Here is a 57,671-nt window from a genome sequence, read left to right as displayed (position 1 = left end):
TGTAGTTACGATCAACAGCCAGTGTGAATGCCTCACGTACTTTCGGATTGTCGAAAGGAGCTTTCTGTGTCTGGAAGCATACATAATATGTTCCAAGGTAATCTACGATCTTCATATCGCCGGAAGCGATCAGGTTCGGAAGTTCTGCCTGTGGAGCCTCCTGGATGTAATCAAGCTCGCCGGATTTGAAACCGGAAAGCATAGCGTTTGTATCATCCATCAGTTTGAATGTCAGAGTATCCGGTCCAAGGTTCTCATAATCGTAGTAGTTCTCATCTTTTGCCATTACGATCTGTGAGTTATGTGTCCACTCTGTCAGTTTGTATGGACCATTGGAGATGTATGTAGAAGGATCAAATGTCCACTGATCTCCGTTAGCCTCGATGATGTCCTGACGTACAGGCATCATAGCCGGGAATGCACACAGCTCTTCAAAATATGGAAGATCTGTTGTTAAAGTTACTTCAAATGTCTTGTCATCCACTGCTTTTACAGCTAACTCAGAAGGATCTTTCTCACCAGCCATGATCTCGTTTGCATTTACAACACAATCAAGCATGTAGTTGTAATCTGCTGCTGTAGCCGGGTTAACCAGACGTTTCCAAGCATACTCAAAGTCGCCTGCTGTAACCTCTTTTCCGTCAGACCATTTGATGCCATCACGAAGGTGGAAGGTGTATGTTACAGTTCCATCATCATTTGTTGTTTTGTCATAGCTCTCAGCCTGACCGTAAGTAAGTTTTGCACCATCGCAAGTTCCGTCAGAACCTTCAACTTCTTCTCCTGTGCTCTCCCATTTCATCAGACCTTCGAATAAATGGTTTGCCATGACAGCTCCATCTACGGAGGAGTTCAGGGCCGGATCCATTGTCATCGGCTCGGATGCGAAGTTTACAGTAATGTTGAATCCATCACCACTGTTGGTTGCTGTCTGCTCTGCATCTGCAGATGTTTTGTTGTTGTCTTTAGATGCGCTGTTGTCGCTTCCACAGCCCGCAAGCATGGAAAAAGCGAAAGCTGCAACTAATACAACTGATACCAATCTCTTTTTCATAGTACTCTCCTTTATAAATTTATTGATAAAACAGGACTACCCTGCATTACCCAATCCCAATTGCTCCCACAAAAAAGTGAGAACAGTCTCAAACAAGACAACCGCAGTATCCTACTGCTCTAACAGGTGGCAGGCCACCCAGTGTCCCTTCTCGTATTCCTTGAATTTCGGAACACATTCTTTACATTTATCCATTGCATATGGACAACGTGTATGGAAACGGCATCCGCTTGGCGGATTCATCGGAGAAGGAATATCACCTTCCAGAACGATACGCTGTCTGCTTCTGCTTACCTCCGGATCCGGAACAGGTACTGCGGAAAGCAGTGTCTGTGAATACGGATGTAACGGATGGCGGTTCAGCTCGTAGCTTTCTGCCAGCTCTACCATAGTTCCAAGATACATTACGCCGATACGGTGTGAAATATGACGAACAACGGACAGATCATGCGCGATGAACAGATAGGTCAGTCCCATCTCTTCCTGCATATCTTCCAGCATATTTACAACCTGTGACTGAATGGAAACATCCAGCGCGGAAATCGGCTCATCACAAACGATGAATTCCGGTCTTACTGCAAGTGCACGGGCGATGCCGACACGCTGCTGCTGTCCACCGGAGAACTCATGCGGATAACGGTTTGCATGCTCTGTATTCAGACCAACTCTGCCAAGCAGTTCTTTGATACGGTCGGTACGATCCTGTTTGTTCGGACAAAGCTTGTGAATGTCAAGTGCCTCACCGATAATCTCACCAACTGTCATACGCGGATCCAGACTTGCGGAAGGATCCTGGAAAATGATCTGCATTTTCCGTCTGTATGGAAGCATGTCTACTTTTTTTGCTTTTGGTACTTTTACCGGATGCAGATTTCCCTCTGCATCTCTCTGCCACGGATCCTGTCCCTCGAAAATTGTCTCACCATCGTAAACAATTTTTCCGGAAGTCGGCTCGTGCAACTGAAGGATGGTACGGCCCAGTGTGGTCTTACCACAACCGGACTCTCCTACCAGACCAAGTGTCTCACCGCGTTTGATGAAAATAGAGATATCTTCTACCGCCTGTACACCAGGTCCTTTCATTCCCTTTACCGGGAAATATTTCTTCAGGTGATCAACCTGAACGAGTACATCATTTTTCTCACTCATGGCTGTCTACCTCCGTTTTTTCAATATTCGCTGTCTCAGTATTACCTTTTTTTGCTTCTTCCAGACAATCCTGAACACGCAGCCAGCATGCAGCACGATGGTTCTCACCCATTGCAACATACGGCGGCATCTTCTGCAGACAGATCTTCATCGCATGCTCACAACGCGGTGCGAACGGACATCCCTCCGGCGGATTCAGCATATCAACCGGTGTACCCTCGATCGGGATCAGACGCTCATAGCTCTCTGCATCTACACGCGGCATGGAACGAAGCAGACCTTTGGTATAAGGATGACCCGGATTATAGAAAATATCATCCACCGGTCCCTGCTCTACCATTTTACCTGCATACATAACGGATACTTTGTCACATACCTCAGCAACAACACCAAGGTTATGTGTGATAAAGATAATACCCATGTGATTCTGCTTCTGAAGTTTCTTCATCAGCTCCAGAATCTGTGCCTGGATGGTTACATCCAGCGCAGTTGTCGGCTCATCGGCGATCAGAAGCTTCGGATGACAGATCAGACCCATGGCGATCATAACCCTCTGACGCATACCACCGGAAAGTTCATGCGGGTACTGCTTCATACGTTTTTCCACGTTATTGATACCTACTTCTTCCAGCATTTTCATTGCGTGCTTCTCAGCATCCTCTTTGCTGACATTTTTATCATGTGCTTTCAGAGCCTCAACCAGCTGATTTCCGATGGTATATACCGGATTCAGACAGGTCATCGGGTTCTGGAAGATCATTGCTACTTCTTTACCTCGGAATTCGATCATCTCGTCCTTGGTTTTTGACAGCATATCCTGTCCCTCAAAAGTAATGGAGCCTCCCACTACTTTACCCGGATTCTGAAGTAATCCGATGATAGAATATGCTTCCACACTTTTACCGGAACCGGACTCACCTACGACACCCATAACCTCATCGTAGTTTACGTCATATGAAATTCCGTTTACTGCTTTCACTTCTCCTGCCGGAGTAAAGAAAGAGACCTTGAGATCTCTGACCTCTAACAGTTTATCATTTTTCTTTTCCTGTTCCATATCGTCTCCTCCTCTCCTTATTTCTTCAGCTTCGGATCTAATGCATCGCGAAGTCCGTCACCGAACAGGTTCAGAGCCAGGATCATAAGACTCAGGATTCCTGCCGGGATAAATAATCTGTACGGATATGTGCTCAGACCACTTAAAGCCTCAGAACACATAGAACCTAAACTTGTCAACGGAGCAGATACACCTACACCGATGAAAGAAAGGAAGGATTCCAGGAAGATTGCGGATGGAATCTGCAGGAATGTCGTTGTAATGATCTGTCCGATACAGTTCGGGAGCAGATGCTTGCTAATGATACGACCGCCTTTTGCACCAAGGGCGCGGGCTGCTGTTACATACTCCTGCTGTTTTAACTGAAGGATCTGTCCACGGATGATTCGGCTCATGGTTACCCAGTATAATAAACCGAATGCGATAAACATGGAGATCAGGTTTGGTCCGAGAACCGTTACCAGATTCTGCATCGGACCGTTACCGGAGTTCTGGAACTGCTCCAAAGCCGGTTTTAATGTTGCGGAAAGCAGAAGGATGATCAGCATCTCCGGAATGGAGTAGATGACCTCAACAATACGCTGCATTACCGTATCTACTGCGCCGCCGCAGTAACCGGAAACTGATCCATATAATGCACCAATGATCAGTACGATGATTGCCGCACATACACCTACGATGATAGAAATTCTTGTTCCCACCATGACACGGACCATGATATCACGTCCCTGGTCATCTGTACCAAACACATGCGGGAATACTTTCTCACCATCTGCTTTTTTCTGAAGTTCCTGCGTGGAATAACCAAATGCTTTGTACTTGATGCCCAAGGCTTTGGCTGCTTCACTCTCAGTAATGTGCTCTTCGCTCTCTTTCTGCTCGGCAACACTTGCCTTCGCACGGATTTTAGACTCTTCAATACGGCTTAACTCTTTGCCTTCTGCTTCTGCTTCGGCTCTTGCCTTCTCAACTGCCTCATCCGGTGTCAGGTTTGCAGTCTCATTTTTCTCTTCCATGTAATCATTGATCTTCTGCTGGTCTTCCAGTGTGTAATGCCATGGATGTAATGCCTCAGAGCCACGTACCTGCTGCTTATAAGTATAAGGAACCACGCTCGGTCCCACAAATCCGAAAATAACCAATGCAATGATGATTGCAAGGGCAACCATTGCCACTTTATTTTTACGGAGACGACGCCATGCATCTGCCCAATAGGAAACACTCTTACGATCTTTGATAAAGCTTTCCTTTTCCTGCTGGCTCGCTGCATCAAAAGCGTCCTCCGGTAATTTGCTCCACTCTAAAATATCATCAATATTCGGTTGAAGAGAGCCTGGCTTTTGAAATCTTTTCTTTCCAGACATGCTTAATTTCCTCCCTTCGCCAGATTGATACGCGGGTCTACCAGTTTGTAGCACAGGTCAACAATCAGGTTCATGATGATGATGAAGGAAGCCAGGAAAATAGTGGTTCCCATGATCAACGGATAATCACGGGTCTGGATAGCCTGGATAAAGTAACGGCCCAGTCCCGGGATGGAAAATACCTGTTCAACAACCATACCGCCGCACAGTGTAAATGCAATCTGCGGTCCCAGGTAAGTAATAACCGGGATCAGTGCATTTCTCAGTGCATGTTTGAAAATAATCTTGTTGTTTTTCAGACCTTTTGCACGTGCTGTCTTAATATATTCCTGATTGATGGAATCCAGCATTGCTGTTCTGGTCTGTCGTGACAGATAACACATCGGGTAAAATCCCAGTGCCAGACATGGCAGGACATAACTCTTTGGTGTTCCGTCAAATAATGCCGGGAAAACTTTTACTCCCGGAATACCCCCACATAATGTATGCAGTAACATTGTTGCCACTACAAATCCAGGCATGGAGATACCGATTGTACATACAACTCTAAGGAAGCTGTCTACCCATGTACCTCTTTTGTAAGCTGCCAGACATCCAAGCGGAAGTCCGACTGCAATTGCCCATAAAAGCGCAAACACGCCGATTTTTGCAGAAACCGGGAACATGTCTTTGATGATATCCAAAACTGCACGGTTTTTCTGCATTTTGATTGATGTACCGAAATCTCCGTGAAAAAGATTTCCGAGATATTTGCCCAACTGAACGATCAGGGGCTGGTCAAGTCCGTATTTAGCATTTAAAGCGTCGATGGTGGCCTGTGTCGGAGTTTTCTCAGATAACCACGGATTTCCCGGGATTGCATTCATCAAGAAAAACGTAACACATGCAACTACCAGCACCGTAACAATCGCCATTAAGACTCTTCGTACTGTGTACTTTGCCATTTTTTACACCTTTCCTCTCTCATTCTCATACGTCACGCTGTCGCCAATTTGTACATTCTCTAATACTTTACTATTGTAAATTGTCGACAATATTCTATATTATACCCGTTTTTTACATAATGGTCAACCAAAATAGCTGTTTTTTGTATTTATTTTTCGGACAGCTGTTTTTGATACGCGTACATTTTTCCTCCTTTTGTCCATATTTTACAGATTTTTTTCCATAATAAAGTAAAAACAGGCAAAAGTCAGTACTGAAAAATCCGGTTTTTTTGTATAATTTTACCTTCCTGAAATGGGGGCTGGCAGAGGACATGCACACGGACACGGACATTTTTCTGCATACGCTGCGCCGCTTATCTCCGCCTCCTCCTGCGAACTCGCACGCAAAAACAGCGTGCTCAGACACACTCCCGGAGGCAGGCTATGCTCGCTCCTGCAACGAAAAATGCCCTACCGTCCTTTGTGCATGTCCTCCTGCCAGCCTCCGCATTTCATCCACTCCAAACGGTGCCGCAGCTGACGCTGCCCTATACCACCACATTTCGTTCACTCCATACTGTGCCATAGCTGACGCTGCCCTATTTTTGTACTGGAATTATTTTCTATTTCGTTATAGAATAACAGAGAAAACTACTTTGCTATAAATGTATGAATCATATAATTCATACAGATCAAAAATATACTATTAAGGAGTTTGATTATGGAAAATTCAACTATTACTTTTATTACGGATCAGCTAAAGCAGCTGACTTCTATTCCAAGTCCGTCAGGATTTACAAAAGAAGTGAGCCACTATCTGATTTCCACATTGGAAGAAATGGGATATACGCCGGAATGTTCCCGCAAGGGCAATATCCTTATAACACTCGGTGGGGAAGGAAGTCCATTGATCCTTGCTGCCCATGTGGATACGCTTGGCGCAATGGTGCGTTCCATCAAAAGCAACGGACGCCTGCGCCCAACTACCATCGGCGGACATCAGTGGTGCACTGCTGACGGTGAAAACTGCACCGTGCACACAAGAGATGGAAAAATATACACCGGTGTCGTATTAAACAGGGAGCCGTCCGCACACGTAGCGGATCAGAAAGTAGAAGCGACAGAGGAAAATATGGAAATTCTTCTGGACGAAAATGTAAGCACAGATAAAGATGTGAAAGAACTTGGCATACAGGTCGGTGATTTTATCGCAATGGACCCGCGCACGGTCGTAACTTCAAGTGGTTATATTAAAAGCCGTTTCCTGGATGACAAACTTTCTGCCGCTATTCTTCTGGGCGTTGCAAAAGAAGTTGCTGATGGCGCACTTACTTTGAATCGCAAAGTTTCCTTATTATTTACCGTTTATGAAGAAGTCGGACATGGTGGAAGTTTTATTCCTGCTGATACGGAAGAAATGCTTTGTGTAGATATGGGCTGTGTCGGCGATGATCTCACCTGTACGGAACACATGGTTTCCATCTGTGCCAAAGACTCCGGCGGACCTTATAACTACGATCTGGTGACAGAACTGTCCGAGCTTGCAAAAGCAAATGATCTCGATTATGCCATTGACGTATATCCGCACTATGGTTCCGACGTGGAAGCAACACTGCGAGGCGGTTTTGATATCCGTCACGGACTGATCGGTCCGGGTGTCTATGCCTCCCATAACTATGAGCGTTCTCATGTAGATGGTGTAAAAAATACACTTGAGCTTTTAAATGCATATTTAACAAAATAAAAGAAAGAACCGCAGATTGACATGCAATGTCAGTCTGCGGTTCTTTCTTTTATAGCAAATTCCAATCCCCTCAAACAACTCCCATACATCTTTTAGGTGTTCTAGCTTTCATCATCCTGACTGACGCGTTCAATATGCATCGCCAGATACCCGACTTCCAATTCCTCTAACTGCTTGTGCAATGCATGGCTGAGATGATCACAGACTGTCGTTGCCAGCTCATAGGACTCCGGGAAATTATGCTGTACGTAATCGTTCATATTGACTTTCAGGGATTCTCCTTTGAGCACCCGGGCAACCATATATTTCACATGGTTCATCAGACGGTTGTAACTCAAGGACATCACATTGATCCGGATACCGCGCTGATCCTCGATCAATGACACACAGTCACGCACCGCCTGCGCCATCTGCATAGACACGGAAACAGATTCTTTTTCCAGTGCTGAATGAATGTGTAATGCCACATAGCCAACTTCATCGTCATCAATCTCAATGCCCTTTTCTTCTCTCAGAATCGGTCGGATCCTGGATGCCACTTTGAATTCCGAATGAAACAATGTCTTGATATCTTCTGTTAACGGATTGGAAATCTGTTCTCCTTTTTGCAGACGCTGCACTGCAAATGCGATATGGTCTGCCATCGGGAATAAAATACTCCGGTCTATTTTTCCAAACTGCCTTTCCGCCTCATTTAAAATCTGGTTTGCTATCTGAAAATATTCCGGCTGGATGGATTTGATCAGTTCTGACGGTTCCCCCCGTGAAGTGGTTTCCTGTAAGGAATACACCGTACAATCTGCCGGCTGCTCAAAACGCTCTCCTACTTTCTTTCCAAATCCGACACCTTTTCCAAGCAGAACGTACTCTTTGCTGTCGTTCATATCAAGAGCAATCACCCCGTTATGGTTCAATACTTTACATATGCGATACATCTTTTTTCTTCCTTCTCCCACTAAATTTAGAATGCCCTCGTCATTCTTGCTATCACTCGCCACTTGCAAAAGTGGGAGTTTTAACTCAAACTGCGATAAAAGTATTTTAGCATAGAACACTACATTTTCAAACCCACAAAACAAAAAACAAGAAAGTGTGCTATCTCACACTTACGCGTTTAAAATTATCAATAGCACATCTTTCTTGCCCGCGCCGAGCACGCTTGCAAAGCAAGAATCTCTTCTCGTGCGAGTGCGCATCGTTTGCACGAAGTGCTTTTGTTTGATAGGAAATTCATCGTAATTTCCTATCAAATCAAAAAAGAGCAGCCACACATCCGCTCAGGATCTGCTGCTGCCCTTTTTCTGCTCCGGCTTTTCATTCGCTTTTATATTTATTTTTCTGTGTATTCACAGATGTTTTTACGAACTTTGAGAACCATGGACGGAGCTACCGAAAGCTCATCCACACCCATTTCCATAAATGCATCTGTCAGTTCCAGGTCTGCGCCAAGCTCACCGCAGATACCAGCCCATTTTCCATATTTGTGTGCATTTTCCACAACCATGCGGATCATGCGTAAAATTGCTTTGTGATATGCATTATAAAAATCATCTAATTTCGCATTCTGACGGTCGATGGCCAATGTGTACTGTGTCAGATCATTCGTTCCGATACTGAAGAAATCTACCATCTGCGCCAGTTCATCGCTGATCATAACCGCTGCCGGTGTCTCGATCATGACACCCTGCTCCGGCATTTTGTACGGAATCTCTGCCGCTTCCAATTCAGCACGCACTTCTTCTACAATGGAAAAAATCTGCTCCACTTCCTCCGTAGAAGTGATCATCGGATACATGACAGACAGATTTCCATAGACAGCTGCACGAAGTAATGCGCGAAGCTGTGTTTTGAAAATTTCCGGCTGTTTCAGGCAAATACGGATTGCACGGTAACCCATTGCAGGATTTTCCTCTTCACCGAGATTAAAATAATCCACCTGTTTGTCTGCACCGATATCAAGCGTACGGATGACCACTTTTTTGCCAGCCATCAGCTGCAGCGCCTGCTTATAAGCTGCAAACTGTTCTTCTTCAGTCGGGAAATCTGTTTTTCCAAGATACAGAAATTCGCTTCGGAACAGACCAACGCCTTCTGCATCATTGTCCAGCACACTTGCAATGTCGGACACACTTCCGATATTTGCATATAAATGCACTTTTTTGCCATCTTTTGTAACCGTTTCCTGGCCTTTCATCTGCTGCAGAAGCTGCTGCTTTTCCGCTTCCTCTGCCATGCGTGTTTTTGTCTGCTCACACACTTCCTCGGAAGGCTCTACGACAAATGTGCCCTCAAAGCCATCAACTACTGCCTGCATGCCATTCTGCATCGCATCCAGATCCATCGGCACACCGATCAGCGCCGGAATATTCATCATCCGGGCAAGGATTGCAGTATGGGAATTCGTAGAACCGTGTACGGTGACAAATCCGAGGATTTTGTCCTTGTCCATCTGAACGGTCTCACTCGGAGACAGATCATCTGCCACGATGATAGACGGTTCCATATCGTTCATATCTACCGGTGCATTGCCGGAGAGGTTCTGGACCAGACGGTTGGAAATATCTCTGATATCCGCAGATCTCGCCTGCATGTAATCATCATCCATGCTGGCAAACATTTCTGCAAAATTGTCTCCGGTAACAGCAACCGCATATTCTGCATTTACCATCTCGTTGCGGATCATATTGCAGATTGCATCCTGATAATCCTCATCTTCCAGCATCATCTGATGCACTTCAAAAATTGCTGCACTGGCTTCGCCAACTTCTTTCACTGCCTTGTCATACAATTTCTGAAGCTGCTCCTGTGAAGCTGTTACAGCTTCCTGCATGCGGGCGATCTCACTTTCTGCATCAGTGATTTTTCCCCGTTTTACCTGTACATCATTTTTCTTAAATACTACAACCGGTCCTAAAACAATTCCTTTATAAACGGATTTTCCTTTATATTCCTGTGCCATACTGTTCTCCTTATCCTTACCCTGATGATGGTTCATTTCTCACTTTATCATTTAATCTCTTTATTGAAGCAGCCTGGGGTTTTTGTTTTTCCACCCCAGAGGCTGTTTCAAATTTTTTTACGCTTCTTCGTAAACGTCTACTGCAAATAACGGCTCACCGGCTTTGATCTCGCCCTCTGCCAGCAGTCTGACTTTCTGATTATCCTCTAACTCTGTACACAGAATCGGAGAACAAAGTGACGGAGCATTTGCGGTCAGATAATCAATGTCGATCTCCAGCATCTTGTCACCTTTTTTCACGCTCTGTCCATTTTCTACAAAGCAGGTAAATCCTTTGCCTTCCAGATTTACAGTATCGATACCGATGTGAAGCAGCATAGATAAACCGCTGTCTGTCAAAAATCCGATCGCATGCTTTGTATCAAATACAAAGATAACCTGTCCGTCTTCCGGTGCTACGATCGTTGCTGCTGTCGGAGTAACCACTGCGCCATCACCCATCATTCTACCTGCAAAAGCATCATCCGGTGCAGTTGCCAGATCAGCAGCGATACCTGTGATCGGGCTGGATACGATGATTGTCTCTTTTACAACTTCTTTTGGCTCATTTGCATTGGAAGCAGCTGCCTCTGCCGCTGCACTGTCGTCTGCTGTATGTGCAGATTCAGCGGCCGGTGCATTTGTGTTGATCTCCTCATTCGGAGCTTTCTCCAGATAATCCTCGAAATTGGATTTGATCACCGTTACTTTCGGTCCGTAAATGATCTGAACGCCGTTTCCTTTATGAACGACGCCGGAAGCTCCGGTTGCTTTCAAAATCGCATCGTTTACCAGTTCCGGTTTGTATACCGTACAACGAAGTCTTGTTGCACAGCAGTCCACGTCAGAAATATTCTTCTTTCCGCCAAGACCTTTCAGGATTCCCTCAGAAACAGGATCATCCCCTGCGGCACCATTTTCGCCTTCTTTTCTCGCATTGACATCTGCTCTTGTATACAGTTTTACTTCTTCTGTATCGTCACGGCCCGGTGTCTTCAGATTCAGTTTCTTGATCAGGAAGCTAAACAGGAAGTAGTATACGATGAAGTATACGATTCCGACGATCACTACCCATACCCAGCTTGTTTTCTTGTTGCCCTGTAAGATACCAAAGAGGAACAGATCGATAAATCCGCCGGAGAATGTCATTCCGACACCAACGTTACAAATATGCATCAGCATGTAAGCCAGACCTGCAAATACGCAGTGAATACCATACAGAAGCGGTGCTACAAAAAGGAACGTAAACTCTAACGGCTCAGTGATACCTGTCAGCATGGAAGTCAGTGCTGCGGAAAGTAATAAACCACCGACAGCTTTTCTCTTTTCCGGTTTTGCTGTGCGGTACATTGCAAGTGCTGCTCCCGGCAGACCAAAGATCATCAGCGGGAATTTACCGGACATAAATCTGGTTGCAGATACTGCGAAATGATCCACGGTCGGATCAGATAACTGTGCAAAGAAGATGTTCTGTGCGCCTTCGATGAGTTTTCCACCAACTTCGAGTGTTCCGCCCACACCTGTCTGCCAGAATGGCAGATAAAATACGTGATGCAGACCAAACGGAAGCAGTAAACGCTCAAGGAAACCATACACCCATGTACCTGCGTAACCAGACTTCAGTACGAGATCACCAAGTGCGTAGATACCGGACTGGATCACCGGCCATACAAAGAACATCAGGATTCCGACACCAACAAATACGATACCGGAAATAATCGGTACAAAACGGGTTCCGCCAAAGAAAGATAATACCTGCGGAAGCTCGATTTTGTAAAAACGGTTGTGCAGTGCTGCAACACCAAGACCTACGATGATACCACCAAATACACCCATCTGTAAGGATGTGATACCACATACATCTGTCACAGAACCGGACAGCATTGTCTCAGCGCCGCCTTTGATATTGATCAATGCTCCGATGGAAGCATGCATGATAAAAAACGCAATAACCGCTGCCAGCGCTGCAACCGCTTTTTCTTTCTTTGCCATACCGATGGCCACACCCATGGCAAATATGATCGGCAAATTCGTGAAAATGATGTTGCCGGCTGCATTCATAACCTGCAAAATCTGGTTCAGTACTGTACCCGGTCCCATAACACCAAGCAGACCGTAAGTTTCAAGCATTGTTTCATTTGTAAAAGATCCGCCGATACCAAGCAGCAGACCGGCTACCGGCAGAATTGCGATCGGCAGCATGAAGGATCGTCCAACCCTCTGCAAAATTCCAAAAATTTTGTCTTTCATAGTTTTCCTCACTCTCAAAATAGACATTCGTTGTTATATTGTACCCATTTTTTGAATTCACATAGCAGGAAGAAGCTTTTTTCATGTCGGCCGAACCACAAAAAAGGCACTAACCCTACATAAATATCAAAAAAATATCTATGCACGGTTAATGCCTGCCTAATCAGTAACACACCATGTATACTATATTTATATCACATTGACATTTCTTTGTCAATAAAATTCAAATAATCTTTTTGTTTTTTTGTTTCTTATCATACATACATACCCTGTTGCTATTTAATTTTCATCGCCCCAGTAATCTATTGATTCCTGTGTTCTTGTTGAAATTCCAAATAGCTTATACATAAAATCTTCTCTTTCATCAAACATTTCAACAATAATTATTTTTTCTGATTCAATTCTATAAAAAACATAATTGTGACTAACATATAAATAGCGATAATCGCATTCTATATTATACATTGCAGATATGGCAATTCCCTTTTTTTCAAAATTCTCCAGACCTCTCACCGCATCTGTTATCTTTTTCACTGATTTTCTGGAAACTTCAGCACCAAAATCCTGTACCAAATCTGCTTTTAGCTGATTCAGTTTTTTCCTTACAATCTGTGAATATTCTATTTTTTTCAATACAATTATACCCCCAGTTCTGTTTCCAGATCATCTGCTGATATTGTTCCTTCTTCTCGAATAGACACTTCTGCTTCGTTTAGTTTGCTCATTAATGTATAAAGTGCTTTCTGTTTATCTAATTCGTCCAGCTCTTTCATATCTATAATTGCACACTGTCCATGTCCATTTCTTGTAAGATAAACTCTATTACCATAGGTGACTTCATTGATTACTGTTGTATAATTTCTTAAATCCGAAATAGGTTTAATATTTGGCATTGTCTTTCCTCCTCGAAAAATTGCTTACCTCTTCTCTACTTCTATTATTATACCCTTTCGCTGTGAATCATTCAACTTATTCGCAGTGAAATTTACAGCAATTTTATTTTTACAATCTCATGCCAGGAGACAGAATATTTCATTGATATTTTACTTTCTCCCCACATAATAATCACTTTGTATCTCAAAAGCTCTATTTATTCTTCCTCGTCATCATCCACCCGCCGATTCAGCAACGTTGCAATGATTTCAAGCACCACTGCCAGTCCGATCACACATCCAACGGCAACTTTACCAGATCCCCCCATGATGGTCTGTACAATACCTCCGATTTTCGGAATGGAACGAACCATTTTTCCCATATACTGATTGTACATTACCGGATTCATATCATTCTCTTCGTTCGCATCACCTTTCGTAATGAATTCACCCATGGCGGTACTATTTGATACGACACGGTGTGTAATGATTGAGCCATCCGCATCAGATCCGTAAAATGCAATCACGTCACCTTCGACAATCTCTTTTGGCTCCACATATTTGATATATACGAGACTTCCAACCGGAATTTCCGGCTCCATACTTCCACTGATCACCGTATATAGATGATACCCCATGGCTTTCGGGACTGTCAGCGGAATACACGCTGCCACTACTACTATGAGTAAAAATGTTCCAATCACACTAAGTAACGTTGCAATCAGATTTTTTCTCTTGTGCTTCTCTCTACTCAAAACTACTTCTCCTCGACTTTTTCATTAATATACGTTGCCAACAGTTCATATACATAATCAGCATTTTCTATCTGCTCTTGTGTATCTGATTTACTGGCTATAAACATATCATCATAATCAGATGCATTTCGTATCGTAAATGCTTCTCCGATCATTTTAGATATTTTTACAGGAAATATTCCTTCTTTGATATATCTTCTCCGAAATTCTGCAATGACACCACTATGCTTGCTTGAATCAAAATCATCAAACACCAATACTGCTCTCAATGCATGAAAAATCGCATAGTAAGCTCTATTATTTGCGATTCGATATTTACCAGCTTCATATAACAAATGTGCTGTATCTAAATCATCTTTTGCTCTTTCTAGCCTGTATTTTGCATAGTCCATATGCATGGCATCATAATTAGGCAATCTTTTTTCCCTCCCGCTGAATATTTTGATAAAAAACAGATGCTGACATATATTTCTGGAAAAAATCATAATTTTGAAATACTGGTGTCAAAACAACATCATATTCTAAATCCAATTTATCAGATATATCGTAAATTAAGTTTCTTTCTGTATTTATCTTTTCTCTTGGAACATTTAAAAGTACCATGATATCCACATCACTGTCAGACTTATAATCGCCCCGCGCACAGGATCCATATAAAATAATTTCCTTTAATTTCGTTCCATATATTTTCTTTGCTTCTTCAGCGAACTTTGTAACAACTTCCATGATTTTAGCTTCGTTCACTCTATCACCCCATTTTTGCAAACATATTTTCTTTTTATATTATAACTGATTTCCGTAATATTTACTACTTTTATTTACATGATGCCAGGGGCAAAAGCCTGAAACCACGATGTGCTTGCACAGGAGTGGTTTTATGGCTTAATGACCCGCCTCGATATGAGCATAAAAGTGAAGCGTCAGCTTCACGATATGCGAATATTGGGTAGAATTGTGGGAGTACGAAGTACGGAACAATTCGTAAGGCATCTTTTAACCCAAACATCATTTACATGCAAAAACTCCCCGGAGCCAAAAGCCCCGGGGAGCATCATTCCTCTTATAGATGAATGAAATATTGTGTCTATCTTATTTATTCTCTTTTGAACGACGTCTCAGAGCCACGATCAGTGCGATCAGAGCAGCTACCGCTGCAACGATGATTGCAAGACTGAACTTCATTGTCTTTACGCCTTCTGACTTATCGGCATCAATATTACCTGTCGGTGTGTCTTCGTCATCCAGATCTACCAGATCCTTCGGTGTCTCTTCATCAGGGCTTTCTGTTGTATTGTCCTGATCTGCATCCTGACCACCGTTCGCATCTGTGCCTTCGCCCGGTGTGGTCGTGTCATCCGCATTTGTGCCATTTGCATTCGTACCGTTTGCATTGGTACCACCTGCGTTTGTGCCGTTAGCGTTTCCACCGGTTGTTCCTGTTGTTCCTGTCGTACCAGCCGGTACAGTCACAGTATTGTAAACCGTATTGCCCGGAACAACGGTTGTGATGGTTGTGGTTGTCTCAATCACCTGATTGGTCTCACCTGGTTTGTAAGTAAATGTAAATACATTCTCTGCTGCATTCTTGCTCAAAGTTTTGGTCAGAGCCAGTGCCTGCGGTACATAATTTTCAATGTAGCGATACGCTACTACCGGTTTATCACCGATATTTCCATAAAATGTCTGGCTTTCTGCCAATTCATTGTCATCTGCATCTTTGTACTCTACGGTGTATGCCACCTGCTCACCTTTGATACCATATGCAACCACATAATCAGCATCGCCATCTACAGTGAATGCCGGAGCTGCCAGTGCTTCCGCATTGTCACGTCCGCTCAGGCGGATTCCTTTTACATAATACTTTTCATCTGTCACCTGAATATCGTTCAGATCAAAAGAAATGGTAGAACCTGCTTTCAGATTCGCTTCTTCCACTTTCTGCTGACCGTCGATGGTTCCCTTATTTCCCGCAGATAACGTCACTTTATAAGTATACGGTGTCGTCGGAGCTGCCATGGCTGTCACTGCCGGAGCCATAACTCCAATCACAGTCACACTCAGAAGAGATACGAGTAATTTTTTGAATCGGAACATCTTACATCTCTCCTTTCCTGTGTGTGGCAGAAGCTTCTTTCTTTCTGCGTTTCATAGAGAAAATTGCAAGGAACAGACACACGATACCGGCTGACAGAGCAATGGCACAATATCTGAGCATCAGATTTGTATCACCGGTCTTTACGCGTTTTGTCAATGTAATGACATTATCTTTTCCCGGAACTTTCTTCTCGACTTTGTTCTCTTTGATGGTAGTTGTTGCTTCTGTCACTTTCTCTGTTGCGAAATTCATCCGCAGCTTTGCCAGAGTCAGCTGATAACCATTACCCTGTGTCTCGCCGTCAACACCAACCGTCAGATGTACCGTTCCGCTCTCGCCGGAAGCAAGTCTGCCAAGGTAAAAATAATCCTGCGTGGAATTATCTACCTGCTTCAAACCTTCACCAGACTGGGATTCACCCTCACCACCAACAGTTGTGCTGTCGTAGAGTACGTTTTCTGTATTATCAGCTCCTACGTAGGTCAGACGATAAGTATATCCGCCACCCTCAGCAGTCGCCTGTGCATCCTCCAGTGTCTGGATCACTTCATTTGTCATGTACCAGTCTGTCCTGCCACTGTCGGAATTGGTTACTTCTACCTTCAGTTCGATGCTGTCACCCGGCTGGATATTTTCCATCTCATCCGTCACATCAGAATCCTGAAAATTACTGCTCATCTTGCTGCCATCGAATGTGACATTCCAGCCGTCAGCGCCCTGATAATCTCTTGCAAATGCAGTTGTTGCCATGCCTGCTGTCAGTGCAAGTGTCAGCACAAGGCACAAAATTTTCTTTTTCATCCTTCTGTACCTCCTTACTGCAGACTCAATCCGGTCTCATCCTCTGTCACATTGACATCCACACCCCAGGCACTCTTGATCGCGTCTTTTGCATTATGTGTCTGAACTGCGTCAACCTCTGCATCCAGATGGAAGGTATAACCGTCATATTTATAAGTATAAGTGATCGTGTTGTCTTTTACTGTCTTGTTCACTTCAGAAGCGATGGATTCATTGATTCTGAGTGTATCAGACAATGCCGGTGTGGACTCTCCCACTGGCAGTGCCTTTGTATAGTACAGAACCGTACGCTCTGTGGTGGACTGATCTTCTGCGATCACCCAGCCGTTATCGGTCAGATAATTTAACTCGATCAACTGCGGATCCAGTGACGTATTCTTGCCACCATTTGCATCCTGCCAGCTTTTTGTAATCGTCACACGTACAAATGTATCAATATTTCCGCTGTTCGTTACGCTGATGGCTTCGTCATATTTCTTACCCGGTGTAAACTTCTCGTCCTCGCCAAGCAGATTGCTCAGCAGAGAACCTTCTGTGGTTCCTTCCCACTTATCCGCATCCGCGTAATCTCTGCTGCTGACCACCTGGTCATTTTCTACCAGAGATACACCGATACTCTGCATATTCATCTGTACGGAATAATTCTCACTGTAATATGTCAGTGCAGCCCTTGCGCTTCCAACGCCGCTTCCAACCAGAAGCACTGCGGATGCCGCCAGAAGAAGGACTGTTACTTTTGGAAATGAACGTTTTTTCTTTCTTTTCATTTTCATGTACCTCCTACTCCTGTGTCTCGTCACTGTCTGCTGTCACTACTTTGTTCCAGTCTGCATACGCATTTCCATCTGCATCATACAGAACCGGTGTACACTCCTGGATAACAACTACGTTGAACTCAGAAGCTTTATCATCCCCGGCCGGGAATGTATAACTTACATTCAGCTCCTTTGCGGTAGTCTGCCCTGCCGGAAGTACCTCATTGTAATACCAGTAACCGTCTTCACCGGCTGTCCAGCCGCCATCCGGGGCTTTATAACTTAAATCCACCGGAGCAAATGCTTTCACTCTGACGAAGCAGTCATAATCGCCGGTATTCTGGATGGTTACATGCTTGCCGTTTTCATCGACTTCTTCCTTCGGGACTGTCTGTGTAAATCCCATGTTCATTTTGACACCACCCTGGGCTGTGGCATATGTCGTGAAATACGCCATTGCACTTCCCACGGTCAGGGAGCCGGTGAGAGCGATTGCTGCAGCTGCCAGAACCAATGGTGTTTTATGTAGCTTTCTCATTTGGCATCCCTCCTTTTACTTTTCCTGAGCAATATACTGATACTGACCATTTTCATCTAATTCAAAATGGTTGACTACACCGTATCCGCCATTTGTACGTCCGTCTGTCTCGTTGATAAAGGATACTTCTGCAGTCGGTGCGTCAGCTGCGCTGTACTCATCATTTGCTGTAATTGTTGTCTGAACTCCGTTCGTGGATGTCAGTTCGTAAGAAGCTCCGCTGTAAACCTCTGTCACTTTCACCTGGGCGCCCGCCGGTAAACCGGTGATCTTTGCGGACTGTTTACCTGCCGCATCAAAGGTAAGAGCTTCCACTTTACTCTCCGTTGTTCCGTCCGCTTTTGTGATATCAATCTGGAAAACAAAGGTTGCTTTGTCTCCGGAGGTTGCATTCAATGCAGTCAGTGTCTTGTTGATCACGAGATCACCAAACCGCTCATGCTGTTCCGGTTTTAATGTAATGCCGTTTTCTCCAGTCAGATTGTACACCCATGTGTCGCTGCCACCATTTCCATAATAGTTATTCGGCAGAGAAACCATGGATGGTGCAAATGTATAAGTATAATTATCTGTCACAACCTGCTCCGGACAGATCAGGTAGAGACCTGTCTCCAGTTTGCTGGCTGTCACCATACCATTTTTTGTCACAACTTTCTTCGGTGTAATGCTGCCTGCTTTCGCCATCTGAGCTGCCGTCTCAGCACGTTTCGCCCATTCCGCTGCGGATCCGTCTTTGTCCTCGATGTTCAGTCCACTTACATCCAGCCCCTTGAAATCTTTGACTACGGTATACTCACCGGATTTGTCCACAGAAGCAACTTTGTATAAATCAACTGTCACATCTGATTTCTGCAGCTCTGTATAATCACTTCCGACAGAAAATTCTACGGAGCAATCTGTCCTGTCCACCTGTATTGCATTCGCTGCCCATACGCCCGGCAAAGCAAATACGGAAAACGCCACCGCCAGAGCCAGGAAAATGGCACTTCCTTCTTTTACTCTTTTTCTCATCATCGCCTCGTCTCCTCCTTCAAGATGTCTGTTTATGACTTACGCTGCTTTCTTCCTGATACTATTTTCATGATAAGGATGATCAAAATTGTGATCGCAATTCCAAGAATCAGATACAGCATGTAGTAGTTCTGAATTGCATGCAACATAGTATCTGTCACTGTCTCTGCTGATACATCCTCTTCTCCATTATACGGCACTCTCGTTCCTCTTACAAGTAAACGATGAGAGTTTACACCATATGGTGTGCAGGTAAACAATGTCACCTGATCCTTACCATCCTCAATTTTCAATGCATCTTCCAGTGTCTCATGGTCATCCTTGTCCACCATCGGTAAAATCTGATCTACCTGATAGGCAAGTACCTCATCCAGGACATGGATGTAAAATTTATCTCCAGCCTCCAGCTGGTCGATATCAGTAAATAGTTTTGCACTTGGCAACCCTCTGTGTGCTGCCAGTATGCTGTGTGTACTCTCGCCTCCGATTGGAAGTTTGGTACCATTGAGATGTCCGACACCTGTCTGCAATACATCATCTGCTGTGCCATGATAAATCGCCAGTTTGATGTTGATCTTTGGAATGGACAGATAACCCATGACTCCATCATCTGCCACATTCAGTACTTTCCAGTAATCGGTATTTTTCAAATCTCCGTCGTCTTCTCCAAACACATCCCCATACAGGTTATTGTGTGTGATCGTAGCATTGAAATCTTCTGCTTTCTGCCACTCCTCGGAAAAATCCTCCGGTGTCATTTCTTCTATTTCATTATTATAGCTGCTGATCAGCTGACTCTGTCGATACGTGTTCCACTGGTTGGAAATCGTCGGATAAGCCAGGACTCCGAATCCAATCAGAAACAGGAGTCCAAATAAAACCGGCGCCAGCTTTCCTTTTTTCTTCTTCACAGGCTTTTTTTCATTTTCTTGCTCTTTCATCCTCAGGATTCCTTCGTTGTCTCTTCTGCTTTCTTACGCAGTCTCTTCTCTCTGATAAATAATATAAGGATAAATACTCCGGTAACTACCATTCCGACAATTACCCAAAGCAAATAATTTGTATGTAAACTGATTCCACTGAGCGGTGTCTTCTCATCCGCTACTGCCTGCTCCTCATACGGTACTCTGTGTCCCTGTACCAGAAGTCTCTGTGTGTTTACACCATAAGGTGTACAGGTCAGCAGTGTCACCAGATCCTCGCCATCTACTACGGCAAGTTTTGCTGTGTCCTCCGGCTCTACCACGGAAACATCATCCACTTCGTAACAAAGAGTTTCATCCAGCACATGGATCAGGAAATGATCTCCGATCTCCATCTGGTCCAGATCGGTAAAAAGTGATGCACTCGGTAATCCACGGTGTGCGGAAATAACTGCATGTGTGCTCTCGCCGCCAATTGGAAGTGAACTTCCTTCCAGATGTCCTGCCGCTTTCTGTAGCACTTCATCACTGGTTCCATGATAAATTGGAAGTTTAATGGCGATCTTTGGAATCTCTACAATTCCCATCATGCCATCTCCTGCCAGATTCAGACAGCTTTCATAGGTTGCATCTTCCTCACTGGCCGCTGCCACTGCGAAAGAGTCTGGCAAAATACTTGGAAGCAACGCATCGTTGTATGCCTGCGCCTGCGCCATGGCCGCTTCGTAATCAATGGTTCCTGCTGCGGTCTGATCTTCAATCGAGTTTTCGTAATTGCTGATCAACTGCTTCTGTCTGTGATTGTTCCACTGATTTGCTACCAATGGGTACAGCAATAAGGACAAACCGGCTAAAAATATGATAATAACGAATAACTTATTGACTTTCTTTTTCATCCGGGCTCTCCTTGTTGTTGTAGTTCAAATTTTATCTCTTTGAATTAATCGGGGGCGGCTATCGCCCCCGATTCTATGGTTCACTCAATAATTTTACTTATTGGGTTTGATTATCTGTTTGCTTTCTTGCGGCTTGCGAAGAAGAAACCTGCTGCTGCGATCATGATTGCGCAACCAGCGATTGTGAAGATTGTAGTACCGATACCACCTGTTGCAGGAAGTGAATTAAGAGTACTATCTTTAACTACATTATTTTCACCTTTACTCTCGAAATTAGCTGTTGCTTTATCTCCATCATATGTCAATGTAACAGTTAATCCATCTGTATTGATAGAATATCCATCTGGAGCAACAGTCTCTTCAAAATGATAACTTCCCTTGTCCAGACCTTTTACTACTAATTTACCACCATCTGCTGTAACAATATCTGCACTACCGTTTTCTGGATCATATTTATATGCTCCATCAGTAGTATCTTTTGTGAATTTTAATGGAGTCACTCCACCATCCTTAAATACATTAAATGTAGCACCTGCTAATCCTTTATCTGTATGTTTTGCATCTACTTTTGTTAATTCAATAGAACCTGTATACAGTTTTACTGTATTTCCATTTATTTTTTTGTCTGTAGAATTTACATTTGCCTTATTATCAACCGAAACAGCAGTTACTTTAGCAGTATATGTAATAACAATTTTCTTTCCAGCATTCTCATTAGATAAAGACTGAACTAATGAATTAAAGTTTACCGTAAATGTAGTTCCATTTGGTACAATATCGAACTCGCTTGTTCTGTCAGTACCATCAACAGTAACTTTTTTAATAGCACCGTCACCTGTTAAATAATAGTCTGCACCTGTGATTGTATCTGTAACTGTAAATGTTCTGTTTTCAGTTTTTGTAGGATCGATAACTGGAACATATGTTTCGATTTCGTATGTTACAATATCTCCAATTGCAACTGCGTTATCAGCATCTTTTGTTGTTTTTACTACAGTTGCCGGAGATTTTTTAGCATCTACTTCTGTTCCTGTTAATTCCGGATACTTTGTATTGTCCACACCGCCAAATCCAACATACGCTGACATTGTCTTATAAGTATAATTCTCACCAGTAGCTTTAATTGCGTATACACCAGCAACACTTACTTCTGTAGAAGTCTTTGAATCTGTATTAGAAAATCCTGATAAACTCTCTACTTTCTGAAGGGCAGTAGCAATTTTTGTTGCATCGGCATCAATCGCAGTAACACCACTCGGAAGTGTTACACTCGGTGTTTTATATTTAATTAATCCCCAAATAATAGCCTGTTCATTAGCGTCAGTATCTTCTACACTATATGCTTCCGCATATTTTGCACCAGCACCATTTTTAAAAGCCCAGCCAGATGTTGTACCTTTATTTGGCTCAATAATCTGCAAAATCTTTACAGTAGTTGCATCATCTAATCCTTTAAGCTTAATAGCAACTTTACTATCTGCTGCAAAAGCAGTCATACTCATTCCAAGTACCATTGCGAGTGATAAAATCACTGCGAAGAATTTTTTCATCTTTTTCATCTCGTTGTCTCCTTTTCTTTTAGGGCTCTGCCCGTTTATCTTGTCCCGTTCCGGGAAGATAGTTAAATTAATTAGTTGTTGTAGCGGCGGTAGGCCGCTGAAAAGCTAAATCAGTTATTTTTATCTTTTCAGCACCTCCTTGCATTTGTTCTTGTATAAGATCCATGCGGCGCCTCCCATAAGAAGCATTCCGCCGATCATATACAAGAAGATTCCTTTTCCTCCGGTTGAAGGAAGTGCGTATACTGGAGTGTTTTCGTATACATATGCATCATATGTATTTCCAGTATTTTGTAATTGAGTAGGTGTTATATTATTTCCATTTGCACCTTTAATTGTTACTGAAGTATCAGTTATCTCGATTGTCCACTGAACTTCACTCTTTGCGTATCCTGCTGGTGCTGATGTTTCTCGAAGGGTATAAGTGCCTTTTTCCATCTCACTTAATGAGACTTTCTTTCCATCTTTTTTATACCATTCTACGAAGCCATCTGAATTTGATTTTCCTGTGTAGCAAACTTTAGAGTCTTTCAACAGATCAAATTCTGCGCCACTCAACATTGGATGATTTCCATCTGAATCTGTACTTGTACTCTGTTTTACAATCGCCCAAAGTGCAAGAACATGTACTTTGTATGTACCTGTTGCGGATGCATCACTAACAACTGTTCCGCTGATGGTTCCATCAGTATTTGGTTCAAGAACTGCGGTATCCTTTAACAGGTCTTTTCGTTCAGGAACTGTATTTGGCACGAATGTAACTGTCAGTTCATACTTCTCTACATCCTGTCCTACTTTTGTTGCGGTATGATCTTCTAAAGGATTAACTTTTGTACCTTCTGCTTCATACTTCGTATTGCTATACGCGTATACAAATTTACCTTCAATATCTGTATTTGAATTTGTATAGCTATATGGAATTTCAACTTCTTGGCCATTCTTTAATTTACCGAGCTGTTCTTCTGATAACTGAGGAATACCTTTTGTTACTGCTGTTTGTCGATCCAATTCTGTCATTTTATAGGTTCCTAACAGTTCACCGGAGAATTTACTGGACACAATCGTATCACCCTTGTAATAAGTAATTTCCTTATCACCAATACTTGGTGTCAACAGCTTCACATTCACAGATGGCTGCGGGAATAACTTTGTATTGTCACCTACCGTAATTCCTGAAGTAGGACCATTTGTAGGGATCATATTTCCACCGATGAAATCATCTTTTGCTTTAATTTCAATGGTTTCATGCCATCCTGGTGTATCTCCGGTTTTGCTATTTACGGTTGTATTTGTCCATGTTACGGTTGTGGTTCCATTAGAGTTATAAGTAACCTGTACATCGTTTCTAGCTTCAAATGCTTTCTTCTGGTCAGCAGTAAGTTCAAAGCGACTGTCAATTACATCCGTGATAGTTGCTGTAACGGAAACATCAAGGTTGCTTGTAATACTATCAAATAAGCTTGATAAATTGCCAACACTGTCAGCCGTCATATATTTATCTGATCCAGATGCAATACCTTCCATATATTCATCAATACGTTTTACGGTTGCCTTATTCATATATCCATTTGAATTTGCAGAGCCAAATATACCTAATGCATAAATTTCTACTCCAGCACTTTTCAATGCCGTTGCAGATGTCACACCAGCCGTTGCATATGCTTCATTAAAATCATCTGTACCGCCCGGTGCAGGTACTCCATCTGTCAAGAATACAACCATTTGTTTACGTCCAGTATTCTGTTCTACAGATTCCCACTTACTCGAATCATCAAATATACTTTTCGCCGTATTCAATCCTGTTGCCGGTATAGTATTTCCACTTGCCCGTAAATTATCAATCACCGAATCAATAGAATCTTTTGAACTACCAACTTTTGCTAATGTATATTTATTGTTTGTAATAGTTTTTATGTTTCCAGAATCCGCAAAAGTGACTATGCCAACGCGACAATCTGCATTTTTTTCAGCCACATTACTCACAAACTGTTCTGCTGCTGTTTGTAAAGCTTCAAGTTTTGTCGTACTAGAATTATTAGCCACATAGATATCTGTAGTATTTGTATCAACTGTTACCGTTTTATTCGTATATGAATCTGTGTATGACCATGTGTATGTATAATTTGGCCATCCGCTCGACTTTGCTGTTAATTTCTGATATATACCACTTTTTGTTTTTACATAATATGTCGTCCGTCCATACTCATTCATCGTTCCCGTGAATTTTGTATATTCAACAAACTTTTGATTCATACTTGTTGACTGGTCAAGTACAAGAACGATGTCATACGGAGTTGTGGTTGTAACAGCCTGCGTTGCTTTTGAACTTGCAGTCAGATCAATCTGATAAGTCCTCTTATCGTAATTCTCCACAGAAACTGTTTTATCACTTTCTACACTCCTGGATACAATATCTTCCTGAGAATCATTCACAATATGATATGTACCGTCTCCATCCAATGCCTGTGCTGTAGCTCCAGTACTATCATACAATACAGCTTTTAGCGGATTTCCTTCCAGTTTAACTTTCCATGGCGTTGTAGTTCTTACATACGGTGAAGGAACTGATACTTCGCTTAAAGTATATATATATCCTTGTTTTAATCCTGTAAACGTAAGCTTTCCGTCTGTACCAGAAGTTACTGTCCACGTATCATTTTGATTGCTGTCATTCGTAACACTAAATTCTGCACCTGAAATAACCTTTCCAGAAGTATTAACTTTTGTAAGATTTAAGTCTGCTGTAGGAACTGTACTTGGAGTAATAATTGTACTATTCGGAAGCGTAAATTCCATATTACAGTTAGAAGCATATGCTCCACGCTCCATATATAGAACGGTTAATGTGTGTGTTTCATTTCTTTCATCCTCTGTCAGACTATTTCTATCTTTATTCGGGTTATTCGGGAACAACTCCTTCCAAATATCAACTTCTTTTGTCAGTGCTGAATGAATTCCACCCAAATCTACAATTACTTTCCCACCTTTTTTTTTGGCATCCAATACAACCCACAGATCATCATCACCTGTAAACTTATACTTTAAGTCTCCCAGATAATCGCCGATTTTGAACTGGATATCATATCTCATTCCAAAATAATCATTACGTCCATTATCGTTCGCATCATCAGGATATGAATTTCGAATATCGTCTAACGGGAAGAAATTATCTCCACTGCTGGCTGCTATCCCTCCTCCTGATGGCTTATTCACCTGTGTCATCTTATAGGTATCACCAGTTCTCGAGAATTGCAATGTATAACCGTCCAGAACCTGTTTTCCTGATTTTGTATCTCTTGTTGTAAAAAATCCCGGTTCATACATCTGCTGACCAGAAGAATTCTTATTCATCTTCAAAGCACCAGTTGCATAATCTACTCCACTTATAATTCCTGTTGTAGCATTGCCATTGCCAAAAGCCTTATCACCATCTTGGTTTACAGTATTATTATTTGAATCTTTATCCCATGTGTTAATATATATTGTTTTTTCGCCAACTTTTACTGTCGTGTCGTATTTATTCTCATCTCTGTTACCCTTAATTATTCCACTTGCAAATCTGGTTGTTTCCGTAGAGTTCACGTCATAATTACTTGCATTATTAATACTTGCACCGTTTTGACCATTTACCTGATAATCAAACATCTGTACAGAACCAGTCGTTGCCTCTGTTTTGGCTCTATAATATACACGATAAGTCTTATTTGTAGTAAGTGTAATTTTTCCGCTGATTGGATTAGTTGATGCCATTCCATCATTTACTTCAACAACTTTTACAGCCTCATAATTTGTCAGTGAACCTAAATTAGTTATTTCATCAGAGATTGTCAAAGGTGTTATTGATTCTTTATATAATGGAGCAGTTTCGTTTCCTAATAAATAGTGTTGAACCGTGATATTTACACCATCTGTTGCACTAGTTCTAATTGAATATCCAGATGCAGATGTACTTACAGTCTGTACATTTTCATCTTCATTTTCTGGTTGAGTTTCTTCTGATGTCTTTTCAACCACATCAAAGCAACCAACCACAACTGTCTCTGCTTCCAGTTTCACGTCCTCTTCGAATTGAAGAGTATCTTCTTTCAGATCATACAATGTAAGTGTGCCATTTGAACGGTCATAGACAAATCCCATTGCCTTTGATGTATCCAGGGATGTATTTTCAAACCGGAAATTAATTGCTTTTTCAGGAATCTGTGCTTTATCATCTGTGCTGATCCAGAAGGAAATGTCTCCCATAACTGTCTGATCAACAGTATATTCGGTATTACCTGTAGCTTCCAGTTCTTTCTGAACAGCTTCTATTACTGTAGATGATGCCGTTTCCTCCTGCATATCCATCTGCAGGTTTGCATTGTCTGCACTTGACCTGAATGCGCCTCCCGGTACGGTTGCGTATAAAGTTCCCTGTGACGCACCATCTTTCATTATTTCACGGGATAGTTCCACGGTATCCTTCGGCACATAATAAAATTCGCCCTCAACAGCGAGTGCTGTGATCGCTGTACTCAACACCAGCACCATGCAAAGTACCAATGCTAATATCCGTTTTTTCTTTGTATGTTTCATGGCGTCCTCCTTTTATCTTTATCGCTGTCGTGATTATTTTTCTTTTCCAGTGCTCCGTCTATCAACTTCAGCAGCTCCAGCGCACTGCGAAAGTACTGCTCGCGCTGCTCATCGACCCAGGTAACACTGCCCTGCCAGGTCGCATTTTGCTGATTCATGACTTTTACTATGAATGTCTCTGTCTTTCTTTGTCTATCACTCATGCCAGTACCTTTTTTCTTTCTCTCTATTCTGTAGTGTTCTGTTTTTTTCTGTCGTTTTCTGTCATTTATTTTATAAAAGTATTGTACAGTACAGACCATTACAAGAAACATTACTTTTTATGTGAAAATATTAATTATTTTGCACCTTTTTGTTTTTGTTGTAATTTTTGTAATGGGTTGTAATAATTCTTATTTAATTAAATATAACTTTTCAGAATTATTTTATACAGAATTTCCTGTATTTTCAAGGGGTTTTACGTAAAATTTTGTGATTTTCAGGTTCTCATTTTTGGATACACAAAAAGACGGAAATCCGATGGGTGTGTCGGAGATCCGCCTTGGGATTATATATTGCTCACTTATTATAATGTTAAATCTTCAACGCTAACTCCCATTGAAGATAACTTTGCAACGGTGACTTTAATCTGATAATCAAGTTCCTCATTCAGGGTATCTTTATTAGCTCTTTTAATACGCTGTAAATCTGTGTATTTGTCTATCAATACCGCAATTAATTCTTTTTCAGTCATTTCTTCCATCCTTACCACCGCCTTTTTTATTTATCATAGAGGAATTAGTATATGTTTACAAGTTACTTGTTCTTTTCCATTAACTCATAATTTTTCCATTAATCGGTACTTCCTGTACAATTATTACGACACTTCACAACTTGATTACTTTCTGGTCTTATAAAAATTGCATAGTTTTTCCATGATTTTTTATGAATGATTGTGAACACTTATGCACGCGCATTTGCTATTATAATAACTGTAAAAACCCCCAATACATTATAAGTTTTTTACTACCCCCATAGTAAAAAAATACCTTCTCCTTAAAAAGACAGCCGTTCGGATTTGGCTGTCTTTTATTTTTTTCTTTTTATAGGCCAAATTCCTTCTTTATATTATTCCTTTGTTATTTCATCTGTCTCTTGAAGCCAGCTTTGTAATTTTTCTACACTTACTTCTGCCATTTGAGCTATTTGGCTAATTGGCACTCCATTTTTCAACATATTTCTAGCCATTATGCAAATTCCTCGTGCTTCTCCTTTTTTTCTAATTTCTGCTGCAAAACTATACATATCCTGCATCTCCTCCTCCCATTCTTCCGGTAATTCTAATTCGTATTCTTTTTCCATAATTTCAACTTTTTCATAGTAATCCAAGTTGTTTGACAGTAAAACTCCTAGAAATCGGTGCAAATCATAAGTTTCGTTGTGCTCTGGCAGTTCATCACTCAGTCCAATGATTACTGCTTTCTCCTGCATTTCAACACTGGCATTTGTAATTCCCAGATCTAACGGCACATCGCCGATCCGCACATCTCCATCGATGTACCGAACTACATCCTGTGGTTTCATCCCTCGGAACTCATCCACGACTTTCACCAGAATATTGCCAACACGATCTTTTCACTCAACAAACGTTTGGCATATGCATCATACCTTGCTTCATTTCCTGCTGCTTTCATTGATTTTTTTAGTTCTTCATTCAATCACATTCCCCCTTCTTTTTTCATGCAGAACACGACAAAAAGAGATTTTGCTGCTCATTACCTATAGAAGTGAGCGCCATCTTGCATCTGATGTACATTTTCCTTTCCTGTCTGCTCTTTGTCTGTCTTCTTCCTTTGGAAAATGCTCGAAATCTGAGCTTCCGAAATTCAGAAACCTGTTATTTGGTATATAAGAACTTTTTTGCAATTAAAGAGAATATTAATTGCGTGACTTTAGAATAGCACAACTATATTTTGTTTGCAATACTTTTTGGTCCTTCCTGTGCAATTAGTACAAGGATTTTGAAACCGATTACTTTTTGGTCTTATAGAAATTGCATAGTTTTTTTATGATTTTTTATGAATGATTGTGAACACTTATGCACGCGCATTTGCTATTATAATAACTGTAAAAACCCCCAATACATTATAAGTTTTTTGCTACCCCCATAGTAAAAAATACCTTCTCCTTAAAAAGACAGCCGTTCGGATTTGGCTGTCTTTTTTTTATTCTGTCGCAGTTTTCTTAATATGTTTTCCAATGATTTCAGACACATCACTGACGGTAATAAATGCAGATGTATCAACTTCTTTGATCAGGCGCTTCAGCTCATAAATTTCCAGACGGTTCAATACGCAGTACAATACAACTTTTTTCCCGCTGATCAAGCCTTCGCCCTCCAGCATCGTCACGGTTCTTCCGAGCTTCTGATAAATCTGATCCGCGATCTCTTTTCCCTCATCGGTAATGATCATTGCAGCTTTCGCCTGCTCCAGACCTGTCTCTACCTTATCAATAATCTTTGATGTAATAAAATAAGTAAGAAGACTATACATTGCGCGGTCGAATCCAAAAAGCAGCGCCGCTACAATATAAATAATAACGTTAAAAATCAAAACAGTCTGTCCCACCGGTAACTTAAATTTGCGGTTCAGCAAAATTGCCACCGTTTCCGTTCCATCCAGGCATCCGCCAAAGCGAATGACCAGACCGACACCGGCTCCAAGGATCACACCACCAAAACATACCGCCAGCAGATACTGATCTGTTGCATTCACCCACGGTGCAAATATTTCCAGAAATATGGAAAACATTACCATGGCGTATCCGGATTTCACAATAAATGTAACACCAAGTTTTCGGGAACCGATCAGAAGAAACGGAATGTTCAAAACGATGGTCAGAATACTTAACGGAATATGGGTCAGATTATTTACCATGATGCCGATGCCAATGACACCGCCATCCAGGATCGTGCAGGGCACCAAAAATTCTTCAATGGCAAAGGCTGCAATGGCAGATCCCACGGTCAACATCAGAAAATCTAACAACAGTTGCATTTTCGGGTTCAATTCTCTCATTCAAATTCCTCCTTTAAAAAACGGCAGGAGAAATAAGCACCTTTGCTCTTTCTCCTGCCTTGTTTATCCTAATTTGTTCCGGATTTATCTTCCAGTTCCGGTGTTCCACGCATCTGGATCAGCGGGCCACCTGTTTTTTCAATATATCCTTCGGTAATAGTAACAGCACCGATATTGTCATCCTTCGGAATCTCATACATGATATCAAGCATAAAGTCCTCGATGATAGAACGCAATGCACGGGCTCCCACATTTTTCTCTTTGGCACGTTTTGCAATGGCACGTAATGCTCCATCGTCAAACTCCAGTTTTACTTCATCCATTGCCAGTAATTTCTGATACTGCTTGATGATCGCGTTTTTCGGCTCTTTCAGAATCTGTACCAGCATATCCTCAGACAATGCATCCAGTGAAAACAGAATCGGCAGACGTCCGATAAACTCCGGGATCATACCGAATTTGCGGATGTCCTCTGTGGTCACCTGACGGAGCAGATTCTCTTCCTTATCATATTTATCTTTCAGATCTGCCTGAAAACCGATGGACGCATGCTCGTTTAAACGCTCTTTGATGATGTCTTCCAGTCCCGGGAACGCACCGCCACAGATAAATAAAATATTGGATGTGTCAATGGTTGTCATCGGAACCATCGCATTTTTGCTGGTTGCCCCGATCGGCACTTCTACTTCTGCGCCTTCTAACAGCTTCAGCATTCCCTGCTGTACGGATTCACCGCTGACATCACGCTGTGTCGCATTTTTCTTCTTGGCAAGTTTATCAATCTCATCGATAAATACGATACCCCGCTCTGCTTTTTCCACATCATTATCTGCTGCTGTCAGAAGCTTGGACAGTACACTTTCGATATCATCGCCTATGTAACCTGCCTCTGTCAGGGAAGTTGCATCTGCGATAGCAAGCGGCACATCTAAAAGTTTTGCCAGTGTTTTGACCAGATAGGTCTTACCGCAGCCGGTCGGTCCAACCATCAGCATGTTGGATTTTTCGATCTCAATTCCATCTGCATTTGCTTCAGCACCTGCTGCCACACGTTTATAATGGTTATAAACAGCTACGGACATGACTTTTTTCGCATAGTCCTGACCAACCACATAGTCATCCAGACTTGCTTTAATCTTGTGCGGTGCCGGAATTTTGCGGATATCTAAAACCGGTTCTTCTTTCTTTTTCTCTTTCGGCTTTTTCTTCTTTACTTTCTGCTGATTGCCAAATGGCAGATCGGACATATTCACAAACTGGATGTTCGGCATCTTACCGCTGGACAGCATATCTCCGATATTGATGTCCCCCAGTCCAGGGATTCCCGGTATCTGTCCCATGGTATCAAAAGCCTTCTGCATACAATCCTGGCAGATGGCCATATTCGGTGCCACATGGATCAGTTTGCCTGCCTTGCTTGCCGGACGTCTGCACATCGCACAGAACTCATCAAAATCATCTGATTTTTCCTGCTCCTCTGCGTGATCGTCCGTCACTACCTCACCGGTTTCCACCGGAGTCTCGGTTGTCTCGTTTTTCTCAGATACAGCCTCATCATTTTCGTCTGTATCAACTTCTCTGTAATCGTTATCTATCATAAGAATTTCTCCATTCGTTTTCATACACTTGGAATCCCTCTCCCTGAAAATTCAAAGTGCATATTATTTTTCCTCAAAATTGCCGTTGAGACTTTCTTATCTTACCATAGATTAACGGTTATTTTCAACCATACTTGCCGCATTTAATAAAAGGTTTATGGTTTACACCAAAACAGCCACTTGATTGCTGGCATCCACATAAATAATATGTGCCTCATCTTTAAACTGCGTAGACGTTTCCTGCACAGTCCGATCGATATGTGCAATTGGAAGGTTCAAAATAAAAAACATCCTTATGCAAATAGCATAAATCTGCACAAAGATGTTTTCATAAGCTATACCATATTTATCTTATTTCTCCAGCTGTTCTTTCACAATGCTGTTTACCATTGCCGGATTTGCTTTTCCTTTCATAGCCTTCATAGTCTGGCCGACAAGGAATCCCATGGCTTTCTTTTTGCCATTATGGTAATCTTCCACAGACTGTGGATTCTCCGCAATGACTTTTTTAATGGTCTCACGCAGAGCCCCCTCGTCATTGACTACTTTCAGTCCTTTTTCTTCCACATATTTCTCCGGGTCAATGTCTGATTGAAACATTTCCTCGAAGACTTCTTTTGCCACGGAACCATTAATCGTACCCTCATCTACCAGCTCGATCAGTGCAGCCAGATGCTCCGGTGCAAAGCAGATTTCCTCTGCTTCCATGCTGTTTTCTTTTAACAGACGCATGGTCTCACCCATAAGCCAGTTGGATACTTTTTTCGGTTTTCCGCAGATTTTTGTGGTTTCTTCAAACAGATCTGCCATGTGCTTGGTCCCGGTGATGATCTCTGCATCGTAATCCGGAATGTCGTATTCTCTGCGGTAACGCTCCAGCTTCTGCGGACGCAGTTCCGGCTGACGGCTGCGGATCTCGTTGATCCACTCCTCGGAGATAACGATCGGAGCCAGATCCGGTTCCGGAAAGTAACGGTAATCCTGTGCATCCTCTTTGGAACGCATTGCATGAGAAGATTCTTTGTTGTCATCCCAACGACGGGTTTCCTGCACGACTTTTCTTCCCATTTCAAGAAGTTCGATCTGACGTTCCCGCTCTCCTTCGATGGCATGTGCGATCGCTTTGAAGGAGTTCAGATTTTTCATCTCGGTACGGGTTCCAAACTTCGGTGAACCAACCTCACGAACGGACAGGTTGACATCGGCACGCATGGAGCCTTCGTTTAATTTACAGTCGGATGCGCCCAGATACTGAATGGTCTGGCGCAGTGTCTCCAGGTAAGCGATCACTTCATCGGCAGAACGCATATCCGGCTCAGATACGATCTCGATCAGCGGCACACCGGAACGGTTGTAATCCACGATGGATACGTCCTCCCACTCGTCATGCACCAGTTTGCCGGCATCTTCCTCCATGTGGATCTCATGAATGCGCACCTGCTTTTTGCCTGCCGGTGTCTCAATTTCCACATAACCATTGCGGCAAATTGGCAGATACAGCTGTGAAATCTGGTAGTTCTGTGGGTTATCCGGGTAAAAATAGTTTTTCCGGTCAAATTTACTGTATCGGGTAATGCTGCAGTTTGTTGCCAGACCAACGGCCATGGCATATTCCACTACCTTTTTGTTCAATACCGGAAGGGAGCCCGGCATACCGGTACAAACCGGGCAGGTATGTGTATTTGGTTTTCCTCCGAACTCTGTGGAACAGGAACAGAAGATTTTTGTTTTGGTTGCAAGTTCTACGTGCACTTCCAGTCCGATGACTGTTTCATAATTCTTACTCATATCTTCTCCTCCTTCCTACGCCTGACTCAGCGGACTGTGCTGATATGGACGTGTCTGTTCAAAACTGTATGCTGCCTGAATGATCTTTTTCTCCTGGAAACAGTCTCCGATCAGCTGCAAACCGATCGGCAGTCCCTGACTGTCCGTGCCACACGGAAGGGAAATTCCCGGAAGTCCCGCCAGGTTGACGGAAATTGTATAAATGTCGCCCAGATACATGCTGATCGGATCCTGCAGGCTCTCGCCAAGCTTCGGTGCTGTGGTCGGTGCTGCCGGTCCAAGGATCATGTCATATTTTGCAAATGCATCGTCAAAGGCTTTTTTGATCAGCGCTTTGACACGCAGTGCTTTCAGGTAGTATGCGTCATAATATCCGGAACTTAAAACGAAAGAGCCAAGCATGATTCTTCGTTTTACTTCAGGGCCAAATCCCTCGGAACGGGATTTTTTATACATGTTGTGAAGACCTTCGTATTCTTTTGTACGATAGCCGTATTTGACACCGTCAAAACGTGCCAGGTTGGAGCTTGCCTCTGCGCAGGCGATAACGTAATACGCCGGAATCGCATATTTTACAAGTCCAAGATCAAATTCTTCCACGATGGCACCTTTTTCTTCCAGTACGCTTGCTGCTGCCAGTACTGCATCCTTTACTTCCGGATTTAAGCCTTCCCCGAAATAGTCTTTCGGGATACCGATGCGCATGCCTTTGACGTCGTCCACCAGGGCAGAAGTAAAATCGGTGTCTTCTCTTTTTACGGAAGTAGAATCCTTCTTATCATAGGAAGTGATTGCTTCCAAAATCGTTGCGCAGTCGGTCACGTCTTTTGCCACCGGTCCGATCTGATCCAGGGAAGAACCGTATGCGATCAGCCCGTAACGGGAAACAGTTCCGTAGGTCGGTTTGATACCGGTCACTCCGCAAAAAGAACTTGGCTGGCGGATGGAACCGCCTGTGTCAGAACCAAGGGCAAAGGAACACTCCTCAGCTGCCACTGCTGCGCAGGACCCGCCGGAAGATCCGCCCGGAACGTGCGCGGTGTTCCACGGATTTTTTGTCTCGCCGTAAGCGGAAGTCTCTGTCGTGCTTCCCATGGCAAATTCATCCATATTTGTTTTTCCGATAATGACTGCTCCGGCTTCTTCCAGTTTTTTCACTGCTTCCGCCGTATAAGTCGGTATAAAATTATATAAAATCTTTGAGGAGCAGGTGGTTAAAAGACCTTCGGTACACATATTGTCCTTGATGGCCACCGGAACACCTGCCAAAGGTCCTGTCAGCTCTCCGGCATCAATTTGTGCCTGTACTTCTTTTGCGCGAGCCAGTGCACCTTCCTCATCAACTGTCACAAAACTGTGCACCTGCTCTTCTTTTGCGCGTACCGCATCCAAAGCTTCCCGAACGGCTGCTTCCACGGTCACTTCTTTTGCTTTTATCTTTTTTCCCAGCTCTACTGCTGTCAAACTCATCAAACTCATTTCCATGTCCTCCGTTCTTATTCGCCGATTGTCTTCGGTACTTTGAATCCGCCGTCTTTCTGCTCCGGAGCATTCTTCAGTGTATCTGCACTGCCGTCTCCGTTTGTCACAACATCCTCGCGGAATACATTTTCAATCGGAAATACATGGGACATCGGCTCGATGCCTGTCGTATCAAGCTCGTTTAAGAGATCGATGTAATCCAGCATATCTTCCATATCTTTTTTCGCTGCTTCTGCTTCTTGTGGGCTCAATTCCAGTTTTGCCAGAATGCCGACGTATTCCATGGTGTCATCGGAAATGACATTTTTCATGCTTCCGTCTTCTGCCATCACTTTTGTGACAGATGCGCCGCTGGTCTGATCCTCTTCTTCCGGCTCTTCGTCCAGTGCCACATGACTGATTTTTGCATAAACAGCAGAATCCACAATACCCTGATTGTCCTTTAGGGACTGACGCAGGGTTCCTTCATAATCCATACCGGCTTTTTTCATCACTTCACCGGAATTTGGATTTGCCACATCGTGCTGCGCCCAGACACGCCCTGCACCGACTTCTGCCAGCAGAAACCGGATGACTGCCTCCACAGCCTCCGTCGTGTAGCCCTGATGCCACCAGGATTTTCCGATGCAGTAACCAAGTTCTGCACTCTGGACATCTTCATTCAGTGATACCACGCTGATACTTCCGATTGGCTGCTCGATGTCATTTAACTCGATGGCCCACTGATAATACTCATTTTTGCTGTAATTTTCTTCCCACTGCTGCAGAATCTCTGCGGTCTCTTCCACACTTTTGTGCGGCTGCCAGGTCAGGTATTTTGTTACTTCCGGGTCACTCGCCCAGTTGTAATACATATTTTCTGCATCTTCTATCGTAAAACGCCGTAAAGTCAGGCGTTCTGTTGCTATTGTCTGTGTTCCTGTATGTCTCACGTTTTTCTCCTCCTACATCTGAATCGCGTTCTGTAACTTTCCGCTTCTGCCGCAAAATTTTACGGCTCTAATCTGCTCAAATCTCTCGGGAACAGAGTTGCTTCCCGGACGTTATCTTCTCCGATCAGCTGCATGGTCAGACGTTCCATACCGATACCAAGTCCACCATGTGGCGGCATGCCGTATTTGAATGCAGACAGGTAATGCTCCATGCCTTCGGTCTCCATGCCCCGCTGCGCGATCTTTTCCATTAATTTATCATACTGATGGATACGCTGTCCACCGGTTGTAATCTCCAGACCTTTGTAAAGCAGATCAAAGCTTAAGGTGTAGGTCGGATCTGCCGGATCATCCATGGCATAAAACGGACGTTTCTTGGATGGATAATGTGTGACAAATACAAAATCACTGCCGAATTCTTCTTTTGCATACTGACCGATCAGATGCTCTTCCTCCGGCTCTAAGTCGTATGGATTGCGGAACTGTCTGTCATATTTTTCAGCCACGCGCTGTTTTGCTTCATCAAAACGGATGGCCGGGATCTGGCTCACATCCGGAAGTTCAATCTGTAAAATATCTAACTCTTTCGCATAGTCTTTCTTCAGTAACTCCATAGTATACTGTAAAAATCCGGTCTCCATCGCCATGATATCTTCGAATCCGTCAATGTAGCCCATCTCGAAATCAAGACTGTTATATTCGTTCAAATGGCGTTTTGTATTATGTTTTTCCGCACGAAAAACCGGTGCTGTCTCAAAGACTCTGTCAAAGACACCCACCATCATCTGTTTGTAAAACTGTGGACTCTGCTGCAAAATCGCAGGTCTGTGGAAATACTCCAGTTTAAACAGGTTCGCACCGCCCTCAGCACTTTTGGCACCAAGTTTTGGTGTATGGATTTCTGTAAATCCCTGGCTGTAGAGGAAATCTCGAAAACCTCTCACGATTCCTTCCTGAATCCGGAACGTTGCACGTTCTCTGATATTTCTCAGAGCTACGGCGCGGTGGTTTAGTTTGGCTTCCAGGGAAGTATTCATCTTCCACTTGGCGATCGGAAGCGGCAGGCTCTCGGCTGGCTCGGAAAGGATTTTGACCTTTTTCATACGGATCTCGAATCCTCCCGGCGCACGCTCTTCCTTATTTAATACACCACTCACCTCAATGGCTGCGCCTTCCCTGAGTTCCTTCAGATCAATTGCTGTCACGCCTTCTTCATACACGCACTGCAGGAGACCTTCTCTCTTTCGCAGGACTACAAAGGCTACCTCACCCATGTCACGCACCGTATGAACGGCTCCATTCACGCTGATCATCTGACCATACAGGTCAGAGGCAAGGATTTCACTGATTTCCATCGTCTCTTTTGGCATTACACCGGTCATCATTTTCATTGTTTCGTACACTCCTTTTGCATAAAATGTTGTAAGGTGCGGGACGGAATAAGACAAAAAGAATAAGAACCTAATATCAAAACAGATTCATCTGTTTTGCGCACCAGATGCATATTGCGAAGCAATCATTTCCATGTTGCATCTGTGTGCATATCACAGGCGTTTTTTGATTTTTTTCTGAAAAAAAATCAAAAAACGCCCTAAGGATACTTCTTTGTATCCCAGGACGAAATAATGCTCTCTAATATTATTCCGCGGTACCACCCGCATTGAGAAAAACAATACTACAAACTACTCATGATCTGTGTCTTTCCCCACTCAGGCACGTAACGTGTGCGACCCGTACAGACCTACTGAAATCCACTGATAACTGACATATGATTTTCGCATTCAATCTGTCTGCTCCAGAGTGTTCCCTTCATCTTCTCCGCCAAACAGCGCTCTCAGTCGGTGACGCCGTATTCCTGTCGGTTTCTGAAGACAAGAGTCTCCTTCTACGCATTTGCTCATGATTTTGTATCATAGCACAACGTTTTTCGCTTTGCAAGTCTTAATTGACCGACATATTAAGAAATTATTTCCTTTTTCTTTCAAAAATTTCCTTATTATATGATTTATGATATGAATTGTGATTTTCGATATCGTTTCCTATGCATTCTGTAAGTTCCTCATTCAGACATGATTGCTTTTTCAAACGTATGTAATGTGTGAACTGCAACGCTGTAATATTCACAAAAGGAAACGGCAATATGAATTTTTTTTGTTCATATCGTGCATTTTATACTTTTTTAATTGACTTTTTGTAAATTTAGGTCTAATATCTGTACGGTTATGTAAAATTCTTTTAATTTAATAGTAAATATAGTAAAGTTTACACTTTCGGCACCATGTTTTGAGAGAAGGAGTTTATATGAAATCATTTAGGAAAAATGGGAAAGAAAAACCGATCATCATCGGTGATAATAACAAAAGAAGACGACATGGGTTTTTCAATTTTCTGAAAAACTTCAAATTTCCGGATCTGTCTGACAATCCAAAAGTACAGTTTCTGAATAAATTTTCACTGCTGTTCCACGGACTGCTGGCCTGCATCCTGGTTTTTACAATTGAATGTGTATCCAGACATTCTTTTACATCAGCAGTAAGTTTTTGTATCAGCTCACCGCTGACCTTCCTATACAATGCTCTGCTGATTTTTGCAACGCTGCTGATCGTATATCTGTTCAAGCATCGTGCACTGGTCCGCATTGTGATATCTGTATTCTGGATGCTGCTCGGTGTCATCAACGGATGCGTACTTGCCTCCCGTGTCACACCGTTTAACTTTGCAGACCTGAAGCTGATCGGAGATCTGCTCTCCATGAAAAACAGCAAATATCTGTCTGCCGGACAGGAGATCGCAGTGATCATTCTGCTGATCGCACTTGCAACCTTCCTGATTCTTTTTGCATTCAAGGGACCGAAATTCAAAGGAAGAGTTCACCTGTTCCGCAACCTTGGTTTACTTGTTCTGTGCGTAGCAAGTATTCCTTTTATCACAAAGGCAGCGATCCACTCCGATATCCTTTCCGGATACTTTGGAAACCTGGCGCAGGGATATAAGGACTATGGTTTTGTATACAGCTTTTCTGCCAGTGTGGTAGACACCGGTATGAGCAAACCTGCCAATTATACAGAAGAAACCATTGACACGATCAATGATAATGTAACGGCAGATCCGACAACGGTTGATTCTTCCGATATGCCAAATATCATTTTCATGCAGCTTGAGACATTTATCGATCCGTATGAATTAAACTTTTTGAGCTACTCCGAAGATCCGATCCCGAACTTCCATAAATTAATGGAAAATTATACATCCGGATACCTTACTGTTCCGGTTGTCGGAGCAGGAACTGCAAATACGGAATTTGAAGTTCTGACCGGTATGGGCATCCGTTTCTTCGGTCTGGGTGAATACCCATACAAAACAGTTTTAAAAGATACTACATGTGAGAGTGCAGCTGATGACCTCGGTAATATCGGTTATGCTACTCATGCCCTGCACAACAACGGTGGTAACTTCTACGGACGTGCAAAAGTGTTCTCCCAGATGGGATTTGATACATTCACCAGCAAAGAGCTGATGAATATCACAGAATACAACGAAATCGCTTCCTGGCCAACAGATAACATCCTGATCGATGAGACAACCAAGACACTGGATTCTACTCCGGATCAGTCTGATTTCCTCTACACGATCACCGTACAGAGTCACGGAAGCTACCCGGATTACAAAGTATTTGACAATCCGGAAATTCAGGTAACCGGCGGTGCTACGGAAGCTGAGCATTATCAGTGGGAGTACTACATCAACGAACTTCACGAAGTTGACAAATTTATCGGAAACCTGATCGATACCTTATCCAAACGTAATGAGAAAACAATTGTTGTCATGTATGGCGATCACCTTCCAACCCTTGGTCTGGAAGAATCCGATATGAATACAGGAAACCTGTATGACACTACATACGTTACATGGAATAACTTTGGTCTGGAAAAACAGGATAAAGATGTGGCTGCTTATCAGCTGATGGCTTATATCACAGATCAGCTTGGCATTCATGAAGGAACCATGTTCCGTTATCACCAGTCTGAAATGGATGCCGACGTATCTACTGACGATGCTTCTTACATCACAAACTGGGAATTACTGCAGTACGATCTGCTTTACGGAAACCGCTACTCCTACCATGGCGTAGACAAATATCCGGCTTCCAACCTTGTAATGGGTGTTCAGGATGTCGTAATTGACCACACGTCCATGAGTGCGGATGACACAAAACTGACCATCTTCGGTGAGAATTTCACTCCTTGGAGTAAGGTTTATGTCGATGGTGAGAAAGTTTCCACAGAATATATTTCCGGAAACTGCCTGGAAATTTCCATGGCAGACTTAAAAGATGGTTCACAGCTTGTTGTAAATCAGGTTGGATCAAGCAATACGATCTTCCGCAGTTCCAATGCGGTTACCTTCCATGCACCGGCTGATTTTGATGAGCATGAGGCGGATAACGTAGAAGTTCCGGATACATCCGGAGATGACCTGGGTGTCCCGGTAGTCATTCCGCCAGAGGAACAGACCACGGATGATGCGGCTGCGACAACTACCGCACAGTAATAACTTGTTTGGTGGCTTAAAATTTAGGATATAGAATAGGGGCTTAGTTTATTTTGTCTCCGCGGCTAACAATCGCTCGCTGAGAAAAAATAAACTAAGCCCCTTTTAATTTACACACACGATAAATTCAACCATGCGGCACTGCGCGACACATGCACATCTACAACTATGCTACAACTTTTGATATAGCCTCTGGCAGGATTGCCGAGAGCATTCTTGAATATTTTTCATACCGTAAATGAAGAAAACGCAGCCTCTTTTACCGGTAAACGATTAAGCGAACGACCGAGTTTTGCGAGTTTTGCGCGAGTGGGAAACGACCAGCTTTTATAGGAGTTGGGAACGAGCGCGATAAAACCGAAGCAAAACGAGGGTAGTGAGCGACTAGTGTCCGGGAAAAGAGGCTGCGTTTTCTTTTTATGATATTAAAAAATATCAGCCACATAGACCAGCATCCGTCCCCCGCACACCATGCCCCGGTCTGCTGCTACTTCGTTGCTCATATCGAGCGTAAAGACTTTTTCTTCTCCGGTGCCGATCATGCGAAAAGCTTCCCGCAGCACTTCATTTTCGGTACAGCCTCCGCCAATAGTTCCTGCTGTCTGCAGATTGCTGTTTACCGTCATCAGAGCGCCTGATTTCACCGGTGTCGATCCACTGGTATCGTATACCAGCAGCATGGCTTTTCCTACGGAGGAGTCTCCCAGCATTTCAATCACCTTAGGATCTGTATCCGTACAGGTCAGCAACTGACTGTGGGAACGCCGGGGAGTCCCTTTCCGACGCTCCTCAATAAGTTCTGCCACAATGGAAATTGCGATTTCCGGAACGGTAAGCGCCCCGATATTTAATCCAATTGGCATATGGATCTGAGCTACTGTTTCCGGAGAATTTCCTTCCTCCTGCAACAGATCAATCATGCCCGTCACCCGTCGTTTGGATCCCATCATGCCTAAGTAGCGTGGAAAAATGCCCGCAAGCACTTTTCTCAGACAGGTCAGATCAAACCGATGTCCTCTTGTGACAATAGTGACATAATCATTTTCTCCAATCTGAATCTGGTCGATCGCTTTTTCAAATTCCTCACAATATATTTCTTCCGCATCCGGAAAACAGCTGCGATTTGCAAAAGAAGGTCTGTCATCCACTACAATGACATAAAAGCCCACTGCAGACGCAAATTTGCTGATAGCCTGTCCCACATGGCCTCCACCGAGAATGATCAGTCGTTCCGGTCTGTAAAATCGCCGCTCATATACAGTACTTTCTATTTCTAATTCGAGAGTTCCCTCTCCGATCTGTTTTATATCTTCTAACAATTTTTTTATTTCCTGCATTTTTCTGCCCCCAATAAGTCAATGTCTCATGTAGTTTTCTGCTTCCTGCAATTGTTCTTTTGTATCCGTATCCATAATGCAGCCACGATCTTCCACCGGAAGTTCCATCAGGGCGTCGCCAAGCTGCTTCCAAAACCCCCGCAGACCACCACCGCCGGCACTCCCTTCATAAGCGAGAATGTCTGCCAGCAAATCCATCCGAATCAATACCGGGTGTCCGCGGCGTCCGTCCACCGTTGGAATGACTGCTTTTTTCCCGTTCACAAGCATCGCTTTCAATAGTTTTTGATAAGTCTCCGACATTATACAGGGTAAATCTACCAGCTGGATAAAAACAAATTTATAATCCGCCAGTTTCGGTAATCCTGTCTGGATGGATGTCAGAATACTTCCATTTCCGTAATTTGGATTCCAGATCGTATGAATGTGCTCTGACGAATAATTGTCCTGCAGATAAGCTTCGACCCGTTCATGTTCGAACCCTGTTACGATCTGTATATTATCTATCCCTGCTTCCTGCATCGTTTTTATTGTCTGGTCAATCAATTTTTTATCCAAAAACTTTGTCAGAGGTTTGGACTGTCCCATGCGGGTGGACAACCCTGCTGCCAGGATCAATCCGCCCACACTACTTTCATCATTTTTTTCTATGCTATACATCAATCTTTTCATGCCTTTGTATCTTTTATCATGCATCGAATCGCATCTACTGCCGTCTTGATCGCTGCCTGCGTATCATGCGCCACCGGATTTTCCAGATGCAGTTTTTCCCGCTCCTGATTCGCTACCACAAGGAAAACGGAACCGATTCTTACATGCAGGTAGCTTGCCACTACGAACAATGCCGCCGATTCCATCTCTGAAGCCAGACATCCCAGCCGTTTCCATGCCTCCCACTTCTGTGTCAGTTCATAACTTACCGGCATTTTTTCCGGCTCATGCTGACCGTAAAAAGAATCCTTGCACTGAACGACACCGATATGGCAGGGATATCCATTTGCTTTCGCTGCTTCTTCCAGTTTCTGCACGATATGATAATCAGCTACCGCCGGAAATTCAATCGGTGCATATTCCCGGCTCGTTCCCTCCATGCGGATCGCTCCCGTGGCGATCACCAGGTCTCCGCTTTTGACATCTGTCTGGATGCCGCCGCATGTTCCGACCCGGATAAATACTTCCGCACCGCAGCGCACCAGTTCTTCCATTGCAATGGCCGCAGAAGGCCCTCCAATGCCCGTAGAAGTCACGCTGACCTTCTCCCCGTCCAAGTATCCGGTATAGGTCGTAAACTCCCTGTGATCGGCCACCAGACGCGCGTCATCAAAAAGTGCTGCGATCTTTGCACACCGCTTCGGATCCCCCGGCAAAATGACATATTTTCCAACGTCTCCCTGTTTTAAACCGATATGATACTGAATTCCGTTTTCTGTATATTTCATTATGCTTCCTCCCACAAATTGCCAATGCCTCTCCTCTGTGTGTTCACATTATAACAGAATTTATACGCCTGTGAAAGAAAAAATCACCTCGATGCTTCAGCATCAAGGTGATTTTTAAACAAGTATTTTTTTAATCACAGTAAGGAAATTTATTTCTGTGAATGGCATCCGCCACCGCAGGATGAGCAATCGCAACCGCAACCGCCCTTATGGTGTTTTTTATCATAAATGCCTTTACCGATAATCAGACCAACCAGTCCAAATACAATGATTGCTACAATTACAGTTGCCATTAGAACTCCTCCTTCATAACTGATTTTAAACTATTTTAGCACAAATGAATAAATTATGCTGCTTTTTTTACCATACCAGTTGCTTCATCAACGTATGGATTTTTACGAACAAGCATATAGATGATAAATACTAACTCGATAATAGCAACGATCAGTCCTACCGGATGAACGTTTCCTGTGAACAGGGAACCAAACTGGTAGATCATCATAGATACGATGTATGCAAGACCACACATGTATCCAATTGCTGCCCAGAACCATTTCTGATTGTTCATCTCTCGTTTGATCGCACCCATAGCTGCGAAACACGGAGCACACAGAAGGTTAAATACCATAAAGCTGTAAGCGGTTAACTGTGTATAATGAAGCGCTACCTGACCCCATACTTCATCGCCGTTCTCTGCCACTTCGGAGAAACCACCGAAGAGGACACCAAAGGTAGATACAACGTTCTCTTTTGCGATCAGACCAGTGATTGTTGCAACTGTTGACTGCCAGTCACCGAAACCAAGCGGTGCAAAGATCCAGCAGATTGCTCCACCGATCGCTGCCAGTAAACTGGAGTTATTGTCTTCCACCATGCCAAATGCACCATCAACGAAACCAAATCCCTGTAAGAACCAGAGAATTACGGAAGAAGCTACGATAACAGTACCTGCACGTTTGATGAAGGACCATCCACGCTCCCATGTTGCACGTAAGATGGAACCTGCTGTTGGAATATGGTAAGCCGGAAGCTCCATAACGAATGGTGCTACTTCGCCGGCAAATGGTTTTGTCTTTTTCAGCATGATACCGGAGATAACGATTGCTGCTACACCGATGAAGTAAGCGGAAACTGCAACCAGTCCGGAACCACCGAATAATGCTCCTGCGAAGAGACCGATGATCGGCATTTTTGCTCCACAAGGAATAAAGCAGGTTGTCATAATTGTCATATGACGGTCTCTCTCATTCTCAATGGTACGGCTTGCCATAACACCTGGAACACCACAACCGGAACCGATCAGCATCGGGATAAAGCTTTTTCCGGAAAGACCAAATCTGCGGAAGATACGGTCAAGGATAAATGCAACACGGGCCATATATCCAACCTGCTCCAGAATGGAAAGCATGAAGAACAGTACTAACATCTGCGGTACGAAACCAAGTACGGCACCGACACCACCAACAATACCATCGTTGATCAGACCAACTAACCAGTCAGCACATCCGATGCTCTCAAGTGCCGGTCCTAAGTTTCCACAGATCCACTCACCAAAGAGTGTATCATTTGTAAAGTCAGTAACGATTCCACCGATGGTTGTTACCGAAATCCAGTAAATCAGGAACATGATACCTGCAAAGATTGGTAACGCAAGAATACGGTTTGTTACGATACGGTCAATCTTATCAGAGATTGTCAGGTTGTGTACTTCTGCTTTTTTGCTTACAGACTGATCACACACTTTGCTGATATAAGCATATCTCTGGTTTGTGATAATACTTTCTGCATCATCATCCATCTCATTCTCGCAGTCAACAATGTGCTGCTCGATATGTGCTTTTACATCTGCCGGAATATTTAAGTCTTTGACTGCTTCCTCATCACGCTCAAAGAGTTTCATTGCAAACCAGCGAAGATATCTGTGGTCTACCGTCATCTCGATGGACTCCTCGATATGTGCGATGGCATGCTCAACACTTCCGGTAAATACATGAAGCGGAGTTGCATCCTGTTTTTTCTCTGCTGCATCTACGGCTTTCTGTGCTGCCTCAAATCCACCCTCACCTTTCAATGCACTGATCTCAACGATCTCACATCCAAGTGTCTCAGACAGTTTCTTAACGTTGATCTTGTCACCGTTTTTGCGAACGATATCCATCATATTGATTGCGATCACAACCGGGATACCAAGTTCAAGGAGCTGTGTTGTCAGATACAGGTTACGCTCAATGTTTGTACCGTCTACAATGTTTAAGATTGCATCCGGACGTTCATTTACCAGATAACCTCTGGCAACTACTTCCTCCAATGTATATGGGGAAAGGGAGTAAATACCAGGTAAATCCTGAATGATCACGTCTTTATGTCCCTTTAATTTTCCTTCTTTTTTCTCAACAGTTACACCCGGCCAGTTACCTACGTACTGAGAACTACCGGTCAACTGGTTAAACAATGTTGTTTTTCCACAGTTTGGGTTACCCGCAAGTGCGATTTTGATACTCATTTATTCTCCTCTCTACTTTAACTTTTCATAGCTTTTCATAACTGTTATTAGAATCTTCTAATCCTTATGTAAAAAAAATATGATTACTCTACCTCAATCATCTCAGCGTCAGCTTTACGAACACTCAGCTCGTAACCGCGCACGTTTAATTCGATCGGATCACCAAGTGGTGCAACCTTACGAACTTTGATCTGAACTCCTTTTGTGATTCCCATGTCCATGATACGACGTTTGATCGGGCCTTCACCATGCAGACGTTTTACAACTACTACATCATCAACTTTTGCGTCTTTTAATGTTTTCATAAAACTCTTCCTTTCTTCTCTTCTATGCTTAAACCATAATTCTGGTTGCCATGCTTCGATCCAGTGCAATCCTGCTGTCTTTTACCTGAAGGATAATATTTCCTCCAAGTTCACTGACAACTGTTACGGATTCATCCACTACCAGTCCCAGCTCAGCAAGATGCTGACGTATGGAATCTTTTCCGGTAATTTTTTTAATCACTACTGTTTCTCCACTTTTCGCCATCGCTAAAGGCATCATATAATATCCCTCCCGTGTCAGTAGATTGACATTTTTTATTAGTAAAAGGTAACAAAAAATATATGCAGCTATATATCGTTAGAATATGTCACCATGTAATATATCGAACTACATCTCATTAACAAAACGTAACACATGATGTACAATGCTATATTTTATTAGTTTTTTACAATTTTTACTACTCATAGCTACATTTTGTTAGATTTTCCTAACATCAGCATACGAAGTTTACCACTGCTAACGTTTATTGTCAACCCCTTTTGGGGAAAAGTTATTAAAAAGACGTAAAAAAAGGCAAAAAAATATTGCAATCATGGAATGGATTTTGCTCTGTTCCTTCCTGATTACAATATTTTTTCTATAAACCTGTCTCCGTTTTTTTAATAAGATTTGGGTGTCAAAACACCCAAATCGTGATTACACTTCTTCGGACTCTACCAGCCGAATACTTCCATTGTCCAGACACTCCACAAATTTGTAAGCCAACTCCGGATCAAACTGCTTTCCAGCATCCAAAAGGAGCTTTTCTCGCGCCACCTCCAATGGAAATGCTTTCTTATAGCAACGTCTGGATGTCATAGCATCAAAGGAATCTGCTATGCATAAAATTCGCGCTGTCAGTGGAATATCCTCGCCGGCAATTCGTCTTGGATATCCTTTTCCGTCATACCTTTCATGATGACCGATGACGGCCGGGATAACATAATCCAGAGACGGAAGATGACGGATAATATCAATCGATGCTTCCACATGTCCTTTGATGATCTCATATTCCTCATCTGTCAGACGCCCCGGTTTATTCAGTACATACTCTGGAATTCCGATTTTTCCCACATCATGCAGTAAAGCAGCCTGACGGATGATCTCGATCATATCCTCATTCATACCGAGCGCTGTGGCCAGCACTGTAGCATAATAGGCCACGTTATTGGAATGGCTGAATGTATAATGATCTTTCGCATCGATGGCCGCGGTCAGTGCATAGATCGTTGATTCATATTCCCGGTAAATATGGGCGCGGTCCTTTGTACTGCCCTGGTCATTGCAGTTTTTAAACATCGTGTCAAACACCTGAATGCCGTTTTTTCCACTGTGTTTTACATGGTAGACTGCCAGATCCACATTTTCCATCAGTTCTTTGACATTGCGCGCCGCAAAAGGAGCCGCGCTGATTCCCGCACTGACGGTCACAGATTTCAGCTTCATATCCGTCCGTCGGTTGTTCATTACAAAAATCTGCTTTGTGATTGATTCTACCAGATTTCTGGCTGAAAACAGATCGTACTTCGGAAGCAGGACTGCAAATTCTTTTCCACCGTAACGGGCTGTATATCCGCTGTCTCCCACACTGCTGCGAATGATCGCAGCAACCTCCTGCAGGCAGATGTCCCCTTCCTTGACGCCGTACAACTGATTATATAACTTGAAATCATCCAAATTGATAATGGCAAGTGCCAGGGATGCTTCCTTATTTTTCTCAAACTCTTCATTTAATACTTCATAGAAATACTTTCGGTTCAACAGACCGGTCAGCTCATCTGTCCGCGCCTCAATGCAGGCTTTCTCATACAGCTGCGCATTCTTGATGGCAATGGACGCTACCGATGTGACGGAGGAGATCAACTGCACCTCGTCGTATACAAGTCCCTTTTTTGAAGAAGGTGCTGTGATCAGGATCACGCCTGCCAGACAATCGCCATCTTTCAGTCCTGCACAATAGCGGATATGCTTTTTATCCAACTGATGCTTTTCGCTTTCCCACATAGATTTGTATTCCACCGTATAGCGAAATTCCCGGTAGATCAGAGGCTCATCATGAACTGCCAGCCACTGGATCATCGGATTTCCCTCCTCCAGTGAAAAAGACAGGTCGTTGAGTGGCTGATCACTGGCAAATCCGCGATATGACTGACCGGATGCATCCTGCATACAGATATAGATATTTCCCACATCCATCAGTTCTTTCAACACATGGATTGTTTCATTCAAAATTTCCTGCAGATCCAATGTCTTGGAAATTGCTGAACTGAATTCTTTGATTTTTTCTGCCTGATGAACTTCTTCCTTTACAAACACATTTCTCACCAATAACTTCCATAAAAACGTAAACAACGCATAAATGACAAGAAAAATCACTGCAAATACAAGTGCAAACACCGTCATATTTTTATCCATCTCTAAATGAAGCACTTTCTGCAGATATGGAACCACATTAAAAAACACGATTACCGAAAACAGAAATCCAACACCATAGCATAATCCGGAAGAGGCCAGCATTTGCAAGCGAAACAGGTGTCTGCGGGTAAGTGCATAAAATATCAGAAATACGTTAATGACACCGCTCAGGACATCGATCGGGAAACCGGAAAGCAGCGGCAGGCTGATCAGAACATTACCGGCAAAGAGTACCACAACGCCAAGCATTATCGGATCATACTGTACTTTCATATTTGGATTTGCTTTGCAGATACGCACCAGGATTACAAACAAGTGTAGCAGAAATGCTCCAACAAGAAAGAATAATACCAGAATCGTCGGTTTAATATCGTATACAAAGGTTGGTCTTCCATTTTTTTCTACAAGTTCAGGACACGCCAGAAATACGCCATTCCAAATATTTACCACAAGACAGGTAAGCATAACGGCCAGATAGATTTTGCCTGTCATGCCTTCCCTGGCACCGCCAAAAGCCAGAATAAAACGGTAGTATGCGTATGGAAGAAGTAAGATTCCAAATAATGAAACCTGATACCAGAATGCGTAATGCGGCCAGAGCTGCGCACGCATAAAGGCAGAACCACCGGTCCACAAAAGCAGTCCTGTCAGCACCACCAGAAAGCTGTTTACAATTTTATTTCTCTTTGCTGCCAGAAACATCAGCAGCATAAATCCATAGCACACCATGGCTATAATTGAAATATATCCGTAGGTTCCCATATTCCTCTTATCTCACTCTATTCATACTCACCTGTACCTCAAGCAATCCCTTCAGGTCATAATGTGAAGGGCTCATATGGTACAGTTTTTTCCCTGTCCGTTTCTCATAAGTCTCAAATGTTCCGCAAGTAAGAATCGTCACCTGCAGCGGATCCATTCCCAGAATCTTTTTCAGATCACGGTAATCCTGATCAATATATTTAAAATAAGTACTGAGCAGATCCTTCAAAATTGTTGCACTCATGGCATTATTCAGCAGTGCATCCCGCTCCAGTTCCACATACATGTGCAGATATGGCCGGTTCTGCTCATTATATTCCTTCGTTGCCACCCAGTTTATAATTGGAAGCTTTGAAAGTCCAATGACATTTTTGATCCCATTTTCTGAAATTCGTGTAAACCCGGCAATATCGATGATCCAAGGCACACGATCTATATACTCAAACCGTGGAATCCGCGTCTCATCTTCCCGGTTTTCCAGACCGACGCAACGATACATATCGCCACAGCGATACCTTGCAAACGCTCCGCCTTTCAAAATAGTAAATACCAGTTCATATCTTTCCCCCGGCCGCACCTCATCCATGAGATATGTCGGTGGAATATACGATGGATCCTCATAATTTTTCAGCATATCTTCCTCTGTGATAAACTCGTAAAATGCGTTATCCGGGAAGAAATACATACCTTTACGCGTCCATGTCTCAGTTCCCATCATGGAAGGCTCCGTACCTGCAAATAGTTCCATCGGCCGGATGCCCCAGAGTTCTTCCAGATCATCCTTATAGCACAGATTGTCTGTACCTGCTACCATAAAGCCTTTCAGATGGAAGAGATCCTTTGGAAGCAGCTGTCGCTGCTCTTTCTTGCACCGATATTTTGCTTTCAAAAGCCGCATGATCATCTGCGGTTTACATTTTAACAGACTGGACAGCTTTACTCCACCGCCGGAACTTGTCAGAGTTGACAGGCTCTGGCTGACTGCATAGGCAACACTTCCAAGACCAAAGAAAAATCCCAGATCCTTTTGCATTGCCATCTTAAATCCCAGTTTGTTACGCTCACTGAAACTCATATTCACAGCGTCTTTGATCGCCGGCAAAAACTCAATATCGATTTCTTCTCCCAATGCCAGCGGAAACAACCCTGTCGCATAAGGCAGTGGTGCCAGCGCATACAGAAACTTATCCGTGGAAGCCACATCAAAGGATCCTTTTTCACGGCTTGTAGACAAAATCAGGCAGGCCATGACGTTATTTCGATATGTATCCAGCATGCTTCTGGTATACGGCGCTACCTTGATCGGGTGCTTACCACCCTCCCAGGTCGTCTGTATCCAGATCACCGGATTTCCCGGAAGCATATCCGGCTGCTTGCTCAACAGAATATCTGCATAATCTTCATACTCTGTCAACGGCACCATTTTCCGGAATTCCTCCAGATTTCTCGGATGCTTTCCCTTCAGAATGGACTGCCCCAGTCCGCAGTTGCTCCAAAGCTGGATCTGCTCTTCCATCAGCCGCCGCTGGATCTTCATGTATCCTTCCATGGACAGATCAAGGAATCCGCAGTACTGCTGCCAGATTTCATTATATTGATGTTTTTTCAATTTTTCTTTTAGGCTCATAAGTCGTCCACTCCAGATTGATTGCTGCGTTTTCTTATACTTTTCATGCACGCCCGGATACTTTTTCCATTCGGGATTAAAAATGGCGTACTTTGTTGATATTCCCTATAATTAAAAAATGTCCGTGGAAATGTCCACAGATCCTGAAAAATGATATACAGATAATTCCAGAAAATCATAAGTCCAAAATAGATTCCCTGTCTTAATCCCCCCAGCATTCCCCACATGCATAAAAAGGCACCCGCAAACCACAACACACCCGGATGACGGCACAAACCATACATTCCTTCTGTGTATGCAGCACGCAGTTTATTTTCTTCACAATAGGTTTCTTCAAAGGGAAGGGCAAAAAACAAGGTATATATAAGCATACCAAGAAAAAACAATGATCCGATTCCAAATCCGATCACTGCTCCCAGGCTCCGATGACCTTGTCCCCATACAGAACAGAACTCTGCTACGACAGACGCCACGACTAGAATACTCCCCCATGCAAAAAATTTCTGCAAACATACATTCTTACTCAGGATACTGTTGATATCATATACAAAATACAGGACAAATCCTGCAGTTCCCAAAATCAGCTGCCACATCTTCATTCTCCTGTCAAAAAATCCACAAAAAAAATATCTGTGTATGTATCAATATTACTGCCTTTAACAGGCAATCTAAATTATAATAAAGTTCCTGCTAAATTGCAAGGAAAAAAACACCGCCGGTCGACAGACCGGCGGTATCATTACCCATTCATTGTCCATTGCTTAAAAATATTCATTTTTTAATGTTTTAATCTTCCCACGGACGGATGCGGTATACAGCGCCAACTTCCTCACAGATCTTACTGCACTGTGCTTCTTCTTCTTTTGTGATCGTAGTCTCTACCGTTGTCATGACAACTTTAGGTACATGTCTGGTACACTTCTTTGCAAAATCAATCATGGCATCAAAGGACTGATCTCCGAATTTGCTGCGCACCAGTTCGTGATAACGCTCTGCATTTGGTGTATTCAGGCTGATGGATACCGTATCGATCAGACCTTCAAATTCCGGTGTGATATCACGGTTCCAGATGAGATTTCCCATACCATTGGTGTTGATACGCACAGGTTTTGCAAATGTCTCTTTCACATAAGCAGCTACTTTCAGCAATACCGGAAGTGCCTCTGTCGGCTCACCGAATCCGCAGAATACAACTTCTTCAAATTCATTCATATCAAACTTTGCAAATTCTGCGATGACTTCCTCTGCTGAAGGCTCACGATCCAGCCACAGACTGTGGGATTCTCCTACATGATCCATGGTCTGACGCAGGCAGAATGTACAGGCACATGGACATTTGTTTGTAAGGTTTACATATAACCCATGATGTACTTTGTATAAAATTTCCATTTTTCATTCCTTCTTTCTTTATATATATCCACTCTTTTTAATATCATTGATTACATTGTCAAAAGGTCTGAGTCCACCTGTGCTTGCACAAGGGTGAATGAATGACCTCGACTTTCTTGTTGCTCACCGCCTGGAAAGGTTGGCGTGATCTCTCATTTGATATCATCTCGCCAGACTTCCCAGATGATCCTCAAAGCAGACACCATCTGTCAGTGGGATGTCCCGTTCGATAGAACTTAAAATGCATTTTTTGATAAAGCCGGAAGCTTTCTTTACAGACTCTTCAAAAGCAACCCCGTTCACTGCATCTGCTGCCAGTATCGCTGAAAAAATATCCCCGGTTCCGGATCGCGATGTGCCAATTCTGTGGGTGCGCAGCATTTTGCATTCCTTTCCTTTTTCGTAACAGAGATTCGCTACAAAGCTCCCCTGCGGAATGCCCGTGATCACCACTTTCTCCGGTCCCATCCGGCTTAAATCTTCTGCCATCTGTTCAATCTCTGCTACCCGCCATTTTTCCTTATATGGCGTATCCGTCAGGATACAGGCCTCGGTCAGATTCGGTGTCAGGATATCTGCATAATGCACCAGTTTCTTCATCTCCAGACACATTTCCATGGTATAGGTCGGATAAGGCTTCCCATAATCTCCCATAACCGGATCGATCAGTACAATGGTTCCATTTTTGCCAAACTCCTGAAGGAAATCTCCTACAATCCCAATTTGCGCCTCAGATCCCAGAAATCCAGTGCAGATTCCGTTAAAATGCAGACCCAGTTTCCGCCATTCTGCGATATACGGCCGCATCTTATCGGTATAATCTTCAAAAAAATAGCTGTCAAATCCTGTATGATTTGAAAAAATCGATGTCGGTACCGGACAGCACTGTATCTTCATTGCTGATATGATCGGCAGTGAAACTGCGATAGAGCATCGTCCAAAGCCTGAAAAATCATTGATCACAGCAATTTTCTTCTGATTGTTATGTGAAGCTATCATAAAACTATTTATTCCCCATCTTTCTCTTATACATTGTATATCAAAATACCCAAATCTTGATCACACGGATTGCTCCGTTGTGCAAGTACAGGCGGGCTCAGAGCTTTTGGCACTCTAATCATACATAACAAAAAAACTGACCTTTTTCAAGAGCCAGTTTTTACTGTTATGTCCATGCCAGTTTCTGTTATCAAACAATTTCATTCTTTATTTTGTACAACAGTTTCATTGCCATATGATTTCATCCTTTATTTTCTGCGCCTTCCAGACATGCAGCTGGCATTCTGCGTATCTATAATCGTGAAATCAAATGAATAACACCCGAACTTGCAAGCATCACGATCATCCCGGCCACAGCATTTCCGCACATTACACAAATGATTGTAATTCCCGGTTTCATATTCAACACTCCGGCGATGATGCTTCCGGTCCATGTCCCGGTTCCCGGAATCGGCACTGCCACATATGCAAAAATCGCCAGCGGTCCATACCTGTGAATCTTATCCTTATTCTTTGTGACTATTTTATCGATCCAGCCGATAAATCGTTTCAAAAATCCATGCTTTTTACATTCCACATAAAACCAGTGGGTGAAAAAAGCCAGAAAACAAACCACAAAAAAGCTTCCGCATAATGCCATCAGATACGCCTGCCACGGTGCCAGCTGTAATGCCATACCAAAAGGAATCGCTCCTTTTACCTCAACGGCCGGAATCATTGCTACTAAAAATGTATAAATGAACTTTGGAAAAATCACTGTCCTACCTCCAGACAAACTTTGTCGTACATAAAACACTCAGCCCTTTTGACACTGTGATCATATGATGTTGGGGTCAAAAGATGCCTTACGAATTGTTCCGTACTTCGTACTCCCACAATTCTACCCATCATGATATAATAATTTGTACCAAGTTTTTTGTCCTATGTAAATAGGATTCAGAAATTCTTAAAATTTATTCAGGAATTGGCAAGAATCATTTTCTATTTTTTCTTAAACAGCTTGTTTCCTTCATTTTCTGTACAAGCTTCAGGATATATTCAGGATATAGATACATTTCCTCTGCTATTCTTTTTCCGTTTGATCCGGCGTTTTAAAAGTCCACGCCAGCTCGGCGGATACAAAAGGATCAGCACCGGGAAGATTTCCAAACGACCTGCCAGCATGTCAAAAATGTACACACATTTACTGAAGGTTGACGCATCACCGAAATTGCATGCCGGTCCATATTTTGCAAGTCCCGGTCCGATATTATTAAAGGTACCCAGCACGGAAGAAAAACCGCTGACCAGATCTGTTCCGTCTATGCAGACCAGAAATGTAGACAATATAACCAGCAGCATATATGCTGTAAAATATACGTTAATGCCACGGATAGCCTCTTCGTCTACCGTCTTTCCGTCCATCTTGATCTTTTTTATACTCTTCGGGAACAGATAGGAATTTAATTCCCGCAGAGCAGATTTCACGGATAACAGGAATCGGCTGACTTTCATACCGCCGCCGGTACTTCCGGCACAGGCGCCGATCATCATCAGAAACAGCATGACGTATCTTGACAGCGAAGGCCACTGGTCAAAATCCACCGTCATAAATCCGGTCGTTGTAATGATCGATCCGACCTGGAACGATGTGTTTCTGAGATTTTCCAGCACATTTACGCCCCATCCATACGTATTTGTCATAATGATCAGAATTGCAGCCACAATGACACCAAAATAAGCCCAGACTTCTTCCATGTGAAATAGCTGTTTCCATTTTCGCAGTAACAAAAAATAAAAGGCATTAAAATTAACACCAAATAAAATCATAAAAATTGTTACGACCCACTGAATATAGGGGGAACAACTGGTCAGACTGTCATTTCGTATGCCAAAGCCTCCGGTTCCTGCCGTAGAAAATGCAGTCGTCAACGATTCAAATACCGACATTTTTCCACACAGCAGTAATAGAAAAAGTATCACTGTCATTCCGAGATAGATCACATATAAAATTCTCGCTGTATGCATCATTCTTGGCACCAGTTTTCCGACCGCCGGTCCCGGACTTTCTGCACGCAGCAGATTCATATTGGAACCACCTGTCATCTGAATGACTGCCAGTAAAAATACAAGTACACCCATTCCACCGATCCAGTGCGTAAAACTACGCCAGAAGAGCATACAATAGGATAATGCTTCCACATCCCCCAGGATTGTAGATCCCGTCGTTGTAAAACCTGAAACAGTCTCAAACAATGCGTCTGTAAAAGACGGAATCTCCCCACTCAGAAAAAATGGCAAGCAGCCGATCACACTCATGATAAACCAGCTCATTGCCGTAGCGATACACCCCTCTCTCATATAAAATACATTGCTTTCCGGTTTTTTATGCGTAACAAATGCTCCGAATGCCAGCGCACAGGCTGCCACAATGGCAAACCACATGCCATTGCGTTCCTGATAGATCAGTGCCACCAGAACCGGAATCAGCATAAAAAGCCCTTCCAATTTTATAATCCAGCCCAATATGTAGGCGATCATTGACTTATTCATCTAATATGCCCCTCCACCTACTGTAAAATATCTTCTATATCGTGAAATCCAGTATTTGTTGTTACAATAATTACCGTGTCTCCTCCCTGGATCTTGTCATTTCCACCCGGGATAATAATTTTTCCATCGCGATTGATACATGCTACAAGCAGATTTTTTTTCAGTTTCAACTGTGCCAGCGGTACATTTACGATTGGAGACTGATCCCCCACAACAAATTCAATGGCTTCCACGCGTTCATCAAACAGATGGATCATCGTTTCGATATTATTATTCATTGTCGCTGTCTTGGAACGTACAAAAGCAATGATTGCCTCAGATGTAATATATTTCGGATATACCACACTTCCCAGATCCAACTGATCGATCACACCGGTATAGGTGATACGATTGATTTTGGTAACAACTTTTGCATTGGATACTTCCTTTGCATACAGAGTCAGCATGATATTTTCCTCGTCGATTCCAGTCAGCGGGACAAGAGACTCCGTTGTCGTAATTCCGATCTCATTGAGCAGTTCCTCGCTGGTACCGTCACCGTTTACCACAATTGCCTGCGGAAGCAGCACACTCAGTTCCTCGCAGCGTTCCTTCTTATTTTCCACGATCTGTACGGAAATTCCAAGTTCAATCAGACGCTTGGCCAGATAATAAGCTGCACGTCCACCGCCTACGATGATACAGCTTTTTACCTGATGTGTATGAAATCCGTTTTTCTTTAAAAACTTACGTCCATCCCGCACCGGTGCAATGAAACTGATGACATCTCCGGCAGCCAGTTCAAAATTTCCTCCTGGGATATATACTTCTCCGCTTCGCTCAACGGCACAGATCAGCACTGCACCGGAAAGTTCTTTCACCAGATCTGCAATTTTCTTTCCAGTCAGAATGTTTCCCTGCGGCAATTTGATACGAACCATTTCCGCATGGCCTCTGGCAAAAGGAGCCACCTCCAGTGCCGTTGGCATATATAAAATACGTGAAATCGCATTTGCAGCTTCCTGCTCCGGATTGATCATCATTGCAAGTCCGAGTTTTTCTTTCAAATATACTTTTTCTTCACTGTAATCCGGTGTACGCACTCTGGCAATAACTTCACAATGTCCGGAACGTTTTGCAACCAGACAGCAAAGCAGATTCAATTCATCGGAATCTGTCACTGAGATCAGGATATCTGTATTTTCAATTCCTGCTTCCTTTAATACGGTAAAACTGGCTCCATTGCCAACTACACCATATACATCGTACATATTGGTTACGCTCTGCAGACGGGCCGCATTTTTATCAACGACAGAAATGTCATGTCCTTCTTTGCTGAGACGTTCCACCAGCGTCATACCAACTTTTCCACACCCAACAATCATAATGTTCAATCCTCCACTATGAGGATTCTTTTTTCCCTTTTGAAACATAATACTCCCTCTTCATCTTATCGTGAATTATGAATTATTTTTGCCCATGCTCAAACAGTTATACTATATCTATCCCGAAAAAGCAAGGAAAACACCACTTTTACAAAAAAAAGAACAGCCAGTCGATCAGCTGTTCTTTCAAGAGAAGGTATTTTTTACTATGGGGGTAGCAAAAAACTATATAATGTATTGGGGGTTTTTACAGTTATTATAATAGCAAA

49 protein-coding genes and 1 pseudogene (1 of these 50 running past the window's edge) are annotated in these 57,671 nt (G+C 43.1%); 2 read left to right on the top strand and 48 right to left on the bottom strand.

Features of this window, described 5'->3' with window-relative positions:
- The 6 genes from Q0I54_RS01610 to Q0I54_RS01585 all read right to left on the bottom strand — a co-directional run.
- Nucleotides 1-1,054: the 5' portion of a peptide ABC transporter substrate-binding protein gene (locus Q0I54_RS01610; protein WP_296115891.1), read on the bottom strand. It extends 677 nt beyond the left edge of the window; 1,054 of the gene's 1,731 nt are visible here — the first part of the coding sequence; the start codon lies at nucleotides 1,052-1,054; its stop codon lies off the left edge, out of view.
- A gap of 111 nt (nucleotides 1,055-1,165) precedes the next feature.
- The gene (locus tag Q0I54_RS01605; RefSeq protein WP_296115890.1) at nucleotides 1,166-2,203 is read right to left on the bottom strand and encodes an ABC transporter ATP-binding protein; all 1,038 of its coding nucleotides are present in this window, start codon (nucleotides 2,201-2,203) and stop codon (nucleotides 1,166-1,168) included.
- Nucleotides 2,196-3,260: an ABC transporter ATP-binding protein gene (locus tag Q0I54_RS01600; RefSeq protein ID WP_296115889.1), complete on the bottom strand. Its 1,065-nt coding sequence runs from the start codon at nucleotides 3,258-3,260 to the stop codon at nucleotides 2,196-2,198. The genes Q0I54_RS01605 and Q0I54_RS01600 overlap by 8 nt, the downstream gene beginning before the upstream one ends.
- A gap of 17 nt (nucleotides 3,261-3,277) precedes the next feature.
- Complete coding sequence (locus Q0I54_RS01595) at nucleotides 3,278-4,624, bottom strand: ABC transporter permease (protein WP_296115888.1); 1,347 nt, start codon at nucleotides 4,622-4,624, stop codon at nucleotides 3,278-3,280.
- Nucleotides 4,625-4,626: 2 nt separating this feature from the next.
- Nucleotides 4,627-5,568, bottom strand: coding sequence for an ABC transporter permease (locus tag Q0I54_RS01590; RefSeq protein WP_296115886.1), 942 nt, complete (start codon nucleotides 5,566-5,568; stop codon nucleotides 4,627-4,629).
- Between the two features lie 424 nt (nucleotides 5,569-5,992).
- Nucleotides 5,993-6,136: a hypothetical protein gene (locus Q0I54_RS01585; RefSeq protein WP_296115885.1), complete on the bottom strand. Its 144-nt coding sequence runs from the start codon at nucleotides 6,134-6,136 to the stop codon at nucleotides 5,993-5,995.
- A 135-nt stretch (nucleotides 6,137-6,271) separates the two neighbouring features.
- Here Q0I54_RS01585 and Q0I54_RS01580 point away from each other — a divergent pair, with 135 nt between their 5' ends.
- Nucleotides 6,272-7,294 (top strand): M42 family metallopeptidase, encoded by a 1,023-nt coding sequence (locus tag Q0I54_RS01580; RefSeq protein ID WP_296115884.1) that lies wholly within the window; start codon nucleotides 6,272-6,274, stop codon nucleotides 7,292-7,294.
- Nucleotides 7,295-7,395: 101 nt separating this feature from the next.
- On the opposite strand, the gene Q0I54_RS01575 is transcribed toward Q0I54_RS01580, so the two are convergent.
- The 27 genes and pseudogenes from Q0I54_RS01575 to aspS all read right to left on the bottom strand — a co-directional run bounded on the left by Q0I54_RS01575 (nucleotide 7,396) and on the right by aspS (nucleotide 37,569).
- A complete protein-coding gene (locus tag Q0I54_RS01575; RefSeq protein ID WP_296115882.1) occupies nucleotides 7,396-8,229 on the bottom strand; it encodes a PRD domain-containing protein in 834 nt (277 codons plus the stop codon).
- Nucleotides 8,230-8,624: 395 nt separating this feature from the next.
- Nucleotides 8,625-10,253 (bottom strand): phosphoenolpyruvate--protein phosphotransferase, encoded by a 1,629-nt coding sequence (gene ptsP, locus Q0I54_RS01570; RefSeq protein ID WP_296115880.1) that lies wholly within the window; start codon nucleotides 10,251-10,253, stop codon nucleotides 8,625-8,627.
- A 117-nt stretch (nucleotides 10,254-10,370) separates the two neighbouring features.
- On the bottom strand, nucleotides 10,371-12,542 hold the full coding sequence (locus Q0I54_RS01565; RefSeq protein ID WP_296115879.1) for a PTS transporter subunit IIABC: 2,172 nt from the start codon (nucleotides 12,540-12,542) through the stop codon (nucleotides 10,371-10,373).
- A 279-nt stretch (nucleotides 12,543-12,821) separates the two neighbouring features.
- On the bottom strand, nucleotides 12,822-13,175 hold the full coding sequence (locus tag Q0I54_RS01560) for a type II toxin-antitoxin system RelE/ParE family toxin (RefSeq protein WP_296115877.1): 354 nt from the start codon (nucleotides 13,173-13,175) through the stop codon (nucleotides 12,822-12,824).
- Nucleotides 13,176-13,180: 5 nt separating this feature from the next.
- Nucleotides 13,181-13,435 (bottom strand): prevent-host-death protein, encoded by a 255-nt coding sequence (locus Q0I54_RS01555; RefSeq protein ID WP_296115875.1) that lies wholly within the window; start codon nucleotides 13,433-13,435, stop codon nucleotides 13,181-13,183.
- A 197-nt stretch (nucleotides 13,436-13,632) separates the two neighbouring features.
- A complete protein-coding gene (locus Q0I54_RS01550; protein ID WP_296115873.1) occupies nucleotides 13,633-14,169 on the bottom strand; it encodes a signal peptidase I in 537 nt (178 codons plus the stop codon).
- A gap of 2 nt (nucleotides 14,170-14,171) precedes the next feature.
- Nucleotides 14,172-14,585 (bottom strand): HEPN domain-containing protein, encoded by a 414-nt coding sequence (locus Q0I54_RS01545; protein WP_296115872.1) that lies wholly within the window; start codon nucleotides 14,583-14,585, stop codon nucleotides 14,172-14,174.
- Nucleotides 14,578-14,895, bottom strand: coding sequence for a nucleotidyltransferase domain-containing protein (locus Q0I54_RS01540; RefSeq protein WP_296115870.1), 318 nt, complete (start codon nucleotides 14,893-14,895; stop codon nucleotides 14,578-14,580). The genes Q0I54_RS01545 and Q0I54_RS01540 overlap by 8 nt, the downstream gene beginning before the upstream one ends.
- A gap of 363 nt (nucleotides 14,896-15,258) precedes the next feature.
- Nucleotides 15,259-16,263: a hypothetical protein gene (locus Q0I54_RS01535; RefSeq protein WP_296115869.1), complete on the bottom strand. Its 1,005-nt coding sequence runs from the start codon at nucleotides 16,261-16,263 to the stop codon at nucleotides 15,259-15,261.
- Nucleotide 16,264: 1 nt separating this feature from the next.
- The gene (locus Q0I54_RS01530; RefSeq protein WP_296115867.1) at nucleotides 16,265-17,065 is read right to left on the bottom strand and encodes a hypothetical protein; all 801 of its coding nucleotides are present in this window, start codon (nucleotides 17,063-17,065) and stop codon (nucleotides 16,265-16,267) included.
- A 14-nt stretch (nucleotides 17,066-17,079) separates the two neighbouring features.
- Complete coding sequence (locus Q0I54_RS01525; RefSeq protein WP_296115866.1) at nucleotides 17,080-17,832, bottom strand: hypothetical protein; 753 nt, start codon at nucleotides 17,830-17,832, stop codon at nucleotides 17,080-17,082.
- A 13-nt stretch (nucleotides 17,833-17,845) separates the two neighbouring features.
- Entirely contained in the window at nucleotides 17,846-18,358 is a 513-nt protein-coding gene (locus Q0I54_RS01520; protein WP_296115864.1) for a hypothetical protein, read from the bottom strand.
- Nucleotides 18,359-18,373: 15 nt separating this feature from the next.
- Complete coding sequence (locus tag Q0I54_RS01515) at nucleotides 18,374-19,372, bottom strand: DUF5979 domain-containing protein (RefSeq protein WP_296115863.1); 999 nt, start codon at nucleotides 19,370-19,372, stop codon at nucleotides 18,374-18,376.
- A 29-nt stretch (nucleotides 19,373-19,401) separates the two neighbouring features.
- Nucleotides 19,402-20,310 carry a class C sortase gene (locus Q0I54_RS01510; protein ID WP_296115861.1) on the bottom strand — a complete coding sequence of 303 codons (909 nt, stop codon included), beginning with the start codon at nucleotides 20,308-20,310 and terminating at the stop codon, nucleotides 19,402-19,404.
- A gap of 2 nt (nucleotides 20,311-20,312) precedes the next feature.
- Nucleotides 20,313-21,188 carry a class C sortase gene (locus Q0I54_RS01505; protein ID WP_296115860.1) on the bottom strand — a complete coding sequence of 292 codons (876 nt, stop codon included), beginning with the start codon at nucleotides 21,186-21,188 and terminating at the stop codon, nucleotides 20,313-20,315.
- 110 nt (nucleotides 21,189-21,298) lie between these two features.
- Nucleotides 21,299-22,747, bottom strand: a complete 1,449-nt coding sequence (locus Q0I54_RS01500; protein ID WP_296115859.1) for a SpaH/EbpB family LPXTG-anchored major pilin — start codon at nucleotides 22,745-22,747, stop codon at nucleotides 21,299-21,301.
- Between the two features lie 120 nt (nucleotides 22,748-22,867).
- The gene (locus Q0I54_RS01495) at nucleotides 22,868-27,319 is read right to left on the bottom strand and encodes a SpaA isopeptide-forming pilin-related protein (RefSeq protein WP_296115857.1); all 4,452 of its coding nucleotides are present in this window, start codon (nucleotides 27,317-27,319) and stop codon (nucleotides 22,868-22,870) included.
- The gene (locus Q0I54_RS01490; protein ID WP_296115855.1) at nucleotides 27,316-27,522 is read right to left on the bottom strand and encodes a hypothetical protein; all 207 of its coding nucleotides are present in this window, start codon (nucleotides 27,520-27,522) and stop codon (nucleotides 27,316-27,318) included. Before Q0I54_RS01490 ends, Q0I54_RS01495 begins: the two co-directional genes overlap by 4 nt.
- A 362-nt stretch (nucleotides 27,523-27,884) precedes the next feature.
- Nucleotides 27,885-28,061, bottom strand: coding sequence for a hypothetical protein (locus tag Q0I54_RS01485; protein ID WP_296115853.1), 177 nt, complete (start codon nucleotides 28,059-28,061; stop codon nucleotides 27,885-27,887).
- 365 nt (nucleotides 28,062-28,426) lie between these two features.
- Nucleotides 28,427-28,882, bottom strand: coding sequence for a hypothetical protein (locus Q0I54_RS01480; RefSeq protein WP_296115851.1), 456 nt, complete (start codon nucleotides 28,880-28,882; stop codon nucleotides 28,427-28,429).
- 641 nt (nucleotides 28,883-29,523) lie between these two features.
- The gene (locus Q0I54_RS01475) at nucleotides 29,524-30,378 is read right to left on the bottom strand and encodes a YitT family protein (RefSeq protein WP_296115850.1); all 855 of its coding nucleotides are present in this window, start codon (nucleotides 30,376-30,378) and stop codon (nucleotides 29,524-29,526) included.
- A gap of 68 nt (nucleotides 30,379-30,446) precedes the next feature.
- Nucleotides 30,447-31,976, bottom strand: coding sequence for an ATP-dependent Clp protease ATP-binding subunit ClpX (gene clpX / locus Q0I54_RS01470; RefSeq protein WP_296115848.1), 1,530 nt, complete (start codon nucleotides 31,974-31,976; stop codon nucleotides 30,447-30,449).
- Between the two features lie 351 nt (nucleotides 31,977-32,327).
- Nucleotides 32,328-33,764 (bottom strand): Asp-tRNA(Asn)/Glu-tRNA(Gln) amidotransferase subunit GatB, encoded by a 1,437-nt coding sequence (gene gatB / locus Q0I54_RS01465; protein ID WP_296115846.1) that lies wholly within the window; start codon nucleotides 33,762-33,764, stop codon nucleotides 32,328-32,330.
- Between the two features lie 15 nt (nucleotides 33,765-33,779).
- Nucleotides 33,780-35,243, bottom strand: coding sequence for an Asp-tRNA(Asn)/Glu-tRNA(Gln) amidotransferase subunit GatA (gene gatA, locus Q0I54_RS01460; RefSeq protein ID WP_296115844.1), 1,464 nt, complete (start codon nucleotides 35,241-35,243; stop codon nucleotides 33,780-33,782).
- Between the two features lie 17 nt (nucleotides 35,244-35,260).
- Complete coding sequence (gene gatC / locus Q0I54_RS13265) at nucleotides 35,261-35,557, bottom strand: Asp-tRNA(Asn)/Glu-tRNA(Gln) amidotransferase subunit GatC (protein WP_367270767.1); 297 nt, start codon at nucleotides 35,555-35,557, stop codon at nucleotides 35,261-35,263.
- Nucleotides 35,558-35,731: 174 nt separating this feature from the next.
- Nucleotides 35,732-36,178: pseudogene (locus tag Q0I54_RS13260) on the bottom strand (GNAT family N-acetyltransferase); the annotation flags it as partial.
- Between the two features lie 59 nt (nucleotides 36,179-36,237).
- Nucleotides 36,238-37,569, bottom strand: a complete 1,332-nt coding sequence (aspS, locus tag Q0I54_RS01450) for an aspartate--tRNA(Asn) ligase (RefSeq protein WP_296115840.1) — start codon at nucleotides 37,567-37,569, stop codon at nucleotides 36,238-36,240.
- 910 nt (nucleotides 37,570-38,479) lie between these two features.
- Here aspS and Q0I54_RS01445 point away from each other — a divergent pair.
- Nucleotides 38,480-40,729: an LTA synthase family protein gene (locus Q0I54_RS01445; protein WP_296115838.1), complete on the top strand. Its 2,250-nt coding sequence runs from the start codon at nucleotides 38,480-38,482 to the stop codon at nucleotides 40,727-40,729.
- A gap of 425 nt (nucleotides 40,730-41,154) precedes the next feature.
- Here Q0I54_RS01445 and Q0I54_RS01440 read toward each other — a convergent pair whose 3' ends face one another.
- The 15 genes from Q0I54_RS01440 to trkA form a co-directional block, all read right to left on the bottom strand.
- A complete protein-coding gene (locus Q0I54_RS01440) occupies nucleotides 41,155-42,066 on the bottom strand; it encodes an XdhC/CoxI family protein (RefSeq protein WP_296115836.1) in 912 nt (303 codons plus the stop codon).
- A gap of 18 nt (nucleotides 42,067-42,084) precedes the next feature.
- Nucleotides 42,085-42,738 (bottom strand): nucleotidyltransferase family protein, encoded by a 654-nt coding sequence (locus tag Q0I54_RS01435; protein WP_296115835.1) that lies wholly within the window; start codon nucleotides 42,736-42,738, stop codon nucleotides 42,085-42,087.
- Nucleotides 42,735-43,505, bottom strand: coding sequence for a uridine phosphorylase (gene udp, locus Q0I54_RS01430; protein ID WP_336302912.1), 771 nt, complete (start codon nucleotides 43,503-43,505; stop codon nucleotides 42,735-42,737). The genes Q0I54_RS01435 and udp overlap by 4 nt, the downstream gene beginning before the upstream one ends.
- A 149-nt stretch (nucleotides 43,506-43,654) precedes the next feature.
- The gene (locus tag Q0I54_RS01425) at nucleotides 43,655-43,798 is read right to left on the bottom strand and encodes a FeoB-associated Cys-rich membrane protein (protein WP_296115834.1); all 144 of its coding nucleotides are present in this window, start codon (nucleotides 43,796-43,798) and stop codon (nucleotides 43,655-43,657) included.
- A gap of 53 nt (nucleotides 43,799-43,851) precedes the next feature.
- A complete protein-coding gene (gene feoB / locus Q0I54_RS01420) occupies nucleotides 43,852-46,008 on the bottom strand; it encodes a ferrous iron transport protein B (protein WP_296115832.1) in 2,157 nt (718 codons plus the stop codon).
- Between the two features lie 83 nt (nucleotides 46,009-46,091).
- Complete coding sequence (locus Q0I54_RS01415; RefSeq protein ID WP_021740426.1) at nucleotides 46,092-46,313, bottom strand: FeoA domain-containing protein; 222 nt, start codon at nucleotides 46,311-46,313, stop codon at nucleotides 46,092-46,094.
- 28 nt (nucleotides 46,314-46,341) lie between these two features.
- Complete coding sequence (locus tag Q0I54_RS01410; protein ID WP_296115830.1) at nucleotides 46,342-46,554, bottom strand: FeoA family protein; 213 nt, start codon at nucleotides 46,552-46,554, stop codon at nucleotides 46,342-46,344.
- A gap of 417 nt (nucleotides 46,555-46,971) precedes the next feature.
- Nucleotides 46,972-49,491, bottom strand: a complete 2,520-nt coding sequence (locus tag Q0I54_RS01405; RefSeq protein WP_296115829.1) for an HD domain-containing phosphohydrolase — start codon at nucleotides 49,489-49,491, stop codon at nucleotides 46,972-46,974.
- Between the two features lie 7 nt (nucleotides 49,492-49,498).
- Nucleotides 49,499-51,118: a GH3 auxin-responsive promoter family protein gene (locus Q0I54_RS01400; RefSeq protein ID WP_296115828.1), complete on the bottom strand. Its 1,620-nt coding sequence runs from the start codon at nucleotides 51,116-51,118 to the stop codon at nucleotides 49,499-49,501.
- Nucleotides 51,115-51,711 carry a hypothetical protein gene (locus tag Q0I54_RS01395; RefSeq protein WP_296115826.1) on the bottom strand — a complete coding sequence of 199 codons (597 nt, stop codon included), beginning with the start codon at nucleotides 51,709-51,711 and terminating at the stop codon, nucleotides 51,115-51,117. The genes Q0I54_RS01400 and Q0I54_RS01395 overlap by 4 nt, the downstream gene beginning before the upstream one ends.
- A gap of 193 nt (nucleotides 51,712-51,904) precedes the next feature.
- Nucleotides 51,905-52,507, bottom strand: a complete 603-nt coding sequence (locus Q0I54_RS01390) for a TIGR04100 family radical SAM protein (protein WP_296115824.1) — start codon at nucleotides 52,505-52,507, stop codon at nucleotides 51,905-51,907.
- A 162-nt stretch (nucleotides 52,508-52,669) separates the two neighbouring features.
- A complete protein-coding gene (locus tag Q0I54_RS01385; RefSeq protein WP_296115822.1) occupies nucleotides 52,670-53,506 on the bottom strand; it encodes a pyridoxamine kinase in 837 nt (278 codons plus the stop codon).
- Nucleotides 53,507-53,798: 292 nt separating this feature from the next.
- Nucleotides 53,799-54,263, bottom strand: coding sequence for a small multi-drug export protein (locus Q0I54_RS01380; RefSeq protein WP_296115821.1), 465 nt, complete (start codon nucleotides 54,261-54,263; stop codon nucleotides 53,799-53,801).
- A 281-nt stretch (nucleotides 54,264-54,544) separates the two neighbouring features.
- The gene (locus tag Q0I54_RS01375) at nucleotides 54,545-56,038 is read right to left on the bottom strand and encodes a TrkH family potassium uptake protein (protein ID WP_296115820.1); all 1,494 of its coding nucleotides are present in this window, start codon (nucleotides 56,036-56,038) and stop codon (nucleotides 54,545-54,547) included.
- A gap of 17 nt (nucleotides 56,039-56,055) precedes the next feature.
- A complete protein-coding gene (trkA, locus tag Q0I54_RS01370; RefSeq protein WP_296115819.1) occupies nucleotides 56,056-57,402 on the bottom strand; it encodes a Trk system potassium transporter TrkA in 1,347 nt (448 codons plus the stop codon).
- Nucleotides 57,403-57,671 lie beyond the last annotated feature (269 nt).

It is taken from the genome of uncultured Eubacterium sp. (assembly GCF_934295145.1).
Taxonomy (GTDB): Bacteria; Bacillota; Clostridia; order Lachnospirales; family Lachnospiraceae; genus Eubacterium_I.
Note: the sequence above shows the minus strand (reverse complement) of the source record. Positions and strands in the feature narration are given on the sequence as shown.

Bases quoted from the DNA above. Each gene is read 5' to 3' on its own strand.
- Q0I54_RS01480 (WP_296115851.1), bottom strand. From the start codon at position 28,882: ATGAAACCACAGGATGTAGTTCGGTACATCGATGGAGATGTGCGGATC.
- Q0I54_RS01510 (WP_296115861.1), bottom strand. From the start codon at position 20,310: ATGAAAGAGCAAGAAAATGAAAAAAAGCCTGTGAAGAAGAAAAAAGGA.
- clpX (WP_296115848.1), bottom strand. From the start codon at position 31,976: ATGATAGATAACGATTACAGAGAAGTTGATACAGACGAAAATGATGAG.
- trkA (WP_296115819.1), bottom strand. From the start codon at position 57,402: ATGATTGTTGGGTGTGGAAAAGTTGGTATGACGCTGGTGGAACGTCTC.
- Q0I54_RS01375 (WP_296115820.1), bottom strand. From the start codon at position 56,038: ATGAATAAGTCAATGATCGCCTACATATTGGGCTGGATTATAAAATTG.
- Q0I54_RS01590 (WP_296115886.1), bottom strand. From the start codon at position 5,568: ATGGCAAAGTACACAGTACGAAGAGTCTTAATGGCGATTGTTACGGTG.
- Q0I54_RS01600 (WP_296115889.1), bottom strand. From the start codon at position 3,260: ATGGAACAGGAAAAGAAAAATGATAAACTGTTAGAGGTCAGAGATCTC.
- Q0I54_RS01395 (WP_296115826.1), bottom strand. From the start codon at position 51,711: ATGTGGCAGCTGATTTTGGGAACTGCAGGATTTGTCCTGTATTTTGTA.
- Q0I54_RS01475 (WP_296115850.1), bottom strand. From the start codon at position 30,378: ATGAGAGAATTGAACCCGAAAATGCAACTGTTGTTAGATTTTCTGATG.
- Q0I54_RS01525 (WP_296115866.1), bottom strand. From the start codon at position 17,832: ATGAAAAGAAAGAAAAAACGTTCATTTCCAAAAGTAACAGTCCTTCTT.
- Q0I54_RS01585 (WP_296115885.1), bottom strand. From the start codon at position 6,136: ATGGCACAGTATGGAGTGAACGAAATGTGGTGGTATAGGGCAGCGTCA.
- Q0I54_RS01580 (WP_296115884.1), top strand. From the start codon at position 6,272: ATGGAAAATTCAACTATTACTTTTATTACGGATCAGCTAAAGCAGCTG.
- Q0I54_RS01565 (WP_296115879.1), bottom strand. From the start codon at position 12,542: ATGAAAGACAAAATTTTTGGAATTTTGCAGAGGGTTGGACGATCCTTC.
- Q0I54_RS01405 (WP_296115829.1), bottom strand. From the start codon at position 49,491: ATGGGAACCTACGGATATATTTCAATTATAGCCATGGTGTGCTATGGA.
- Q0I54_RS01500 (WP_296115859.1), bottom strand. From the start codon at position 22,747: ATGAAAAAGATGAAAAAATTCTTCGCAGTGATTTTATCACTCGCAATG.
- Q0I54_RS01540 (WP_296115870.1), bottom strand. From the start codon at position 14,895: ATGGAAGTTGTTACAAAGTTCGCTGAAGAAGCAAAGAAAATATATGGA.
- Q0I54_RS01530 (WP_296115867.1), bottom strand. From the start codon at position 17,065: ATGAAAAAGAAAATTTTGTGCCTTGTGCTGACACTTGCACTGACAGCA.
- Q0I54_RS01445 (WP_296115838.1), top strand. From the start codon at position 38,480: ATGAAATCATTTAGGAAAAATGGGAAAGAAAAACCGATCATCATCGGT.
- Q0I54_RS01415 (WP_021740426.1), bottom strand. From the start codon at position 46,313: ATGAAAACATTAAAAGACGCAAAAGTTGATGATGTAGTAGTTGTAAAA.
- Q0I54_RS01605 (WP_296115890.1), bottom strand. From the start codon at position 2,203: ATGAGTGAGAAAAATGATGTACTCGTTCAGGTTGATCACCTGAAGAAA.
- Q0I54_RS01410 (WP_296115830.1), bottom strand. From the start codon at position 46,554: ATGATGCCTTTAGCGATGGCGAAAAGTGGAGAAACAGTAGTGATTAAA.
- udp (WP_336302912.1), bottom strand. From the start codon at position 43,505: ATGAAATATACAGAAAACGGAATTCAGTATCATATCGGTTTAAAACAG.
- Q0I54_RS01535 (WP_296115869.1), bottom strand. From the start codon at position 16,263: ATGTTCCGATTCAAAAAATTACTCGTATCTCTTCTGAGTGTGACTGTG.
- aspS (WP_296115840.1), bottom strand. From the start codon at position 37,569: ATGAAAATGATGACCGGTGTAATGCCAAAAGAGACGATGGAAATCAGT.
- Q0I54_RS01400 (WP_296115828.1), bottom strand. From the start codon at position 51,118: ATGAGCCTAAAAGAAAAATTGAAAAAACATCAATATAATGAAATCTGG.
- Q0I54_RS01505 (WP_296115860.1), bottom strand. From the start codon at position 21,188: ATGAAAAAGAAAGTCAATAAGTTATTCGTTATTATCATATTTTTAGCC.
- Q0I54_RS01485 (WP_296115853.1), bottom strand. From the start codon at position 28,061: ATGGAAGAAATGACTGAAAAAGAATTAATTGCGGTATTGATAGACAAA.
- Q0I54_RS01575 (WP_296115882.1), bottom strand. From the start codon at position 8,229: ATGTATCGCATATGTAAAGTATTGAACCATAACGGGGTGATTGCTCTT.
- Q0I54_RS01515 (WP_296115863.1), bottom strand. From the start codon at position 19,372: ATGATGAGAAAAAGAGTAAAAGAAGGAAGTGCCATTTTCCTGGCTCTG.
- Q0I54_RS01385 (WP_296115822.1), bottom strand. From the start codon at position 53,506: ATGATAGCTTCACATAACAATCAGAAGAAAATTGCTGTGATCAATGAT.
- Q0I54_RS01440 (WP_296115836.1), bottom strand. From the start codon at position 42,066: ATGCAGGAAATAAAAAAATTGTTAGAAGATATAAAACAGATCGGAGAG.
- Q0I54_RS01390 (WP_296115824.1), bottom strand. From the start codon at position 52,507: ATGGAAATTTTATACAAAGTACATCATGGGTTATATGTAAACCTTACA.
- Q0I54_RS01520 (WP_296115864.1), bottom strand. From the start codon at position 18,358: ATGAGAAAGCTACATAAAACACCATTGGTTCTGGCAGCTGCAGCAATC.
- feoB (WP_296115832.1), bottom strand. From the start codon at position 46,008: ATGAGTATCAAAATCGCACTTGCGGGTAACCCAAACTGTGGAAAAACA.
- Q0I54_RS01425 (WP_296115834.1), bottom strand. From the start codon at position 43,798: ATGGCAACTGTAATTGTAGCAATCATTGTATTTGGACTGGTTGGTCTG.
- Q0I54_RS01495 (WP_296115857.1), bottom strand. From the start codon at position 27,319: ATGAAACATACAAAGAAAAAACGGATATTAGCATTGGTACTTTGCATG.
- Q0I54_RS01555 (WP_296115875.1), bottom strand. From the start codon at position 13,435: ATGCCAAATATTAAACCTATTTCGGATTTAAGAAATTATACAACAGTA.
- gatC (WP_367270767.1), bottom strand. From the start codon at position 35,557: ATGAAAAATGTCATTTCCGATGACACCATGGAATACGTCGGCATTCTG.
- gatB (WP_296115846.1), bottom strand. From the start codon at position 33,764: ATGAGTAAGAATTATGAAACAGTCATCGGACTGGAAGTGCACGTAGAA.
- Q0I54_RS01490 (WP_296115855.1), bottom strand. From the start codon at position 27,522: ATGAGTGATAGACAAAGAAAGACAGAGACATTCATAGTAAAAGTCATG.
- gatA (WP_296115844.1), bottom strand. From the start codon at position 35,243: ATGAGTTTGATGAGTTTGACAGCAGTAGAGCTGGGAAAAAAGATAAAA.
- ptsP (WP_296115880.1), bottom strand. From the start codon at position 10,253: ATGGCACAGGAATATAAAGGAAAATCCGTTTATAAAGGAATTGTTTTA.
- Q0I54_RS01595 (WP_296115888.1), bottom strand. From the start codon at position 4,624: ATGTCTGGAAAGAAAAGATTTCAAAAGCCAGGCTCTCTTCAACCGAAT.
- Q0I54_RS01435 (WP_296115835.1), bottom strand. From the start codon at position 42,738: ATGAAAAGATTGATGTATAGCATAGAAAAAAATGATGAAAGTAGTGTG.